Source organism: Caldisphaera sp. (genome assembly GCF_049974385.1).
GTDB lineage: Archaea > Thermoproteota > Thermoprotei_A > Sulfolobales > Acidilobaceae > Caldisphaera.
Window position 1 is genome coordinate 7,002 of sequence record NZ_JBMFIW010000004.1, and the last position, 57,671, is coordinate 64,672.

At 30.9% G+C, this 57,671-nt stretch carries 59 protein-coding genes, 2 tRNA genes and 1 other RNA gene (1 of these 62 only partly in view); 40 read left to right on the forward strand and 22 right to left on the reverse strand.

The genetic code is table 11. The annotated features are described in order from the left end of the window. On the reverse strand, positions 1 to 4,036 hold a 4,036-nt coding region (locus ACP5GV_RS01730; RefSeq protein WP_428101949.1), incomplete at its 3' end, for a protease pro-enzyme activation domain-containing protein. Positions 4,037 to 4,202: 166 nt separating this feature from the next. Here ACP5GV_RS01730 and ACP5GV_RS01735 point away from each other — a divergent pair. From ACP5GV_RS01735 to ACP5GV_RS01760, 6 genes are all read left to right on the forward strand, one after another. Beyond that, positions 4,203 to 4,889, forward strand: coding sequence for an orotidine 5'-phosphate decarboxylase / HUMPS family protein (locus ACP5GV_RS01735; protein ID WP_428101951.1), 687 nt, complete (start codon positions 4,203 to 4,205; stop codon positions 4,887 to 4,889). 42 nt (positions 4,890 to 4,931) lie between these two features. Then, entirely contained in the window at positions 4,932 to 5,885 is a 954-nt protein-coding gene (locus tag ACP5GV_RS01740; protein ID WP_428068203.1) for a hypothetical protein, read from the forward strand. Positions 5,886 to 6,019: 134 nt separating this feature from the next. Then, a complete protein-coding gene (locus ACP5GV_RS01745; protein WP_428101954.1) occupies positions 6,020 to 6,373 on the forward strand; it encodes a hypothetical protein in 354 nt (117 codons plus the stop codon). 151 nt (positions 6,374 to 6,524) lie between these two features. Next, positions 6,525 to 7,349 (forward strand): CoA transferase subunit A, encoded by an 825-nt coding sequence (locus ACP5GV_RS01750; RefSeq protein WP_428068205.1) that lies wholly within the window; start codon positions 6,525 to 6,527, stop codon positions 7,347 to 7,349. Then, positions 7,349 to 8,098, forward strand: coding sequence for a CoA-transferase subunit beta (locus ACP5GV_RS01755; RefSeq protein ID WP_292319879.1), 750 nt, complete (start codon positions 7,349 to 7,351; stop codon positions 8,096 to 8,098). Before ACP5GV_RS01750 ends, ACP5GV_RS01755 begins: the two co-directional genes overlap by 1 nt. Continuing rightward, a complete protein-coding gene (locus tag ACP5GV_RS01760; RefSeq protein ID WP_428068208.1) occupies positions 8,079 to 8,600 on the forward strand; it encodes an HIT family protein in 522 nt (173 codons plus the stop codon). The genes ACP5GV_RS01755 and ACP5GV_RS01760 overlap by 20 nt, the downstream gene beginning before the upstream one ends. Before the next feature lie 150 nt (positions 8,601 to 8,750). On the opposite strand, the gene ACP5GV_RS01765 is transcribed toward ACP5GV_RS01760, so the two are convergent. The 7 genes from ACP5GV_RS01765 to ACP5GV_RS01795 all read right to left on the reverse strand — a co-directional run bounded on the left by ACP5GV_RS01765 (position 8,751) and on the right by ACP5GV_RS01795 (position 13,677). Beyond that, positions 8,751 to 8,828 (reverse strand) — tRNA-Arg (locus ACP5GV_RS01765). 78 nt (positions 8,829 to 8,906) lie between these two features. Continuing rightward, the gene (locus ACP5GV_RS01770) at positions 8,907 to 9,575 is read right to left on the reverse strand and encodes a precorrin-2 dehydrogenase/sirohydrochlorin ferrochelatase family protein (RefSeq protein WP_428101956.1); all 669 of its coding nucleotides are present in this window, start codon (positions 9,573 to 9,575) and stop codon (positions 8,907 to 8,909) included. Next, entirely contained in the window at positions 9,550 to 10,743 is a 1,194-nt protein-coding gene (locus ACP5GV_RS01775) for a radical SAM protein (RefSeq protein ID WP_428101959.1), read from the reverse strand. Before ACP5GV_RS01775 ends, ACP5GV_RS01770 begins: the two co-directional genes overlap by 26 nt. Further along, complete coding sequence (locus tag ACP5GV_RS01780; protein ID WP_428068214.1) at positions 10,740 to 11,702, reverse strand: Lrp/AsnC family transcriptional regulator; 963 nt, start codon at positions 11,700 to 11,702, stop codon at positions 10,740 to 10,742. The genes ACP5GV_RS01775 and ACP5GV_RS01780 overlap by 4 nt, the downstream gene beginning before the upstream one ends. Positions 11,703 to 11,712: 10 nt before the next feature. Next, entirely contained in the window at positions 11,713 to 12,888 is a 1,176-nt protein-coding gene (locus ACP5GV_RS01785; RefSeq protein WP_428101962.1) for a TIGR04053 family radical SAM/SPASM domain-containing protein, read from the reverse strand. Positions 12,889 to 12,962: 74 nt separating this feature from the next. Beyond that, positions 12,963 to 13,253 (reverse strand): signal recognition particle protein Srp19, encoded by a 291-nt coding sequence (locus ACP5GV_RS01790; RefSeq protein WP_292320363.1) that lies wholly within the window; start codon positions 13,251 to 13,253, stop codon positions 12,963 to 12,965. Positions 13,254 to 13,263: 10 nt separating this feature from the next. Next, positions 13,264 to 13,677 carry a helix-turn-helix transcriptional regulator gene (locus ACP5GV_RS01795; RefSeq protein WP_428068219.1) on the reverse strand — a complete coding sequence of 138 codons (414 nt, stop codon included), beginning with the start codon at positions 13,675 to 13,677 and terminating at the stop codon, positions 13,264 to 13,266. 263 nt (positions 13,678 to 13,940) lie between these two features. Between ACP5GV_RS01795 and ACP5GV_RS01800 the strand changes: the two genes are divergently transcribed. The 5 genes from ACP5GV_RS01800 to ACP5GV_RS01820 all read left to right on the forward strand — a co-directional run bounded on the left by ACP5GV_RS01800 (position 13,941) and on the right by ACP5GV_RS01820 (position 20,237). Continuing rightward, positions 13,941 to 14,153, forward strand: coding sequence for a hypothetical protein (locus ACP5GV_RS01800; RefSeq protein ID WP_428101964.1), 213 nt, complete (start codon positions 13,941 to 13,943; stop codon positions 14,151 to 14,153). A 265-nt stretch (positions 14,154 to 14,418) separates the two neighbouring features. Beyond that, on the forward strand, positions 14,419 to 14,697 hold the full coding sequence (locus ACP5GV_RS01805) for an H/ACA ribonucleoprotein complex subunit GAR1 (protein ID WP_292320357.1): 279 nt from the start codon (positions 14,419 to 14,421) through the stop codon (positions 14,695 to 14,697). A 5-nt stretch (positions 14,698 to 14,702) separates the two neighbouring features. After that, entirely contained in the window at positions 14,703 to 15,641 is a 939-nt protein-coding gene (locus ACP5GV_RS01810) for a transcription initiation factor IIB (RefSeq protein ID WP_428101966.1), read from the forward strand. 60 nt (positions 15,642 to 15,701) lie between these two features. After that, positions 15,702 to 19,907: a DEAD/DEAH box helicase gene (locus ACP5GV_RS01815; protein ID WP_428101968.1), complete on the forward strand. Its 4,206-nt coding sequence runs from the start codon at positions 15,702 to 15,704 to the stop codon at positions 19,905 to 19,907. 78 nt (positions 19,908 to 19,985) lie between these two features. Continuing rightward, the gene (locus tag ACP5GV_RS01820) at positions 19,986 to 20,237 is read left to right on the forward strand and encodes a hypothetical protein (RefSeq protein ID WP_292320351.1); all 252 of its coding nucleotides are present in this window, start codon (positions 19,986 to 19,988) and stop codon (positions 20,235 to 20,237) included. Here ACP5GV_RS01820 and ACP5GV_RS01825 read toward each other — a convergent pair. Then, positions 20,215 to 20,883 (reverse strand): V-type ATP synthase subunit D, encoded by a 669-nt coding sequence (locus tag ACP5GV_RS01825; protein ID WP_428068226.1) that lies wholly within the window; start codon positions 20,881 to 20,883, stop codon positions 20,215 to 20,217. The two genes, ACP5GV_RS01820 and ACP5GV_RS01825, sit on opposite strands and share 23 nt — an antisense overlap. Positions 20,884 to 21,009: 126 nt before the next feature. Between ACP5GV_RS01825 and ACP5GV_RS01830 the strand changes: the two genes are divergently transcribed. Further along, positions 21,010 to 22,077, forward strand: coding sequence for a pelota family protein (locus ACP5GV_RS01830; RefSeq protein ID WP_292320348.1), 1,068 nt, complete (start codon positions 21,010 to 21,012; stop codon positions 22,075 to 22,077). 7 nt (positions 22,078 to 22,084) lie between these two features. On the opposite strand, the gene ACP5GV_RS01835 is transcribed toward ACP5GV_RS01830, so the two are convergent. From ACP5GV_RS01835 to ACP5GV_RS01855, 5 genes are read right to left on the reverse strand one after another with little or no spacing between them, the layout of a single operon-like run. Further along, a complete protein-coding gene (locus ACP5GV_RS01835; RefSeq protein WP_428068229.1) occupies positions 22,085 to 22,879 on the reverse strand; it encodes an inositol monophosphatase family protein in 795 nt (264 codons plus the stop codon). A 39-nt stretch (positions 22,880 to 22,918) separates the two neighbouring features. Beyond that, positions 22,919 to 24,109, reverse strand: a complete 1,191-nt coding sequence (locus ACP5GV_RS01840; protein WP_428101970.1) for an MFS transporter — start codon at positions 24,107 to 24,109, stop codon at positions 22,919 to 22,921. 41 nt (positions 24,110 to 24,150) lie between these two features. Further along, positions 24,151 to 24,900 (reverse strand): class II glutamine amidotransferase, encoded by a 750-nt coding sequence (locus ACP5GV_RS01845; protein WP_428101972.1) that lies wholly within the window; start codon positions 24,898 to 24,900, stop codon positions 24,151 to 24,153. Between the two features lies 1 nt (position 24,901). Beyond that, entirely contained in the window at positions 24,902 to 25,636 is a 735-nt protein-coding gene (locus tag ACP5GV_RS01850; protein ID WP_428101974.1) for an ABC transporter permease, read from the reverse strand. Beyond that, the gene (locus ACP5GV_RS01855; protein ID WP_428101998.1) at positions 25,623 to 26,474 is read right to left on the reverse strand and encodes an ABC transporter ATP-binding protein; all 852 of its coding nucleotides are present in this window, start codon (positions 26,472 to 26,474) and stop codon (positions 25,623 to 25,625) included. Before ACP5GV_RS01855 ends, ACP5GV_RS01850 begins: the two co-directional genes overlap by 14 nt. Positions 26,475 to 26,574: 100 nt before the next feature. Here ACP5GV_RS01855 and ffs point away from each other — a divergent pair. The 12 genes from ffs to ACP5GV_RS01915 all read left to right on the forward strand — a co-directional run bounded on the left by ffs (position 26,575) and on the right by ACP5GV_RS01915 (position 35,638). Continuing rightward, positions 26,575 to 26,880, forward strand: an RNA gene (gene ffs, locus ACP5GV_RS01860) — signal recognition particle sRNA. A 113-nt stretch (positions 26,881 to 26,993) separates the two neighbouring features. After that, positions 26,994 to 28,409, forward strand: a complete 1,416-nt coding sequence (locus tag ACP5GV_RS01865; RefSeq protein WP_428101976.1) for an MFS transporter — start codon at positions 26,994 to 26,996, stop codon at positions 28,407 to 28,409. 53 nt (positions 28,410 to 28,462) lie between these two features. Next, positions 28,463 to 28,536, forward strand: a tRNA-Ala gene (locus ACP5GV_RS01870). Between the two features lie 89 nt (positions 28,537 to 28,625). Next, positions 28,626 to 29,435 (forward strand): nicotinamide mononucleotide deamidase-related protein, encoded by an 810-nt coding sequence (locus tag ACP5GV_RS01875; protein WP_428068239.1) that lies wholly within the window; start codon positions 28,626 to 28,628, stop codon positions 29,433 to 29,435. A 227-nt stretch (positions 29,436 to 29,662) separates the two neighbouring features. Beyond that, entirely contained in the window at positions 29,663 to 30,097 is a 435-nt protein-coding gene (locus ACP5GV_RS01880) for a metal-sulfur cluster assembly factor (protein WP_428068241.1), read from the forward strand. Positions 30,098 to 30,175: 78 nt separating this feature from the next. Then, entirely contained in the window at positions 30,176 to 30,862 is a 687-nt protein-coding gene (gene rnhB / locus ACP5GV_RS01885) for a ribonuclease HII (protein ID WP_428068243.1), read from the forward strand. Positions 30,863 to 30,864: 2 nt separating this feature from the next. Continuing rightward, the gene (locus ACP5GV_RS01890; protein ID WP_428068245.1) at positions 30,865 to 31,920 is read left to right on the forward strand and encodes a tRNA (guanine-N1)-methyltransferase; all 1,056 of its coding nucleotides are present in this window, start codon (positions 30,865 to 30,867) and stop codon (positions 31,918 to 31,920) included. Between the two features lie 80 nt (positions 31,921 to 32,000). Continuing rightward, positions 32,001 to 32,891 (forward strand): hypothetical protein, encoded by an 891-nt coding sequence (locus tag ACP5GV_RS01895; RefSeq protein ID WP_428068247.1) that lies wholly within the window; start codon positions 32,001 to 32,003, stop codon positions 32,889 to 32,891. Further along, positions 32,879 to 33,529 (forward strand): 16S rRNA methyltransferase, encoded by a 651-nt coding sequence (locus ACP5GV_RS01900; protein WP_428068249.1) that lies wholly within the window; start codon positions 32,879 to 32,881, stop codon positions 33,527 to 33,529. Before ACP5GV_RS01895 ends, ACP5GV_RS01900 begins: the two co-directional genes overlap by 13 nt. Positions 33,530 to 33,576: 47 nt before the next feature. Beyond that, positions 33,577 to 34,947: a phosphoglucosamine mutase gene (gene glmM, locus ACP5GV_RS01905; RefSeq protein WP_428068251.1), complete on the forward strand. Its 1,371-nt coding sequence runs from the start codon at positions 33,577 to 33,579 to the stop codon at positions 34,945 to 34,947. A 5-nt stretch (positions 34,948 to 34,952) separates the two neighbouring features. Beyond that, complete coding sequence (locus tag ACP5GV_RS01910) at positions 34,953 to 35,339, forward strand: Trm112 family protein (protein ID WP_292320327.1); 387 nt, start codon at positions 34,953 to 34,955, stop codon at positions 35,337 to 35,339. Between the two features lie 35 nt (positions 35,340 to 35,374). Beyond that, positions 35,375 to 35,638, forward strand: a complete 264-nt coding sequence (locus ACP5GV_RS01915) for a DUF131 domain-containing protein (protein WP_428101978.1) — start codon at positions 35,375 to 35,377, stop codon at positions 35,636 to 35,638. A 316-nt stretch (positions 35,639 to 35,954) separates the two neighbouring features. Here ACP5GV_RS01915 and ACP5GV_RS01920 read toward each other — a convergent pair whose 3' ends face one another. Then, positions 35,955 to 36,128, reverse strand: a complete 174-nt coding sequence (locus tag ACP5GV_RS01920) for a hypothetical protein (RefSeq protein ID WP_428068256.1) — start codon at positions 36,126 to 36,128, stop codon at positions 35,955 to 35,957. A gap of 122 nt (positions 36,129 to 36,250) precedes the next feature. Here ACP5GV_RS01920 and ACP5GV_RS01925 point away from each other — a divergent pair, with 122 nt between their 5' ends. Beyond that, entirely contained in the window at positions 36,251 to 36,631 is a 381-nt protein-coding gene (locus ACP5GV_RS01925; RefSeq protein ID WP_428101981.1) for a YbjQ family protein, read from the forward strand. 2 nt (positions 36,632 to 36,633) lie between these two features. Here ACP5GV_RS01925 and ACP5GV_RS01930 read toward each other — a convergent pair whose 3' ends face one another. Continuing rightward, positions 36,634 to 39,021, reverse strand: a complete 2,388-nt coding sequence (locus tag ACP5GV_RS01930; RefSeq protein WP_428101983.1) for a hypothetical protein — start codon at positions 39,019 to 39,021, stop codon at positions 36,634 to 36,636. A 200-nt stretch (positions 39,022 to 39,221) separates the two neighbouring features. Here ACP5GV_RS01930 and ACP5GV_RS01935 point away from each other — a divergent pair, with 200 nt between their 5' ends. From ACP5GV_RS01935 to ACP5GV_RS01950, 4 genes are all read left to right on the forward strand, one after another. Then, complete coding sequence (locus ACP5GV_RS01935; protein ID WP_428068262.1) at positions 39,222 to 40,685, forward strand: 4-hydroxyphenylacetate 3-hydroxylase N-terminal domain-containing protein; 1,464 nt, start codon at positions 39,222 to 39,224, stop codon at positions 40,683 to 40,685. A gap of 68 nt (positions 40,686 to 40,753) precedes the next feature. Then, entirely contained in the window at positions 40,754 to 41,989 is a 1,236-nt protein-coding gene (locus ACP5GV_RS01940) for a Cdc6/Cdc18 family protein (protein WP_428068264.1), read from the forward strand. Further along, positions 41,961 to 42,530: a DUF99 family protein gene (locus ACP5GV_RS01945; RefSeq protein WP_428089676.1), complete on the forward strand. Its 570-nt coding sequence runs from the start codon at positions 41,961 to 41,963 to the stop codon at positions 42,528 to 42,530. The genes ACP5GV_RS01940 and ACP5GV_RS01945 overlap by 29 nt, the downstream gene beginning before the upstream one ends. A 65-nt stretch (positions 42,531 to 42,595) precedes the next feature. Next, entirely contained in the window at positions 42,596 to 43,501 is a 906-nt protein-coding gene (locus ACP5GV_RS01950; protein WP_428101985.1) for an MBL fold metallo-hydrolase, read from the forward strand. Positions 43,502 to 43,528: 27 nt separating this feature from the next. Here ACP5GV_RS01950 and ACP5GV_RS01955 read toward each other — a convergent pair whose 3' ends face one another. Continuing rightward, positions 43,529 to 43,699, reverse strand: coding sequence for a chromatin protein Cren7 (locus ACP5GV_RS01955; protein ID WP_015231698.1), 171 nt, complete (start codon positions 43,697 to 43,699; stop codon positions 43,529 to 43,531). Between the two features lie 219 nt (positions 43,700 to 43,918). Here ACP5GV_RS01955 and ACP5GV_RS01960 point away from each other — a divergent pair, with 219 nt between their 5' ends. Beyond that, positions 43,919 to 44,071 carry a hypothetical protein gene (locus tag ACP5GV_RS01960; protein WP_292320307.1) on the forward strand — a complete coding sequence of 51 codons (153 nt, stop codon included), beginning with the start codon at positions 43,919 to 43,921 and terminating at the stop codon, positions 44,069 to 44,071. Here the strand turns inward: ACP5GV_RS01960 and ACP5GV_RS01965 are convergent. Next, the gene (locus tag ACP5GV_RS01965) at positions 44,052 to 45,473 is read right to left on the reverse strand and encodes a threonyl-tRNA synthetase editing domain-containing protein (protein WP_428089673.1); all 1,422 of its coding nucleotides are present in this window, start codon (positions 45,471 to 45,473) and stop codon (positions 44,052 to 44,054) included. The two genes, ACP5GV_RS01960 and ACP5GV_RS01965, sit on opposite strands and share 20 nt — an antisense overlap. A gap of 167 nt (positions 45,474 to 45,640) precedes the next feature. On the opposite strand from ACP5GV_RS01965, the gene radA reads away from it, so the two are divergent. Genes radA through ACP5GV_RS01985 form a run of 4 tightly spaced genes read left to right on the forward strand, consistent with a single transcriptional unit; the run spans position 45,641 to position 48,910 of the window. Next, a complete protein-coding gene (gene radA / locus ACP5GV_RS01970) occupies positions 45,641 to 46,624 on the forward strand; it encodes a DNA repair and recombination protein RadA (RefSeq protein ID WP_428068271.1) in 984 nt (327 codons plus the stop codon). A gap of 50 nt (positions 46,625 to 46,674) precedes the next feature. Continuing rightward, complete coding sequence (locus ACP5GV_RS01975) at positions 46,675 to 47,334, forward strand: prepilin peptidase (protein ID WP_428101987.1); 660 nt, start codon at positions 46,675 to 46,677, stop codon at positions 47,332 to 47,334. 9 nt (positions 47,335 to 47,343) lie between these two features. After that, positions 47,344 to 47,889 (forward strand): HIT family protein, encoded by a 546-nt coding sequence (locus ACP5GV_RS01980; protein WP_428068275.1) that lies wholly within the window; start codon positions 47,344 to 47,346, stop codon positions 47,887 to 47,889. Then, entirely contained in the window at positions 47,879 to 48,910 is a 1,032-nt protein-coding gene (locus tag ACP5GV_RS01985; protein WP_428101989.1) for a DHH family phosphoesterase, read from the forward strand. The genes ACP5GV_RS01980 and ACP5GV_RS01985 overlap by 11 nt, the downstream gene beginning before the upstream one ends. Before the next feature lie 124 nt (positions 48,911 to 49,034). Here ACP5GV_RS01985 and ACP5GV_RS01990 read toward each other — a convergent pair whose 3' ends face one another. Both ACP5GV_RS01990 and ACP5GV_RS01995 read right to left on the reverse strand, forming a co-directional pair. Continuing rightward, positions 49,035 to 49,397 (reverse strand): hypothetical protein, encoded by a 363-nt coding sequence (locus tag ACP5GV_RS01990; protein WP_428089670.1) that lies wholly within the window; start codon positions 49,395 to 49,397, stop codon positions 49,035 to 49,037. Positions 49,398 to 49,439: 42 nt separating this feature from the next. Next, a complete protein-coding gene (locus tag ACP5GV_RS01995) occupies positions 49,440 to 51,035 on the reverse strand; it encodes an acyl CoA:acetate/3-ketoacid CoA transferase (protein ID WP_428102000.1) in 1,596 nt (531 codons plus the stop codon). A gap of 164 nt (positions 51,036 to 51,199) precedes the next feature. Between ACP5GV_RS01995 and ACP5GV_RS02000 the strand changes: the two genes are divergently transcribed. Continuing rightward, positions 51,200 to 51,907 (forward strand): phosphoglycolate phosphatase, encoded by a 708-nt coding sequence (locus tag ACP5GV_RS02000; RefSeq protein WP_428068281.1) that lies wholly within the window; start codon positions 51,200 to 51,202, stop codon positions 51,905 to 51,907. Between the two features lie 189 nt (positions 51,908 to 52,096). After that, on the forward strand, positions 52,097 to 53,320 hold the full coding sequence (locus ACP5GV_RS02005) for an FprA family A-type flavoprotein (protein WP_428068283.1): 1,224 nt from the start codon (positions 52,097 to 52,099) through the stop codon (positions 53,318 to 53,320). A gap of 28 nt (positions 53,321 to 53,348) precedes the next feature. Here ACP5GV_RS02005 and ACP5GV_RS02010 read toward each other — a convergent pair whose 3' ends face one another. Next, entirely contained in the window at positions 53,349 to 54,620 is a 1,272-nt protein-coding gene (locus ACP5GV_RS02010) for an MBL fold metallo-hydrolase (RefSeq protein ID WP_292320288.1), read from the reverse strand. A 306-nt stretch (positions 54,621 to 54,926) separates the two neighbouring features. Between ACP5GV_RS02010 and ACP5GV_RS02015 the strand changes: the two genes are divergently transcribed. After that, positions 54,927 to 55,283: a nascent polypeptide-associated complex protein gene (locus ACP5GV_RS02015; protein ID WP_428101991.1), complete on the forward strand. Its 357-nt coding sequence runs from the start codon at positions 54,927 to 54,929 to the stop codon at positions 55,281 to 55,283. Here ACP5GV_RS02015 and ACP5GV_RS02020 read toward each other — a convergent pair. Then, positions 55,258 to 56,010 (reverse strand): helix-turn-helix domain-containing protein, encoded by a 753-nt coding sequence (locus ACP5GV_RS02020; protein WP_428068287.1) that lies wholly within the window; start codon positions 56,008 to 56,010, stop codon positions 55,258 to 55,260. The two genes, ACP5GV_RS02015 and ACP5GV_RS02020, sit on opposite strands and share 26 nt — an antisense overlap. 178 nt (positions 56,011 to 56,188) lie before the next feature. Here ACP5GV_RS02020 and ACP5GV_RS02025 point away from each other — a divergent pair, with 178 nt between their 5' ends. From ACP5GV_RS02025 to ACP5GV_RS02035, 3 genes are all read left to right on the forward strand, one after another. Beyond that, on the forward strand, positions 56,189 to 57,046 hold the full coding sequence (locus ACP5GV_RS02025) for a sulfite exporter TauE/SafE family protein (RefSeq protein WP_428089663.1): 858 nt from the start codon (positions 56,189 to 56,191) through the stop codon (positions 57,044 to 57,046). 5 nt (positions 57,047 to 57,051) lie between these two features. Then, positions 57,052 to 57,435: a DUF1634 domain-containing protein gene (locus tag ACP5GV_RS02030; RefSeq protein ID WP_428068291.1), complete on the forward strand. Its 384-nt coding sequence runs from the start codon at positions 57,052 to 57,054 to the stop codon at positions 57,433 to 57,435. Positions 57,436 to 57,516: 81 nt separating this feature from the next. Next, a protein-coding gene (locus tag ACP5GV_RS02035) for a CDGSH iron-sulfur domain-containing protein (protein ID WP_292320280.1) crosses the window boundary here: on the forward strand, positions 57,517 to 57,671 show its 5' portion. 55 nt of this gene lie beyond the right edge of the window; 155 of the gene's 210 nt are visible here — the first part of the coding sequence; it begins with the start codon at positions 57,517 to 57,519; its stop codon lies off the right edge, out of view.

A 57,671-nucleotide genomic window follows, 5' to 3' on the forward strand; every position in this document is an offset into this window, starting at 1 on the left:
GTTGAGATGACACAGAGTTAATGGTACCTAGTACTCTATCAACTTCTGTAGTAAACGTTGAATTAAGGTTAGATGACAGGTTAGATGACACAGAGTTAATTTTGTTATTTAGTAATGTAACATTTGATAATATATAGGACTGTAGTTGAGATGACACAGAGTTAATATATTTTGTTAAACTGCTTTCAACGCTATTTATTAACAGACTTTGTGATAACAAATGATAATTGTTATAAACCTTTGTACTAATATTGTAGGACAACCCGTTATTTATAACAATAGTGATTACATATGTCCCATCAGGCATAGAAGTAGAATTGAAAGGAACAACTAACTCTATTAAACCGTTTATTACTTTATAAGAGTAATTAACTGATATGCCATCAATTAAAACTTGTATAGGAACAAAGTTGTTATTAGTTAAATTAACAACAACATAACTTATAGGTTGCGTTATATTAATTGGATATATAGAAACGATTTTTGGTAATGTAACATTAGACAGATGAGTCACATTATACTCGTTTATTCCACTTAAAATGATTTTGCTGTTTTCTTGTGAAAACGCATACAATAGATCTTCAAATACAGAATTAACAATATTTGCCTTACTATTTATTAATAATAGACCCACTATTCCTGGGCCTATGTTATCATTTAGCAAGCTTATGTTTGAACTGTTAGCAATTAATGCGTTGATATGGGAATTAATTATCTTTACAGTAGAGTTAACTATTGTTAAATTATTTATTATACTGTTCTCTATTATTAAAGATGCATTTTTCACTATTAAATTATAAGAGTAAATCCCTTGTATACTATTACCAATAGATGTTCCCATAGGTAATGAAGTATAATTACTTTGATTAATAACTAAAGAACCTATGAAAGTATATGGTTCTAGATATAAGTTATAAGGAGTTGATATTTCATCATTACCGTTAGCGGCTTCCCCTGAAACTGTAATTGACCATGGACCAGACATTTCCATAGAGCTTAATCCTGCAAATATACCAGGACTACTTAATGAAGGTAATTGTAGTTCTCCATACCATTCGTTTAATGATGAATTATATTGCAAGGGTATTCCAATAGTAAAGCTAAAAGGTAACAATTGAGAATAGTATTGATCAGGTATTAAAGTTGCAGTAAATGTACCGTATTTAACAGCTGTTCCATTTTGATATGTTATGTTAGCAAATACTTTTATATACTGTCCTTCGTATGCAGTAGAAACTGATTTTATATTTGTGCTTAAAGTCGATGGAGAAACGTAGAATGATTGATTCGCATATCCAAATAACGGGCTAATTGCTGTTGACTCATTTGAGACAAAAACGACGTTATAAAACCCTGGGGTCAAATTAGATGGTATTGTATACGAACCAACTTGGAAACCTGAAGATGTAGGCTGTAGGGGAACTTCAGCTACCAAATAATTAGATAAATTATAAATATTAGCGTAAACGTTACTCGTATACATACCTAAGCCAAGAGGATCCATTACTAAAGCGGCTAGTGTTATTGTTTCTCCTGGTGAAGCACTTGGCAATCCATCAATTACTGGAGTTATAACATAACTATAAAGAATAGCTTCTCCAAAATATTCATATGTATAGACGTTACCTTCTGATGAATTTACCATTAATATATAAGATCCTTGTGGATCTGGATATGGTAAAAACATTTCGCCGTAATATAGACCGTTACCTTCTGAAATTAACGGGGAACTGTAATAAACAACACCATTTTTAATTAAATAAGCATTTAGAGACAAGTTTACATCTGGGTTACCATTAGGTAAAGTAGCATATACTTCTACATAAAATGGGTAATTAGCAAATAATGGAGGTCCAAATGGATATGGTATTGGGGTTGGCGGAGAAATTATTGCTAAACCAACGCCTACATCAACATCTGTTGCTCCAAACCCAGTTAAGTTATTACTAGATGTTCCATTAACTACGATTGTCCAAAGATTCGAAGGCATTCCTTGCATTATAGAGACATTTCCAACCCAGTATTCCCCATTAAATGTTAGCGGTACTTTCTCTATTAATCCACCTAATGTATAAATATACGCATTGAAGTCTCCTGTTTTAACAATGGAACCATTTTGATATGTTATATCTGATATTATTTCAAAAGATGTGTTATACATATACCATGGATATTGCGCACCATTTTGATATGTTGTTACTGAGACCTCTAAGTGGTTCTTATTAATAATTGTTTTTATTGCATTGGCTAATAAACCAGCATTTGGACTACCTAATCCTGTCACTAAATTATATCCTCCATTAGAAGAATAATAGCCGTTATATCCAAAGTTTATTTGATGGAATGACATATTATATAATGTTTTATTTTCATATATATCATATAATAATGGGTTTAGTAATCCCAAACTTGTGTTTAGATATCCATCAATATCCGCAGCTATTCCTGCCCACAATGGTGAGGCTAGACTTGTTCCCCCGCTTACTACTAACTCTCCGTCTACGACTTCAACAAAGCCTGTGTATGGATTTGCATCGGCAGCGACGTCAGGAACAGCCCTATAGGTTCCTTTTACAACTCCTATTTGATACCATGGCTTTGGTATCAATGTTGAATATCCTCCTGTAGAAGCTACTTCGCTGGTTCCATAAAGTGGAGAAACTGACCAAGCATTTTCATACCCATAAGTACCTGTTGAGTTCATATCTGATAGAAAGCCTGAAGTTACATTAACAAATAACGATGTTCCTCCAACAGCAGTTACAAAAGGAGATGTTGAAGGGAATATAACCCCTCCATAAAGTTCAGGTGTACCTCCATAAGCTCCTTCATCTCCGCTAGACGCAAAGAATGATATTCCCTCAGCACTACCTAGTGCAAAATAGTAATCTGCATATGAATAACCCAAATTCATTTGTGCTTGTGCATAATAAGGATCTGATGTATAGAAACCAGTTAAGGCTATTGTATTTTCTGATGCACCCCAACTCATTGATACTACGTTTGCTAAATCCAAACTTACTACATAATCTATTGCCTCAAATAACGCATTAGCAGGATTTGATGCTACAATCAAATAAATATGGGCATATGGGGCCATTGTTTGCGCTGCTTCTACATCTAATGCTGTTTCAATATCCCAACCAGTTCCAATTCCTAAACTCGGATGATAGGGACCTATAGGCACTATAGTTAAGTTTACGCTGGGAAGACCAAACATTATATCGTATTGAGACAAATCTTGGTAAATTAGTGGATCCCCGTATGCATCTATTATAGCAATCGATGTTCTATTGCTGTATTTCATTATATTTGTAACATTATATGCGCCTTCAAAATCTCCAGGAGTATAATAAGTGATTGCCCCTGCCATTTGATATTTCCTAAAATTAAAATTACTTAACAGCTTATAACTAGAACTATTTAATGGGACAAAATATTTGTTTATTATCTTTCCAGAAACTATGTAAGGAGGCTTAAATTGAGTAAAGTTATTTAATCCAAATATTAAAGTGTTAGATAATATAGATGGTATTTTAGGGTTGCTATTAGGTGCATAATATATTATACCGTTATAGCTTCTATAAAGACCAAAATCTGTGCCAAATAATTTCTCGACCAAATATGCGGGACCTTCAACCATAATTGAAAGTCTATCAGGGCTTTGATAAGTTATCATGAATCCTTGTGATTTTAGAAAGTCTATTACTTCATTAAATTCTTGAGAAGAAGGAGCAAACATTTTCATTATTTCACTCCTATTTAATGGCTTCATTTGTTTATTTGCTACTTCTTGTGACAGAAATAGAAGATAAGAATAGTTTTTTGGTGGGAAAAATATCGAAAAGCTAATCATAGTGTTTTTCGATAATTCATTTATATAAGTGCCATTTAATGAAGGTCCATAATAGTATGCGCCATTATTGTTTTCTTTATTTGATAGCGCAAATGATAATGGGCTGAAGACAGCAAGAATAAATACAAATATAAACACAAATGAAAAATATTTAATAAGTTTCTTAAAATTTCTACCCACAATAGTTCACCTGACAATTTTGTTAATAATTATGAGATTTAATAAATCTTTCTAATTAACAAGAAATATTAAATAACATTGAAATCCTTGAGTTTCAATAAGTCAAGTTCACTTAAACATAATCATTTTTAAAGTTAAAAACAAAAATTATAAAGTGGTGAACTGTTTGACAATAAAATTCATAGAGAGGCTAGAGAAGTGTGGAAAACTATTGCAAGTAGCCCTTGATTTCACTGATATAAATTCAGCTATTTCTATAGCATCCAGTGTTGATAGAAGAGAAAACCTAATTCTAGAGGCAGGAACACCTCTTATAAAATCTTATGGAATCAATTCTGTTAAATTATTGCGCTCCTTAAAAGGAAATCATTTAGTTTTTGCTGACCTAAAAATCATGGATGTTGGAGCTTTAGAGGCAAATCTAGCATTTAATAATGGGGCTGATGCTGTTTCTGTATCAGCAGCAACTAATATAGAAACAATAAAAGAAACTGTTGATGAAGCAAACAAATGGGGAGGTATTGTTTATGGAGACCTTATTGGAGTTGATGATATTCTGAAAGGTGTGGAAAAGTTAAAGAATTCTAAGGTTCATGTTGCATTACTTCACATAGGAATTGATGTTCAGGTAAAAATGGGTGTAACTGCAGGAAATTACGCCCAATTAATAAAGAAAATAAAAGATAATTTTGGAGGAATAGTTGCTGTAGCTGGAGGTATTAAGCCTGAAGAAGTGCCATTGGTATCATCGGCTGGGGCAGATATTATAATAATTGGAGGAGGAATAACCAAGGCTAAAGATCCTTACGAAGCAACTAATATAGCAATTAAAAACTTAAATTCTAAATGCTAAATAATTTTAAACTTTGCTATAAAGTTTTTAGTGGAGATTAAAGTGAAAAAGGGGATATTAATAGGTTTTGGAAACGTGGGAAAAGCTTTAGCTAGAGAAATAATTTCTATTGACAAGATAAAAATTGTAGCTGTATTAACATCTAAGGGAGTTTATAAATTAAAAACTAACTGGAAATCAGATTTAAAAAATTTAATTAATGAGTATCCAAAAGGAGAAAAAGAGAATAAAGATTTATTAAGTATAATCAATGAGTTAATGCCTGATATAGCTTTTATAACAATACCCCCCTCATATTATAATGGAGAACCTAATTTATCACTATATAATACATTACTCGATAATAATGTTAACATAATTACTGCTGATAAAACCGGTCTTGCATTACAATTTAATTATTTGATGGCAAAAGCTAAAACCAAAAACCTATTTTTCGGATATAGAGCAACAGTCATGGCCGGTACCCCTGCTATTGATGTTGCGAAAGGACTCAAAGGAAGAAACGTAAAGGAAATTAAGGCAGTATTAAATGCTACAACAAACTATATCTTAAGTTTAATTGAGAATGGATATTCAATACAAAGTGCCATAGAAAAAGTCAAAGAGCTAGGCTTAGTTGAACCTGATCCGAAAATCGATATAGATGGTTATGATGCAGCAGCAAAATTGACTATAATATTAAACACTTTAGGCATTTCATCTACAATAAAAGAAGTCAATAGAGAATCTTTATTAAACGTAGATGAAGAAAGAGTTAGAAGGGCATTAAACGAAGGGAAAAGAGTAAAATATATAGCATATTTTGACGGAAACAACAAGAGGATAAGTTTAGAAGAAATAGAAATGGATTCTCAACTTGCTAAAGTATCCAGAAATTATAACTGCGTCGTATTTAATGTTGATAACGATACAATTACTTTAACTGGTCCTGCAGGACCAGCGATTTCAACAGCTAAAGTCATGATAACAGACTTGTTGGAATATTTAGAAAAATAATCGATCTTTAACTGAACACGATTTAAACTATTTTATTCAATTTTAAATTTTTTAAATCTCTTTAATTTATAACTGGAACTTATTATGATGAAAAATTAATAAGGTAAAAAATCAACATAATTTTAGGTGGAAAATTGGAAACATATAAAATATTGGGTTTAATAGGACTTTTGTTAGTATTATTGGTAACCGTTATGCTTTCTATTTTTATACTAACTGGATTTTACTATTCATATGGCTTTATGGGAGGTATGATGGGATACTACAGACATTATTATGTTTATGGATATTCTTTTATGCTATTTCCATTAGCTATTGGTGGTATATCTGTAATACTTGCCGCTATTGGTATTTCTATAAACGACAAAGTTGCTTCAGGAATTCTACTAATATTATCTGCATTCATATCTATACCTATTGCTTTTGGAGGTTTTGGAATAGGTTTTATTCTATTACTTTTAGCTGGAATACTTGCATTAATAAAATAAACCATCCCCTTGCTTACAAAAATATATCAATTTGATAGGTAGAATTCATAAAAATGATATCAAGGACTAGCATCCTATCTTTATCTTTATAATTCCTAATAGTAAAAAAATATATACTCTGATGAATACATTAATTAAAAGGTAGGTGTTTATGCCCACTAGTAAAATTATGAGCTTAAATGAAGCGGTTGATCTTATAAATAACGGTGATTTAATTACAATCAGTGGAATGACATTCTTTAGAAATCCAATGAGTTTCATTGCGGCTCTAATTAATTCAAATAAAAAGGATTTGTCTTTTGTTGATAGAGAGCCAGGGTTTGGATTAGATGTTTTAACTGCAGCTAATAAGCTTAAAATGATTAGAGCAGCTATGGCAACATTTGAACACTTTGGCCTTTCTCCAAGCGTAAGAAAGGCAGCCGAAAGAAAGCAAGTCGATTATTTAGAAGATACTTGTGGGGCAGTTATTGCTGGATTAAGGGCAGGAGCTCAAGGAGTTCCATTTATGCCTGTTAGAGGAATAATAGGTTCAGATTTAGTTAAAATACATGAAAAAAGAAATACGTGGAAAATCATAAAGGATCCATTTACTAATGAAGATATTGTTATAATTAAATCTATTGAACCAGATGTAGCTATAATTCATGTACACATGAGCGATGAATATGGAAATTCAGTTATATTAGGTCCAAAATATGAAGATGAATTAAAAATAAGGGCTGCTAAAAAAGTGATAATAACAGCGGAAAAAATTGTAGATAAAGAAGAGCTTAAGAAAAGAAACACAGAACAGCTATCTTCGACCTTACTTCATGTAACTGCAGTTGTTAATTCTAAGAATGGTGCATGGCCAACAGCAATGTATCCTATATATGAAGCTGATTATAAAGCTATAGGCGATTATTATAACTATGCTAAGGAAGGTAAAGCTATGGAATGGATTAACAACAATTTAATGAAAAGGTGGTATTGATGTCAGCAAGGCCTACAGATATTATGATAAAATGTTTGGGGAGCTTTATAGAAGATAAGGATTATGTATATCATGGTTTAGATAGCTTATTGCCTCAATTAGCTATGGTATACGCTTCTTTATATCTTAAAAAAGATTTTATTTATCATAGTGTTGCGGAACCATTTTTAACAGACCCAAACCAAGTAATGGTAAGACCTTCGACAGGAGATCCTTATTCTGAGCAAGGAAATATAGCAACAGTTACAACAATAGATGCATTTGATATCGCAGCAAAAGGTAAAATGGATCTTATGTATTTTGGAACAGCCCAAATAGATGAAGAAGCAAACATAAATTTAACAGCAATTGGTAACTATGATAATCCTAAGGTTAAACTTCCAGGAGGTGCTGCAACTGCTTATTTATATCCTATAGTTAAGAAAATAATAATATGGGCCAGGCATGATCCTAGGGTATTAGTTAAGAAAGTTGACTTTGCTACAGGAAATGGAACAACAAGGATAAACAATAATTTAAAAACAATTTTGTGTACAAACAAAGCTTTAATCGAATTTACAAAAAAGGGACCTATATTAAAAGCTGTGTTACAGGGCTTCAATATTGATCAAGTTGTATCAAATACAGGCGGTATGAAAATAATTGTTCCAGAAAAAGTAGATACAATTAATGCGTTAAATGAAGAAGAACTCAAAATTATTAACAAAGCTGACCCCAACGGATTACGGTATGAAGAAAACTATGGGTAGGGAACTATTAATGGAAGATGTTTTTTGTAAAATAGCAAGGGGTGAAGAGAAATCTTATACAGTTTATTCCGATGATAAAGTAATGGTAATTATGGATATTTTTCCTATGTCAAGGGGGCAGACTCTAGTTATACCGAAAAAACATTTTGTTTATTTCTATGAAATGCCAGATGACTTGATTTATAGTTTCTATAAAACTGTTAATATGATTGGAAAAGCAATGATGAAAGCATTTAATCCTAAAGCAATAGCCCTAATAGCAAGAGGTTTAAGAGTTCCTCATTATCATCTTATATTAATCCCTGTCAGAGAAGGAGATATAAATGACAAATATTTTTCAGTTATGGACGCCTATCAAGGATTTCCAAAAGTAAGTCTAGATGTCCTTCAAAATAGAATTGAAGATTTTAAATCATTTGCTTTAAAAGGTAGGTTGCAAGTAAACGAAGAAGATTTAATTAATGATATGAACAAAATCAAAGAATCTTTAAGCAATTTATAACATTTTCAACTAGTAAAAATTTTTTAATTTCATACAAGATTCTATTGATGACAAAAATAAAATTAGGCTGTTTATGTTTTATTTTCTTATAAAGCATCTTATATAAAAATTAAATATTAATTAATAGAAAAATTCATAAATAAATAGATGTGGCGGACCCGGGGGGATTTGAACCCCCGACATTCGGCTTAGGGGGCCGACGCTCTATCCTGGCTGAGCCACGGGTCCAAATAGGACCTCTAGGCCCTGGCATCCTTTCGGTATTATGCCAAAAATCTAGTTTGCTAATAAAATTTTAAAGCTTTACTAACCTTTAATGTATTGATTTACAATTTCCTTAGCCCTTTCCAATGCTTTTTTTGTATTACCCTCTTTAACATATTTTTCATAAATTTCATCTTTTTCTACTTCAAAATATAAATTATATCTTATTTTGGAATCACTAATATTTTCTTTTAAATACTTTTTCAATTCTTTCATAGAATCATATAGCGTTTTTATCTCTATGTCATTCGTTAAACATTTCTCTATTTTTTCTAGGCTTCTTCTAGCTGCTATACCAGTATAACCTAAGCTGGTAACAGCGACTTCCAAATAATCGTAGATTTTTTTCCTAAAGGGGACAATAACATTACCTTTTGAAGCTTCTGTAGCATTATTAATTAGCTTCCTCTTTTGCTTAGCTAACTCGTAGATTTCATTATTTATTTCATAGTTGTTTGTAGCTATTACTATCAAATCATTCTCATCAATCAATTTCTCTATATCTTTTGAATTTTTTATCTCAAGATTTATTAATTTGACTTTGCTATTATTTTTTATGTCATTTATTTCTTCACTAAAATAAGAAGCCACAATGGTAACATTTGCTCCATCATCTAAAAAAGTCTTGGCTCTTCTATATCCTACTTTTCCTCCTCCTATTACTAATACATTTAAACCTGAAAAATCAACGTATAAAGGTATGTGTGCCATATAAATTCCACCTTTTTTCTATTTCATTATAATCCAAAAAGCATAAAGGATCGTCTCCCCAGAAATCTTTATTAACAATTTTCGCTCTACCTCTACTGCCCCCTCCACATATCTTTTTAAATAAACAAGAAGAACATCTTTCTCCTCTTAAGTTTTCCGATAAATTAACAAATTTTTCAAGAGTTTTATTGTTTAGGCTAAGGATTTCTTTTAAGCTTTGTTTTTTCAGATCACCTATTATATAATCCTCAATAAATTGACATGGTCTAACAGTTCCATCAGGGTATATACTGATTGTTTTCCTTCCACAATCACCTTGAGCTTCTATCATTCTTAGATATTTGAGAAAATCCTCTTTATTATTTGCAATCATGTCTGCAATATATATTCCAATAAAGTTTCCTCTAACTAGTTGGATTTCTAATTTTGTTTTATATTCCTTTGCTTTTTCAATAAGTTCCTTTGCCAATCGAATTAATTGATCATTTGTAGGTAAATCTGAAACTATATTAACTGCACGACCTATCGTATCTAACAAATATAATGATACTCTTTTAGCATTGATTTTTGCTGCGAAATCTATCATCCTTGGTATTTCTGAAATATTATATTTTGTTATGGTAGTTCTTATTCCCACATCTATACCATATTTAATTGAGTTTTCAATACCTTTCATTGTTAACGAAAATGCACCTTCATAACCTCTAAATTTATCATGATATTCTGGATATATGCTGTCAAGTGATATGCCAATATAATCATAGCCGAGTTCTTTTAATTTCTTTGCATTTTCTTCAGTTATCAATGTTCCGTTACTGCTTAAACCAAGCTTAGGTCTTTTCCTATGAGACAATATTTCTGATAATTCCCAGAACTCTTTCCTATATAATGGTTCTCCTCCTGTAAAAATTACTAATGGAATTTCAATTTTTAATATTTCATTCGCTATCTCAATTAATTTTTCTCTACCTAATTCTTCTCTTGTACTTTTTGACGATGCATCTATATAACAATGCACACAATTTAAGTTACACTTATAAGTTATATTCCAGAAAACAACTGGTCTTAGCTCATTAGAAAAACTAGAAGGCTTTTCTTTATTATAATGCCCTTTAATTTTTGAAGATACTGTACCTTCGCCAGTTACCATAACACTTATAGGAATCATCTAACTACACCTGGTTTTAAGTCAGCTAAACTGTATATAATCATGAGGTCTCTCGGATTACATTTTTCCTTTAAAGTGTTAGCCATATCTTCTATTTTCTTTTTTTCTGTAGCATGAACCATAGCATAGCTTACATGTTTCCATTTTCCTTCTGGTATTGATTGTCTTAAGACAACATGTGTTGAAAAACTCATTGATGCTGCACATTCACATATTAATTCTTCATTACCATTAGGTTCCATAACTACCATACCATTTTCCTTAAATCCGAGTTTTTCTCCATCCAAAGCAGCCCCAGGGTCAGCTAAAACACCCTTTTCTAATAACTTCTTTATTATATATTCAAGCTCTTCTTCCTTTAAATCATATTTCTTTAAAACAAAATCATAAGGCTTTTCATTTATAGGAATACTTCTTATAGATAATGGAAAATCCTTATCAATGCCTAAATCTTTCAATAGTGGAGGATGTTCAGGTAATAATGCGTATTTCCCAGCCTTAGAGACTCCGTTTATAATATCATACTTAACACTTAATTTATAGGTTCTTTTAGAAAGTAAAACAACATAAGATTTTGAATTAGACTCTTTGGTCATTCTTTCCGCTAAATTAATCAATTCTTCGTTGCTAGCTCTCTTAGCAACTATCCAAACATTATAAATCGGGTGACTTCTTAAATAACTATGAGTAACGAGTGGATCCTTCATAGCTATTTCAGCTAATTTTTTGTAATTTTCGCCCGATTCAAAAGCTATTAAAGCTGCCTCATTACCTTGAGCCCTAAAATTATAGTAGAAGCCAATTCTCTTTATTATACCATCTTTTTTTAAATTGTTTATTCTTTCTAATAAATCTTGTAACCCTATTCCTACTTTATTGGCTATATCATCATATGGTCTAGCATGCAATGGGAAATCATATTGCAATTCCATTAAGATCTCTTTATCAATTTGATCCATAACATTACCCTCAAGTATCATAACTTAAACCATAATTTTTTAATATTTGTTCATAATCTCCTGGGTTGTATAAACATGATGGGTCTTCATCTAATGGATCTCCAGTATAAGCAAATGATCTTGCTCTGCTACCCCCACACATATTTTTGAATTCACATAACCCGCATTTTCCTTTTATTTGAGAAGATCTCAATTTCTTGAAAAGCTCTGAATTTCTATAGATATCTATTATGCTTCTGGTTTTTATATTTCCAGCCGGATATGGTAGAAAGCCGCTTGGATATACATAACCATCATGAGACACAAATACTATGCCCCTACCATCTCTAGTGCCATGAGTTTCTGCCTTACTTTCATTCTTTGGTTTTCCTAACTTCTCTCTTAATCTGCTAACAAGATCGTAATAGAGTTTTCCATGTTTTATTATTTTTTCATGATCTATACCTTTTCTTTCTAGAGATTTATAAAGCCAGGTAACCCTTCTAAATATTGGTCCTTCTGAAGTCCTTATTGTTATATTATACTTACTGGCTTCATATAAAAAAGATGAGACATCTTCCCATTCATTCTTAGTCAAATCTTCATCAAATTTACCTCTTCCAACAGGTATTAGATAAAAAACTTCCCATACTCTTACATTCAACCTATTTATTAACAAATCAACCATATCTGGAAGTCCTTCTACTGTTGATTTCATAACGGATGTATTTATTTGCACTTTTATTCCTTTTTCGTTCATTTTTCTAACAACTTCAATAGATCTGTCCCATGTTCCAGGAATACCCCTTATTTTATCATGTATTTCTTTATAAGGGGAATCAATGCTTATAGAAACAGAAGATACTCCATATTTTGAAATCTTCTCTATTGTATTATCATTTAATAGAGGGGTAACGCTTGGAGATAAAGCAGTAACAATTCCTTTCTCTTTCGCATATTCTATTAGTTCCCATATATCATTTCTCATTAAAGGATCTCCACCCGATAAAACCAATATAGGAGAAGGTCTTCCAAATTCAGATATTTGATCAATTAGTTTTATACTTTCTTCGTGGCTTAATTCATTTGGTAGGGGTTTTGTTATGGCTTCAGCTCTACAGTGTTTACATGCAAGTCCACATGCTTTGGTGGTCTCCCAAAATATTAGTATAGGTTTTTCATCCATAGGCCACTCTCTATGACTCATAGCTTATCCCATAGCTGTAAATACTTTCTAAATAAATATTAAGTAGTATATGTTTATATAGACTTGTATAATTATTACTTAGATTTTTGTCTCATCTTTATTATTTCATCCGATATTAAACTTAATATTTTTCTTTTACTGCCTTTTTTTAATATAATTACCCTTCTAGTTTGCTCATACCATAATTTAGGATATTTCTTTTCTTCAATTATTGGATTTAATCCCAACTTTTTAGTTACTGTTATAATTTCTTCGATGCTCGGTTTTGTTACAGCTTTATTTTTTGGAATTTTTCTACCATTATTTCTAGATAAGCTTGAATCTAAATAAGCAGGCCAAATTACAAATTTATCTTCCTTTGGCATAAAACATAACCTACTCTGCCTGCTGCATTAATTGTTTTTTCCTTATAATTGACAACTTTACTTCCTTTCTAAGCCAAAGTTCCATTAATGGACATGTTGACGGTTCATAATATCCACCCAATCCGCATTCATCAATATGAGGACATGTTGTACATGGTATGTCCAAAATTGAGGATAGGCTGATGTTTAATAGCTTTGATTCAATTGGTTTTTCTGTTATAAATAACCTGTAAGTTCTCCTTCCATTAACAATTACTTGTTCCCTTTTAATTAAACCTTTCTTAGCTAATCTTAAAACAAGTCTAGACCCTTCCCTGCTATCTAATCCCATCATTTTCCAAAGTTCGCTTTGCAACACACCATCTTTATGGTTCTTTATTGTTTCCAATGCTGCTTTTTCTACTTCATCTGAATTACGCGGCAATCTATCATGCACCTCAGTCATATTAGCCTGGTTTTAGATACACTACTCACTAAATATAGGATGACTAAAAGATTTATATCTTTAGTATTTCGTGTATTAATAATATATTAATTAATCTTTTAAAGCTCTTTTTTATTAATATAACATAAAAATATAATTAAAAACATTTTATTAACAAATTAAGTATTTTGCTTATAATTAAAAACATTTTATTATCCCCTAGCTTAATTTTTAGTATATGATTAACTATAGGGTGAGTATTGATGGAAAATCCAATAAAAGAGGCAAAAAAGATTTTAGATGAAACGATCGAATTAGCAAAGAGAATATATGGAAAAAGATGGATGAGAGAATTAAACTCCATAGAGGATAGATTTGGAGGAGATCCATATGATGTTTTAGATTTTCTTAAAAAAGAGGCTGAAGCTAAAGGAATTAAAATTGAAGAAAAACAAAATGAGAATAATGCAAAATGATTTTTCTTTTATAATGAAAATTAACTTATATTTTAAAGATTTCAGTATATTAGTATAGGTTTGTCATTAAATTATATATTCAATTAAAATGGGCTTTATTAAAAGGGCTTAAAAAATATAATTCTAGTATACCTTTCTTTGTATACATTTGAACTCATAAAAATTTCATTATAGATTTTTCGTTTGTTTCAATTGTGTTAAAGCATAAAATACACCAGTATTACTCTTACTAAAAGGGATTTATAATAAGAAAGGGGAGGTATTATTGCCGGTTCCATCAAATAAAAAACTCGAATTACTTGGAAAGCCGAGAAATATAATATTTAACTATATCTTAGTAAATATAGAAAATAAAGGTTTAAAACTGAAGATAAATAGTAACGTTTATGATAGCAAGTTTAATCTTATAGGTAAAATAAGCGATATAATAGGAAATGTAAACAAACCATACGCTGTTGTAAAGCTTAGCAAAGATAAAATTAATATGAATGATGTGTTTTTTGTTGAAGTAAAAAGGTATTGGAACCGGTATCATAAGAGGTGAAACTTATGGAAAGATGTCCTAAATGTGGATCAAGAGATTTGGTAACAACACCAGAAGGTAAAGTTGTTTGCCAAAGATGTGGTATAGTGATAGATGAAAACTTATTGGTAGACAAACCAGAATGGAGGTCATATAATGAGAAAGGTATACAAAATACAAAAGGTGTTGAGAGGGCTTCTCAAGGAACAACTTATTTAAGACATGATAAAGGAGATGGCGTTATAACCTTTGTTCCGCCGAAAGTTAGAAATCATTTGAAATCATTAAATAATAGAAGGCTGAGCATGAAACATGCAACATCGAGACAAGAAATGCCTAGGATAGCATTATTTGTTTTAGCAAACAAAGTAAGTGATTATTTTAACTTATCCCTACATCCTAGAGAAACTTTAGGATATATACTACATAAATATGTTGAAAAAAATGGAAATTCAGTTGGTAAAGACAAAGAGGCTATAGTTGCTGCAGCTCTTGCTAAAGTTGTGGAGGTTTATAATTTAAATATATCTCAATCAGAAATAGAAGAATTTATGGGTATAGATAACAACAAAATATGGGAAGGGAAAAAGAGACTGAATGACCTTGGTATATTACAAGAATTTAGATATATAGAGGCACAAAAAGTTAATTATGCTGATAATAAGGACAGAATGTTAACAAGGGTAGTAACTTACATAAATAGAATTGTTTCAACATTAAATTTAGATCAACAAGTAATAGAAGAATCGATAAGATTTGTCAATAATTCTATAATGTCAGGAAAAACGCTTTATGGTAAAAAGCCTGAAGCTATAGCTGCTGCTGCAGTATATTTAATATCAAGGCTAAACGGTTATGATATTAGTCAAAAGGAGATAGCAAATTCCGTATCTATTAAGGAATCTACTGTTAGAAAGCTTTACAAGTTCCTTATAGGAAACATGGCAGTTGTGGTTTACCTTTAATTATTTTTACATTTTCTCCTTTTAAACTTAAAATGCCAGTATTACCTTTTGGTGTAAAAGTTGCTAGATATAATAATCATGGTCTCATCAATATTTATAATATTAACAATAATTTCAATAATATTATATCATAATTCTAAAAAGATATTGCTACAAAAAAGAAAAATTTCTAACAACTTATTAAAAAATTTATACCTAAATTTAATAGAATGGTATGTAAAATCAACAAAAAATAACTATTCTGATTATGCACAGCTCTTATTAGATAACAAAGACAACATAAATATACTAAGGCTCAGCAGAATTTTAAGAAGCATCAAATATTGTCCAAAGGATTCAGAAACTTTATCTATATATCTCAGCAAATTAGGCCTTTATGAAGATGTAATAATGTTGTCAGCAAAAGGTTGTAGTGTATCTTCATCAGCCTTAATTGAGTCTAGAAACGCATTGTTAGCTTTAGGAATAACGAAATGGGAAAACGAAGCTTCAAAAAAACTGGGCAAGGAATCTATATTATCTAACAAAGCTGATTTAATTTCACTGTATTGTTCTGAAAATAAAATTTATGTATATATAAACGATAATGAAATAGAAATACCTCCTAAAGGATCTGAATGGAGGATTGGAAATCCAAAGGAAGGTCTTGAACTATTATTATCGTCTGCAAAACCTTCAAAAGTTATATATTGGGGTGATTGCGGAAGAAGTTTAGACAGTTATAACAAAATTAATGCCAAGAATCTTTATTCAATAGCATTTCCAGATTCTGAACTGTCATTAGTTTCAGCATATTATCATTTGTTAATACCTTCATCAACTACTCCAGCTAAAGCAGTTTATTATATATCTCTTATTTCTAAAAAGATTATGAATCAGTTAGGTATAGAATGGAAAAACATGCCAGAAGATGTTAAAAATGCAGAATATCTTCCCGATACTCAAATTCCAAAATTGGAAGATAATTATTTTATAGTAACTGATAAGCCAAGACTTATTTACCCTATTTGGAAACCTTACATTTTAAAGCAGTTGCCATTAACTGGTAATTCATGGGATTACGCAGCAAGAGTTTCAATTGCATCGTTAAGAGCAAGACATGGCGAAATAACAAAGGCCGCAACAATAAAAAGAGGTAATGAACTTGATAAATCATTACCATACTTAATAATAGGTAACATAATAAAAAACAAAGAACTAAATAATAATGAATCATATCAAATAGAACCTTGGGATCTGGACTGTGTGGAAAAAATTGATAAGGTAAAATTGGATTGCATAGAAAATAATGAAGATTGTCTATTTATGCATGGATTAACAATTTGGGAAAAAGAGATGATAAATATAGGTGCTAATATACCTTGTAAAAAAGAATATAAATACAATGATCCTAGGGGTATTCAAATAAATAATGAATCAAATATTAAAGCTAAGGAAATAGTTACAGAAACATTTATGCACCCTGAAATTTCAAAAAAATTAAATATATTAGCCTCTTCAAAAACTAAAATAAAGGTGTTATCTACATCTAATGAAATTAAAGATCCAATCAAAGCTGCGGAATCTGCATTAAAATTACTTGGTAACGAAGGCAAAAAACTTATTATTACACCAAATGATGCTCTAGCAAAAATTATTAGCAATGCTATAGACGGAATATATATAAGCAACATCAATGACTCCAATATGTGGTTTATTGATAATAAAATTGGAGTGATTTCGTGGGAGAAAAATTTAATGTTTCCAGAAATTTCATCGTTTGCAAATGATATTGTATTAATGTTTCCAGAAAGAATAGTAAACAATGTTAGTTATGATGGAAAAGGGTATTACGATTTTTATACATATAGAACTTTAGAGATTGCCTCAAAATATGGAGCCAAAACAGTATCAAGGGCTTTATCATTATATGAAAATAAGGATTTTGTAGATCTCATTGAACCTAAGCAAGGCATAAATGTAAAAAAAGATGTAAACTATAATTATATTCTAGAGGAAGTCAACTCTTACTTTAATAAACTTTGGAAATCAAAGCCGAGACCTTATCAGGAAACTAGTATATCAACTTTCCTTAAAATGCTTGAAAAAGGCAATCCAACAATAGAAATAGTAATTTTACCAACTGGTGCAGGAAAAAGTGCTATATTTCAAATAATTTCAAAAATACTTCAAGACTCTAGTTTTGGAGGATCAGCCCTAATTGTTTCTCCATTAAAAGCCCTAATACATGATCAGGTAGAAAATGCTAAATCAAGGGGGTTTAAGACTCTGTATATAGATTCGAGTATACCTTTATCAAAAAGAATAGACGCTATAAAGTCTACAAAAGCTGGTTACTTAGACTTTTTATATATAACTCCAGAAAGGTTTGGAACTGATATTATTGATGATATATTTGAAAAAGGCAATCCATCTTTAATAGTTTTAGATGAAGCCCATACCCTTTCTAAATGGGGATTCAGCTTTAGACCAAGCTATTTATACATGGCATCTAAGTTGCAGAAAATTAGAAACAATGGATATCCACCAATTATAGCATTAACAGCAACTGCACCAAGAGATGTAATAAACGATATATTAGAAAGTTTAGGATATGATCATAATGAAGCAGAAATACATAACATCTCATTAAAAACTGAAGAAACGTTAAATATTGACTATAATGGTAAGCCAAAGGTTTTAATTGCACCCACTATAAGAGATGAATTAAAGTTTGATGTAATACCAGTTCCGGAAAAGGGTGAAGATAGAGTTAAAATTTTAGCAAGCAACGCAAAAAGTTTAATTGAATTTGCAAACAATTTTAATGAACCTTGGCTTGGTTTAATTTTTGCCCCTTATGTAGAAAGTAAAAATGCATGGTGGTTTAATGCTGAAAATTTATCAAAATGGCTATCTGATGAACTAAATTTAGATATTTTATTTTATCATGGGAAATTAAATGAAAAAAAGAGAAGAGAAATTGAAAAAGTTCTATCAGAATCTTCAAAAACAGGGAAAGGACCAAGAATTTCCGTTGTTACAAAAGCCTTCGGTATGGGGATTGATATACCGAATGTAAGATGGATTATACATAGTATGCCTAGTGAAAGCATAGAAGATTTTTATCAAGAATCAGGAAGGGCAGGCAGGGATGGAAAAGAAGCTAGAATTATTACACTTTATAATCCAAACGATATTATAAGAAGAAAATCATTAGCTGAAAAATCAGCAATTAGAGCAAGTGGAGTTCTTAAAGTATATAATAAAATACTAGCGTACAGATCCTTATTAGCTGAAAAGGCAAGTAAGGTTGAAATTATACCTATACCATTAGATGTTCTAACAAATGATGAGTGGGCTGCAGTAAGGTATTTGGATGTATTAAGAAATGCTGGAGTATTAGATTATTCTTTAGTAAGAGGACCATTAAAAGCCTATGAAGCAAATAAAAGAGAAATAGAATTAATCTATGGATGGTGTGTACCATTAGAAAAAGGCTATTGTTTAGCCAGAGGAGGATTAGAAAAAATAAACAATGAATTCAAACCTATAGATGTTATGACGGCTTTATGCGAATTAAACAGTAGCAAATACGAAGCATTAATTACTTTGGGAAAGGAAAAGGGCCTATCTAGAGATTACTGCGAAAAATCAATTGTGTCTGATTATAATAAAAACTTAATTGCATTAATAACTTTATCACCAGGGGAAAAGAGGCAGGCTAAATTTTTAGATCATGAAGTTTTTAATGAAGTATTAAGATTCTCTAATAGAGAGATAGAAAAAATTGAAGAAATACAAAAAATAATGGAAGAGGCTATTGCAATAAGATCTAGAAACGGTTCAAATAGCGTAGATCCTTTAATCAAAAAAAGAGTTGAAGAATATTTAACAAGAGACTCACAAAAACCTGATTACAAAAAAATTAAAGATTTAGGCAATGTTATTGAATGTACACCATTAAAAGGATGTGCTGAAAGAATAGCTCAAACAATATCTGATATGGAGAGAACTTTTGGAGATAAAAATGTAACAATTGCTATTAATTCTTATGATTCCCTAGACGTAGTTGAAAAAGAATATAGAAAAATAACTGGCATGACTCCAAAGTTTTCTAACCAAGCTTATAAAAAGATTTTGGCTTATATTAACAAAGGAAAAGAGGAAAAACTTATGGACTATGGATATTTAGTCTTTATAGTTAAAAAGAATAATAGAAATGAAATATTGATGGATTTTCTAAATAAATATAAATATGCAGCATCATATTTTTACAAGTATTAAAATGGTAAGGAAGGTATTACTACGTATTAACCTCTAAGTTTTTATTTTGTATAGTTAATTAGTGAAGGTGGTATAGATATGTCTCTTCAAGCTTTACAACAGGTGTTTAGTTCAATCGTATCTCATATACCAGGATTACCAGTAAATGGTGTCAGCTATTACATAGCTTTTGCTGGATTAGCAATATTGTTAACTTTTGTGATTGCAGGAGTTATAATAATGCTAGCTAAAGCTTTCAAAGCTACATGGAATTTAACACCATCAGGGTTTTTAAAGTTGCTACTAGCACTAGGAGTAGTGTTAATAATTATCGGTATTGTTGTTCCATAACTACCTTAGATTTTTCTTCTAGCAAAATGCGTTTTCTTTTAAGTATCTTTAATCTAACAAAGTCCTCTCTCATACGTTCATCCAATACTGCTGTTATATACTTTATAGTCTTAATGTAACTAGGTAATATAACATAATCTAAAGCATTTATTAGCCTTTGAGTTTCCTTGAGTTCATCTATTAGTCTTAATATGGTTTCTTCATACATCGCTAAATTAAGGATCGATGGAAGCAAATTCTTTAACATTATATAAGATATAGTTAAATCAGGTGAACTTCCTGGAGGGAGAGAAGGAATGGCGAGGGTTTCCATTTTAGGTGTAAAAGTAGGTGTTCTAACTGAATATAAAACCCTCATACCCGTTTTTACAACAAAACTTTCAGGAACTGATGATGCATACAAATTCACTTTTGATATTCCTTCATTGGCCATACCTCTATAATAAGTTGTGAATAAATCAACTGTATTTTTAAAAACTTCATTTTGATATTTATTGTAATCTTCAGCAGTACTTCTAATGTAGTGTAATAATACCTCCCTTTTTTCTTCCATAACTTTCCTAACTCTTTTTATCATAGCATAATCTCTTTTCAGTCGTATTAAGTTTATTTTTGTTGGTAAAGTTCTACGTGGATCTACACTCAACTCTAAACTCCCAGCTATTTAATGCAACAAATATATTTAAGTTTTTAAATATTGTTATTTATTATAAAGTAATATTATTTTAAAAAAACTATTAATCTTTTATTATAACATAAAAAATGATGAATTATGAAACTAGAATTAGGCCAAGGGAAAAACCAAATCGTAATTACACCAGAGAGTGAGGAAGATCTATGGAACTTAATGCTTATACTAAGAAAAGGAGATTATATTTATACAAGAGTTTTAAGAGACGTTTCAACAAAAAATTCGAAAAGCAAAGAAAGAAAACCAATAGATATAAAGTTAAGGATAGAGAATGCCGAATTTCAACCCTTAACTGGCAAATTAAGAATTTTTGGAGTCATAGAGGAAGGTCCAGAAAGGTTTGGAGTAAAGGGAAGGCATCAATCTGCATACATTTCTTTAGGTCAGCAAATTGTATTAGAAAGGCAAGAAGAATGGGATGAAAAAACTATAAACAAATTAAAATCGAGTGGCCCAAAGGGTAAAGGTTTGATAGTTGCTATTGATTATGAAGAATATGCTATTTCTCTCATAACATCTCTAGGGGTTTATAATATTGAAAGCAACAGTATATATCTCAGCGGGAAAGATGATCCTAATAGGGAAAATGAAGTCGATTCATTAATAAATGATCTAGCCAATAGAATTATAAATTATCTATCAAAAGAAAAAGCAAATGTTTTAATTATTGCTGGTCCAGGAAATTTGAAAGATAAATTATCAGAAAAAATAAAAAGTATGGTAAATGTCAAGATAATAATAGATAACGTTTCTAATGGTGGAATTGCTGGTATTAATGAAGTCTTAAGAAGGAAATCTATTATAGACGCATTAAAAGAATTTTCATCGATAAAATCTCAAGAAATTCTTGATGAATTTATGATGCTCGCATCAAAAGACAGGGATTTGATAGCATATACATTAAATGAAGTATATAATGTTGCGCAATTAGGTGCTATTGATAAGATTGTAATATTAGACAAACTTATTTATAGCATAGACGATAATGAGAGGACTCTTGCTGAAAAAATACTTGAATATGCAGAGAAAACTAGAGCTGAGGTCGTTATAGTAACAGAAGACTCTATTGTTTATCCCATATTATCTAACTTTGGTGGAGTTATAGCAATACTAAGATATAAAATTCCTAGAGAAAGTTTTAAAAATTGATATTAAATTAGCCATTAATCGAATTTATAATAAAATCAAGAGTTTTTCTACTTAATGTTGCTATTACATCACCTATCACGTTAACATTATTTGCATCGACATCGGAATCTTCTCCTTTTGAATTAACAACAAATCCATTACACTCTCTAATAAACCCTATAGCAGCTGCAACATCAACATTCCTTAATTTACCTCTCAAATCAATAAAAGCATATGATCTCCCAAGACCAGTATAAATTAATTCTAGAGCAGAACTTCCTAAACTCCTTATTTTTAAGCCCGGCCTTTTTGTTATAAACTTAGCAAGTTTAAATGCCTCTTCTTCTTTTTCTAAATAAGCAAACAAGATTTTTGATTCTTCTTTATTAATTTCAATCTTATTGTTACCTTCGAAACAACCATTTCCCTTAGAAAAAGAAAATGGTTCGCCATTAAAATAAACTGGATATACAACGCCTGCAATAGAATTGCTTACTTTTTTCTTATTTGGGGGTATTACTGCCAATGAGACAGAACTCCAAGGTATGCAATTCTCATAATTGATACTTCCATCCAAAGGATCTAAAATAAATGTATATTTACCATTTCCTATGACATTAGATTCTTCAGTCACAATTTTATAATCTATGCCGTAACTACTCAATGCTTCCGCAATAATTTTTTCTGATTCTAAATCTGCCTTTATTGTTTCTCCCTTAATTAATTTTATTTCATCTTTATTACAAAAATTTTTCCTCAAATACTTAATAGATTGATATGTAACATCTATCATAATTTTTCTTAATTCTTCGCCATCGTACATCTTTTACTCCCATTTTTAAAAGAATTTTGACTTTAAATTTTATTCTGCAGCATATATGTTTGCATTCTTTCCTCCAAAGAACCTCTTATACATGTAGATGTTCAAAGCCATAATTACGCTATAAGAAATAAAAGGAATTATAATTAATGATTCATCCATGAAAGGAGATGCTACAAATGTTCCTATTGATGAAAATCCTAATCTTGAACCTTGATTGATACCAGAAATTCTTCCTCTTTCTTCTGGTGGAACCATGGATAACATAGCTGATTGCTGTATAGGTATTGCTATTACTCTTAATGCCGGGAAAACGATGTATATACCTAAAGATACAGGTAATATCCTAATAAAGGGAAATAATATCATTAAAGGTATAGTCAAACCCCTTGTTATGTATATGCTTTTTAAGAATCCTATGCTTTTATCTATTTTAGGAGCTAAAAGCATTGAAAAAGTGGCTAGTAAAGAAGCTATTGTTGTATATATACCCATATTTGTTCTAGAGACATCATATAATACTATAAAAATAGGTATAAGAAATGGAGTTATGATTCCGTTTGATAGGCCGTTTAATATACCTGTTATAGAAAATTTTAATGTTATACCACTAGATTTCATTTTTATAGATTTTGCTCTGATATTTTGACTTTTTATTAAATACACAAAGATTAGAGGAATTATACTAAAAGATAGAGCTAATTCTAGCTCAAATCTGTAAGAAAATATTCCTCCTAATAAAGTACCTCCAGCAGCAGCTATATTTGCAAAAAACGAAAACAAAGAAATTAATGTTGTTCTATTTTTCCTTGATGTGAAATCTGCAATTAATGTATTTTGTATTGGTGCTGTTGAACCTCCTATGCCACCTCCAGCCATGGCCCCAGTATTGCTTATACCTCCAAGAATTGCTGAAATTACTGCAGTTGCAAAATTTATTTTAATTAATAATGCAAATATTGATATTACTAATAAAATTGAAGATAAAAAAAGGCTGTGCCTCCTACCTATTAAATCAGCTAAATAGCCAAATATGATTGAAAATAAAGCTGTAGCTAAAGCAGCAAAAGCATATATTATGCCTAAAGTTGATAAACTTAGATGAAGGTATTTTAAAGCTACATACGGATAAACTATCGATATGATACCAGCAGAGACACTTCTCATAATCCTAATGAAACCCAAATAGCTAAGCGAATTTTTGAAGTCATTTTTGGCTTCTATATTTGGCATTTTTTCACCGGTTATATTTATAAGAAATACGTATAAATATTTTATATTAAATATGGCACACCTTTTTTACAAATAATAGAATCTTTACTTATTATTTTTCCAGAATCATCTAAAAGACCATAATAATATGCAACAGTAGAAGACATAGCGGCTGAACCGTTTTCGTTTTTAATTAGCACCATTTTTTTATAATTGTTTTCATTTTCCTCAGGATAGTCAGAAATGCATGCAGAAGAAATTCTAATGCTTTCATCAAACCTATCAATTTTGATAGCTATTACGTTAAATGTACCAATAAATGCTCCAATATCTTTAATATATTTATTAATTTGATATAAAATCATATCTATATCTTTATCAAACTTAGAAAACAAAAGACCTAATACTTCACTATCTGTATAAAGTTTTGGATTTACATTAACCTCTTTAGATATTTTATATTTATCTACAACACCGTTATGAGCCAAAACAATTAGGCTGTTTTGGGTATGAACCAAGTAGGGATGGGAATCTATAAAACCCCTTATAGGCTGATCTTTAGCTGCTAGTCTTGAATGAAAAATTGCATAATATTTTGATTCATCAATTAAATTAATTGATGCCTTATCATCAAATATTGGTTTACTGCTTTTATAATATAATGAGGTTTCAGGATTTGTAATATAATATCCCCATCCAGTATTATGCTTTATCCCATTATAAAAAATATCTTTTTTTGACGCATTAATCAATGATTTATACAAACCTTCTATCATGTTTTTATTTGAGTTCGAAATAAATAGCCTACACATATTACTCCTCCCATTTTCCTACTTTCAATGCCAAGAACAAATATATTAATGTTTCAAACAATAATATCAGCAATAACTCATAATTTAAACTACTTTTAACCATAAAAATTTGCAACAAAATTGATGCTGGAGTAGCTGGAGATATCATAAGTGGTATAATTGCGTATTTTGGTAAAAACGTATAAGGATAATATAGAGGTGGCAGCATAGTTAATATGACTGATAAAAAAGATCCAACACCCCACGAGTTTCTCATATGCGATACTCTGCTGCCTGTCATATAAGCTAAGCTCGTAGAAGCAATCATAACAACTATAGAAATTAATATTATTAATCCTAAAAATATCAAATTAAATACATTATAAACAAACCCAAAAATAATATATAAAAGCAAACCAGGTAATGAATACAATAAATTTCCTAATCCTATACCGAGTAAGTACTCTATTGGTGTTACATCAGCTGCTATTAAAAGCTCCTGTAATTTCAATTCCAATTTAAAAAATGACGTATCTCCTATTGCTGTTAAAGCATTTCCAGTAATTATAGATATTATTCCACCTAATATTGCATATTGAATTAAGTGACCTCTACTAACAATATAAATAAAGAACATAAGAGAAAGAGGCAAGGCCAAATATGAAAGAACATAATAAAATCCTCTTTTTATAGATGAATAACCATAAAACCAAATAAAAGCTAGAACAAACCTCCAATTGAATTTAACTTTCTTCAATCTCAACACCACTTAAAATCAATACATCCTCTAAGCTTACAGGTTTAACAGAAACCTTGACTCCATTGTTAAGATTTGTCTTACTTATTATTTCTTTTGCTTCATCTGGGGTTAAATAAGAGATCTTTAAATCTCCAATGCTTATTTCTCCTATACCTTCAACCCTTACTTTTCCCTTTAAAGGTTCTATCAATTCATTTAAGTTACCAACTTTCAATGCCTTCCCTTTATCTATTATAGCTATTTGGTCACATAGAGTTTGCGCCTCTTCCATGTAATGTGTTGTTAAAATTACATTCCCTTTAAGTTTCCTTATAGCACCCCAAACTTCGAGCCTCGATATCGGATCTAACCCTACAGTTGGTTCGTCTAAAAATATTACATCAGCTTGAGAAGCTAATGCCATTGCAACAAAGATCTTTCTTTTCATACCTCCTGATAATTCATCTGTAGGAGTTTCCATAAACTCTCCTAGACCAATTTCTTTTAAAGCCATACGTGCTAAATTAAATGATTCTCTTATTGAAAAACCTCTTGATGTTAAATACATAACCAAATGTTCCAAGGGGGATGAAATTCCAGCTGGTTTGACTTCTTGAGGAATGCTACATATAATTTTCCTTAATTTATGCCTATCATTAATAACATCATAACCTAAGACTCTGGCATTTCCTGAGGTTTGCTTCAATTGAGTTGAAAGAATTTTAACTAGCGTTGTCTTACCTGCTCCATTTCTACCTATTATACATGATATCCTTGAATTCAAAGTCAAATCAAGCTCATCTAATGCTTTAACTCCATTATTATAGATTTTAGTCAGTTTTTCTGTTTCTATTATGTTACCCATTTTTCCCCCATTGAATATTTATTTTTACAATATATATATTTTGAGCTATATTCAATAAGCTTTTTATCATTAAATTGTTAACATATATAAGCGTGCGGGTAGGGTTGGAGGGCTCGCCACCCTTTAACTCCGAAGGCGTAACGCGGGACCAGTAATCTTGTTAAGTTACCAAACGTGATAGAAGGTCCCCATAGTAAGATGAACTCCGCTCCGTGGAGTTTGCATAGGTTGGGGATCTGTCGGAGGACAGATACCTACAACCCTAATCGGGAGAACCTGGCCAGGCCCGGAAGGGAGCAACCTGTGCCCGAATGCAAACGTTCACGGCATGCGGAGAAGATTTACCATGGGGGTTAAAACCTCTATCACGTTTGGTAACTTAACAAGAAGCCGCACATCAAAAATATAATAACATTAATTTATTTTTCATATAAAATTTCTTATGAAAAATGGTTTAATATTCCTATATTTGATAGTTATATATGTGATAAACATAATTAAGGCGAAAAAATGAATCCAAGTAAAAGATATCTATGGATAGTTTCATTCATAACTTCTTTTGCTGCAATATTAACTCCCTTAGATAGCACTATCGTTAGCGTATCGTTACCTGTTATATCAAAGAGCTTAAACATGAGCTATGTTGAGACAATTTGGGTTCCTTTAGGGTACCTATTGGCTTTAACAGCTTTATTGCTCCCTTTAGGTAAGCTTTCAGATATTAAAGGAAGAAAGCCCTTGTTCACAAATGGATATCTAATTTTTACTATAGGAACTATAATGAGTGGTTTATCATTAAATGGTATAGAGCTCGATTTTTGGAGAGTAATACAAGGAATTGGAGCATCATTTATTTTAGCTGTAGGAGGGGCAATAATAACAGAAACTTATCCAGCTAATATGAGAGGAAGAGCATTTGGTATATGGTCCTTTGCCGTTTATTTAGGAACAACCATAGGTCCTGTTATTGGCGGATTAATAGTAAGCGTAACAACATGGAGATATATATTTTTTGTTACTGTCCCGTTATCATTAATCGGTTATATTTTATCAATAATTTATTTAAAAGAACCTAAAATCAGATCAAATATTAAAATGGATTATGTAGGATCTATATTATTAATATCCGGTCTACTTAGTATTATCTATGGTATAACTTTTGGATCTTTTATAGGATGGAACTCTTTTTCAATATTTATTTCATTAGTAGGTTTAATTATTTTTGGCCTATTTATTTTATATGAAAACTATTATAAAGAATTGTCTATATTGGACGTAAGCCTATTAAAAAACAACATTATGTTCACTGCAGGTAATTTGGCAGCACTGTTAAATTATACTGGTTATTTCTACCTATCTTTCTTTATATCTTTTTATATGCAAAGAATCCTCAACTTTTCACCATTACTAACTAGCTTGGCCCTAATATCATTATCCATATCTATGGTAATAATTTCTCCCATAAGTGGATGGTTGTCTGATATAATTGGATCTAGAATATTAGCGACTCTTGGTATGATTTTAATTATGATTGGCCTTTTATTGTTTATACCATTAGGTACAAAAGCAAGTGTTATAGATATATCATTAAGAATGATTCTTATAGGGATTGGTATGGGATTGTTTTCATCGCCAAATACAAGTGCCGTAATGGGATCTGTAAGCAGGGATAAATTAGGAGTTGCTTCTGGAACATTAAATATGATGAGATTTTTAGGACAATCCTTAAGCTTAGCTGTTGCAAGCTTAATAGTTTCTTCTTTTGTGCCGCACAACATTTTATCTTCAATATTTACAGGATTACAAATATCAAGCTTTGAAATCTCATCGGAATTATTCTTACTGGGCCTTAGAAGACTTTATTTAATATCTTCAATAATAATAGGCATTGGCGCAATTCTTTCTGCTTTAAGAAACAAGAAATAATTTTAAATAGAATGCTTATATTTATAAAACCCTCTTTGTAAAATGTAATTTGAGGGCCGGTAGCTCAGACTGGAAGAGCGCTCGGTTGGCATCCGAGAGGCCCCGGGTTCAAATCCCGGCCGGTCCATTTGACCGGTCTGGCATTTAAATTTTCACTGTCAATAATTCTAAAAAGATATAAACAATTGACATTATTATTAAATAAAAGGGGTGTAAATGTCAGTAAACAGCAACATGAAAGCTTGGATTTTATCGATTGGAAATGAATTGTTAATTGGAAGAATTGTTAATACAAATGCTTCTTGGATCGCTAAACAATTAACTTTCTTGGGAATAAACGTAACCAGAATTATAACTGTTCCTGATATAATAGATGAGATTGTTGAAGAACTAGAAAGAGGATTAAAATATGCAAATATTATTATAACAACTGGAGGGTTAGGTCCAACTTATGATGATAAAACATTAGAAGCAGTTGCTAAAGCTACTAAAAGAAATCTTGTTTTAAACAGCGAAGCGCTAAACATGATATCAATGAAGTTTTCAAAAGGTAACTTACCCATGACTAAAGAAAGAGAAAAAATGGCATACATGCCTGAAGGAGCTATCCCTTTGAAAAATTCAGCAGGAACAGCGCCTGGATCTTATCTAGAAATAAATGGAAAAATAATTATTTCATTACCTGGAGTTCCTAAGGAAATGGAAGCAATATTTGAAGAAGAGGTTATTGATAGAATCAAAAAGATTATACCTCCTATTTTTGTTATTGAATGCGGATTCAAAGTTGAGGGAGTTCCTGAGTCTTCATTAGCCCCAATACTTGAGCAAGTCGATAAAAAATTCTCTAATTTATATATAAAAAGCCATCCTAAAGGAATAGAAGTTGGAGGTCCAATACTAGAAATCAAAGTACTTGCATCCGATAAAGATAAAAATAAAGCAAAAGAAATTGCGGAGAGTGCTTTAAAAATTGTCAAAGAACAAGCAGAAAAACTTAAAGGAAAAATATCTGAGGAGTATTGTTAACCAACAAATAATATTAACATTAGTTATAGCACTTTTTGGAGCTTTTTTAATCATATTAAATAAATATTATAATAACAACGCATTGTTTTGGACAGGAGTTTCAACAATGTTAGCCTCACCATATATATCGTTTTACATAATTTATAAAATTTATAAAAATAAAATCTGAGCAAAATATTAACTTTAATTTTTAACTCTCCTTAACAATAATAACAAGGGTAATAAATATGTCAGAGCAAGTAAAGTCAAGCAAGAGGCCGCCAAATTTAGAAGTATCTGGAGATGAGAAACTGATAAGGAAGGTCGAGGAAGCATTAAAAGAAGTATATGATCCAGAAATTCCAGTTAATGTTTATGATTTAGGTTTAATTTATCAAATTGAAGCTAAATATGTTGATAACAAACCGAAAATAACTATTATTATGACTCTAACAGCAATTGGTTGCCCAGTTACAGGTTCAATATTAGCATTTGTTGAAGAAGCTATAAAAGATAAAATACCTGATGTTGATGATAATATAGATATAGAAGTAACGTTTGAACCGCCTTGGAATCCTGATATGGTAAGCGAGGAAGGAAGAGAATTATTAAAAGAAGTCTATGGATATGATGTTGTTGAAGAATGGAAGAAAAACTCTCAATATGCTCAATCTGGCCAATAATTATTTCAATTATTAACATTAATAGAAAAGACCAATATATATAAAATTTTTGCCAATTTTAAATTATTGGGGCAAAGAATGACAATTAAAAATAATTGGATTATAGGAATCGATGAAGCAGGAAGAGGCAGTCTTATTGGAGAATTAATGGTTGGATCATATGCCATATTAGAGAATAATCTAATTTTTCTGAAAGAGATTGGAGTTAAGGATAGCAAAGCACTTACGCCAAATCAAAGAGAAATGCTCTATGAAATTTTAATAAGAAATGGAAAGTTTTCTGTAACACCTATAAAACCGTCAGATCTAGACAAAAACAATATAAATATATTGGAGGAAAAAGCCGCTTTGCAAAATATATTGAACTTAAAGAAACAAATTGGAAACTTAAGCAATGTTAGTTCTATAATAATAGATAAATTTGGTAACTTAAGGATCTTGCATATAAAATTAAAACAAATGGGATTTAAGGGAAATTTAATTGTTGAACCTAAGGCCGATGTTAATTACTTAGTTGTTTCTGCAGCAAGTATAATAGCTAAGGTAATTAGGGACAGAAGATTAGATATACTGAGAAAAATGTATGGCATTAAGGGAAGTGGCTATCCTTCTGATCAAGAAACAGTTAATTATGTGCTTTCAGAATTGAAAAAAGGGAAGAAGCCAGAATATATAAGGTACTCATGGGAAACGCTAAAAGGCACAGAATTCTATATTAAGAAAAGTAAAAGAACTTCAAAATCTCTGCAAGAATTTATGAAATAGAGGTGGAAGAAACGAGCAAATTAGCTGTAAACAATAGGCCATTTGAAGCACTACTTAAATTTATGGATAATTATGGTTATTCTAAAATAGGGTCTAGGGAATGGTTGGAACTTGATAGATTAACAAGGCTCGGTTTCCAATACTTAGCTACTGAAACTTTAGTTAGAGAATATTCCTTTATAGAAGATGAAAGTTATCATGGCAAGGAAATTTATTCTCAGGAATGGAGAGGAAGCAAAAAAATAGTTCTATATTCAAATGGCCAAGAAAAAGCTGATGTAGTTATAAGTAGAAAGGTTAATCCCAGTATAAAATCATTATCTTGGAGATCTCTTCTTGATTTCCTTCCTCAACCTCCATTGCCATTATTTGTAATAGACATGAGTATGAAATTCATACATACACCAGAAGAATTAGCAAAACTTAGATTACAAATAGGTATAAGCTTATCAGTTCTAAGAGAATACTTATGGGATTCTCACCTAGCAATTACAGGTACAGATGAGGAAACGAGCAAATGGATTTTAGAGGTCTTAGGTTATAATAAAGTATCTATATCAAACGCAAGGCCTAGTGAAATACTATGGGGATTTGATGCAGACAAGGTAATAATATTAAGGCCTGACGCACCTAACGCATTAAAACCTGAAGATGTTTTAACTGCAGATGCTTTCCTTATTGGAGGGATAGTTGATAAAATACCTAGGCCTGGAATGAGTCGTATGCTTGATAGTTTAGTTCCTTGGGGAATTCCAAGAAGATTAGAGCTAAAAGGCTCAGTAATAGGTGTTCCAGAAAGAATTAATAGAATTATAGAAATTCTGTTAAAAACTAGATACATATACAATGGTGATATCACAAAAGCAATTATTTCAACAATGACTAAAAAAGATAGAATATCAAGAGCTTATAGAGAAATAATTAAAGATGCTAAAGAAGAGGGAGGAGTCAGATTTGTAACAAAGGAAGATTTTAATAAATTAAAATCTTGGCTTCCATTAAATTATGATGAATATTTGGAAGCCGCTAAAAGAGCTCATATAGAAGTAAGAGGATAATATTATTATAGGATATTAATGTTGATAAAAATTCATATAAAATTTTTAATTATCGATTCAATATAAGATAGGGAATTGAGTTGAAAAGTATTAATTTAAATGAATTTAAGGTTTCTATAATTGGTTCTGATAGCCTTGGTGTTAGATCATTAGCAACATTTGTTAATGTGTGCGGAAAAAATATAGGGATAGATCTAGGTGCATCTTTAGCACCTAGAAGATATGGTCTTCCACCTCATGAAATAGAAATAAATAAGTTAAATGAGACGTTAAACCAAATTGAAGAAAATTTAAAAATATCTGATATAATAATTATAACACATTATCACTACGACCATTATATTAAAGAAAAACCAGGTCTTTATTTTGGAAAAAAGTTATTCATAAAAGATCCGAACAAAAACATCAATAGAAGTCAATATTTTAGAGCTAAAGTATTTTTAAAAGAAAATAAAGTAGAAGAAAATGCCGAAATAAACATAGCTGATGGAAATTCATATAAAATTGATAATATTACCCTTGAATTTTCCAAAGCATTGTGGCATGGTGAAGAGAAAACCAAAGTTGGAAAACTAGTCATGGTAAGAATTCTTTGCAATGATAAATCAATAATATTTGGTAGCGATATACAAGGACCTGGAAATGAAGAAGCGCTAGAAAAGCTAATTGAATGGAAGGGGGCAGAACTTCTAATATTAAGTGGCCCACCTACGTATTTTGCAGGATATAAAGTTTCTCAGGAATCTGTTGAAAAAGGTTTAGAAAATTTGAAAAAAGTTATAGAAAATAAAGTTGCAAATATAATTGTAGCAGACCATCATTTACTAAGAGATACTAGGTACAAAGAAATATTAAAAGACCATTACAAAGTTGCAAAGGAAAATAACGTTTCATTATTAACAGCTGCTGAATTTATGGGATATGAGGTTCAGCAATTAGAAGCAAGGAGGAAAGAACTTTGGAAAAAATAGATATAATATTTCTAGAAAGTTCATTAGAAACTATTCCAAAAGAAATTAAGGGATCTAGTAAAAAAACAAAAACATATAACGAAATCCTAGATATTAACATACATTATAAAAATATGCTCAAGCTTAGAGATTTTTCCAAAAGAGGAAGACCTGATATAATACATTATTCTTTATTAAATATTTTGGAAAAGCCTTTTGTAACGAATGGGTATGTAAATGTTTACATGCATGTCTATGATGATAGAGTATACAAATTTAACAACAATATAAGAATACCAAAAAATTACGATAGATTTAAGGGGCTAATGGCACAACTCCTAAAATATAACAAAGTGCCTCCAGAATCAGAAGATCCTTTAATTTTTTTGGTATCAAAAAATTTAAATGAATTTGTTAAAAATCGAAAAATTTTATTGTTAAGTGAAAATGGAGAGGATTTCAATGTAGAAGGGGTAATTAATATTGCTATAAAAGAAGGATTAACAATAGGAATAGGGGCTTTTGCTCATGGAGATTTTAAACAGGAAATCGATAAAATTGCATATAAAAAGGCTAGATTATATAAAGGACTAAAATTAAAAGCATGGGATATTACATGCGCTATATCATCAAAATTAATGGAGATGGGAATTTTTTAAAGAAAATAAATTAACCTAAAACAGGAATTAAAATTGGGGATGCAAAAATGGCAAAGCTTTTTGGAACTGATGGAGTTAGAGGTATTGTAGGCGATCTAATGACACCAGAATTTTCGCTAAGAATGGGTCATGCTATTGGCGCCTATTTTGGAAAAGGTTCAAGATTATTAATAGGAAGAGATGTTAGACTTGGGGGAGATATGATATTAAGATCATTAACTTCTGGCCTATTAGCCGAAGGCGTAAAGGTATATGATTCAGGCCTATTACCTACTCCAGCGTTACAATTTGGTATTAAATCTTTAGGCTTTGATGGTGGAGTTATGATAACTGCAAGCCATAATCCGCCTGAATACAACGGTATAAAGGTTATATCAAATGATGGCATAGAAATACCTCATGAAAATGAAGATATAATAGAAAACTACTACTTTAATAATTATTCATCTAAAATGGAATGGAGGTCATTCGATAATGAGGTTAAAATTAAAGAAGATATAATCGATTTATATATAGATGGAGTATTAAGTCAAGTTGATGTAGAAAAAATTGCCAAAAAGAACTTTAGGGTTGTTATCGATTGTGCAAATAGTGTTGGCTCTTTGACTGCTCCCTTATTATTAAGAAAATTAGGAGTTAAAGCTTATACATTAAATTGTAATTTAGATCCTTATTTTCCTGGAAGAAATCCAGAGCCTAATGCCGATACCTTACAAAATACTATGAGTTATATTACTTTAGTTAAAGCAGATGCTGGTTTTGCGCATGATGGTGACGCAGACAGAGCAATGGTGTTAGATAATAATGGAAGAATTCAATGGGGAGATAGAACTGGTGCTTTATTAACAGAATTCTCTACCAAGATATGGAAAAACTATAACAAAAAAACCTATACATCTATTTCAAGCAGCAATTTGGTTGAAGAATATTTAAAGCCAAAAGGGATTGAAGTTGGATGGACACCTGTTGGGAGCGTTACAATTGCTAGAGAAATAAGTAAGAGAAAAGACGCAATAAGCGGATTTGAGGATAATGGAGGATATATGCATGTTCCTCATCATATTGTTAGAGATGGTGCAATGACAATTGCTTTAACTCTCTATATGTTATCTGAATATAATGAGAGTCTAGCAAATCTTTATGATAAACTACCACAATATTATCCGATTAAGACCAAAATAACTGCAAATAAAGAACAAGCTTCATGTGGAGTAGAAGCAGTTAAAGAAAAATATTCATCATATAGGATTTTAACTATAGATGGAGTTAAAGTTTTTGGCGATGATTTTTGGCTATTAGTTAGACCAAGTGGTACTGAGCCTCTACTTAGAATATTTGGTGAAGCAAAAAGCCCAAAGAAAGTTGAAGAAATAGTTAATGATACAGTGAAACTTATAAAAGAAAAATGCATAAGGTGAAATAAATGAGATATTATTTTTTCGAACTACTTGCATGCCCTGAATGTAAAAGTGATGATCTAATACTTCACGAACTTGATGTGAAAGAAGATAAAGTTGATTTAGATGTGGAAAAAATAAAATGCAAAGAAAAGTGCTCATATCAAAGAAAACCTGCTAATGAAGTCTCTCTAGATGTTTGTAGAAAATGCGTAAACCTTGATGTAATAGACGGTGTAATTATTTGTAAAAATTGTGGAAGATGGTATCCAATAATAGATGGAATACCAAGGATGTTGAATGATAAATACAGAAAATATCATGAAGATGTTGAATTTTTGAAAAAATATTTAAATAAAATCCCATCTAATATAAAGAGTTTAATGAAGATACCAGAATTAAATGAAAAATAAAAGCTTTGGTTAAAGAGAATTATTTGGTGAGCCAAATGCCAAACTTTGCTACATGGTTAACAATAGGGTTTATATTAATAATAATTGGATTTGTAATTATATTTGTAGGCGCTATTTATTCATCTACACAACAAAGCAATCAAAAAACTGAAGTAGGAGGAGTAATAATGATAGGCCCGATCCCAATTATTTTTGGAAGTTCATGGAAAGCTGTAACAATCTCAATAATCCTGGCTATTGTACTTATGGCATTAGCAATTGTATTCATGATAATAGGAAAAGGAATGGTCATTAAATAATATCTCAGCTTTCCCTATTTTGAGGATTAACATTCTATAATACTTTGGGGTAAATTCTTTTATTATTAATGTTTTAATCCCTTTACCTGCTCATATATTATTTATAGCTTTTTGTATATTATTGAAGAGATCATGTTTCCTTTCATTAATTGGCTTAGGTTCTTTTTGTTTAGCCAAATAATGTTTGAGAAATTCGGATCTATGGGACAGATATAAAAGTTTTGCTTGATAGAAACCTTATATCAACTGCAAAAATATACAACCCACTTAATTTATAAATTATTATATTACGTTCCTTAACCGTGAAAATTTCTTATTAAGATAACCTCTTTTCGAATTCTTCAACCAATAAATCATACTTATTTTTTAATTCATCTATTTTCTTTTTATATTCATTTTCTAATTTTTCTTTGCTTTCATTAAATTTATCCTGAAGTTGCTTAGTATATTCATTTTCTAATTTTTCTTTGCTTTCATTAATAGATGACATCGCATACCACCTAAGACATCTGTTTAAATTTAATAAATGAATGAAAATTTATGCTTTTATTGTAAATACATATAAGAAATGAATTTATTCTAAAGTTTTTAAAACAAAATAGGGTGAAGTTAATGAGCGTATCTGACGTGAATAAAGACGTAATGGTTTCTACAATGCCCTATGTCCCTGGATATAAAATTACAAAAATATTAGGCATTAGCTTAGGTATTACTGTTAGATCTAGAGGTTTGGGGGGTAGATTTCTAGCAAGCCTAAGAAGCTTAGCAGGAGGAGAAATTAAAGAATTTACAGAAATGTCAGAACAATCGAGGATCCAAGCAATTGAAAGAATGATAAATCATGCCAAAAGTCTAGGAGCTAATGCTGTGATAAGTTTTAGGTTGGATTCTAACGAAATAGCTGAAACTATGGATGAAATTATCGCATATGGTACTGCAGTCATCATAGAACCTGATCAAAAAGATATTGATAATAAAGACAGAATGGAATAAATTTAAATAATGTTAGCTTTATACAAAAATACTACAACTGAATAGAAATAAATTTGACCACTATTATTAATAGACCACGAATATGGGATTGAGACAAACATTTTTACTGGTTTATAGTATTGTGTTGGATTAGGAGCAAATATTGGCTGAAATGCTAAATTTCCAGTTGTAGGGTCTACATACCTAATAGCTGCAGGAGTAAATGAACTTGCGTTTTCAATAAATTTAGCGCCAGAACCAAAATAACCATATTTATTTAATGAACCTATGCCATAAATCATCAAATCATATATGGTTGTTCCTAATGTATTTGTAACATTGTTTGTCGGAGTCCCATAAAATGCTGGAAATTGATAATAAACATAATTATTATAAGTAGAAAAAGATGAGTATGAAGAAGTTAACGGATTGCCATATATTGGATTAACTTTTCCTGATATTCTTAGCATTTGATAAGACTTTGCTATATCTCCCATTCCATATGTAATACCATAAATTCCAGTATTTGGATTAATGGGATATATTGTTGGATAGGGTATCATAATAACGGAGTTTGTAGAATTGCTATAAACGCCTAGAAAAATATCATAAACCACTAAGTAAGTAGCATTGCTAGGCACTCTAAGTAAGGTTAAGTACCCTAAACTTTGGTTTATAGGTGAAGTCAAAACGTTTGCAACTATGGCTATTTGTGTTCCATTAATTGTTGATCCATCAACAACAGTAGTTCTGTTTCCTAAAACACCAATCCAATAACCATAATCCCACCATGATACTATAACGGCACTTTTATTTGTTTCATTTTTAATATAATTCAAAGCATTTAACCATGCATCATTTATAGGTGCAATAATCTTATATCCTCCATTAGAATTTGGGACAGAAATAGGACCTAAGTAACCAGTTTCTATATCAGGGGCCATTAAACTTAAAGTATTGTAATCTGATTTAACATAACTAATTGCAAGACCAAATATGACAATTGATAAAATTATACCAGCTACTATACCACCATAATTTGGTTTTTCAATAGTCTTCTTAGTTTTCTTGTTATATTCCTGTGTTTTAAAACTCATAAGAGTTCCAATAGCGACTCCTGATGATAAAGATAAGAAAAATGCAGCTGAAGACAAAAAGTACGCTTCATTGATACTTGCATACATAAATATAAAACCATATATAAATAATGATAACTTAAGTATTTCAATTTTAGAAATATTTTTCTTTTTTAAATATATATTGTATAAATCTGCAATCAATCCTATTATAGATATTATAAAGAGAGCACCATAATCAACCATTGCCTGGCTAAATGGAATTGATTGATATTCAGCAACAGTTAAAGAGATAACACTTTGTATCGGAGTGATTCCAAGGGCCAATAATACTCTACTAGGTAAGGAAATAAATCCGGTTAAAATTAACGATAATAATATTCCAAATATAACAATTAGAAACCATATATGCATTTTTACATCAAAATTGTTTTTTATGCCTATCTTATTTAAAATTCTTAATCTGCTAATCTCCTCTTCTACGAAATATAAGAAGACAACCCCTAATAAACCCAACCCGATACTATGCGTATAGAAACTGATTCCTGCAGTTGGAGATGAAAAAACAGATAAAGAGTAGCCTAAAATCAAAAACAAATAGCTATAAATACTATTTTTATTTGGCTTAATAAAGAATGGTTCTAATAAAATATATATAGCTAACATTAAGGCTATGTATTCATATCCGCCCCAAAACCATGAAACAAGTCCTCCTATAAATCCAGATAAAAATGAATATATTAATGTCTTACTTCTCCGATTATCATTAAGAGAAATAGCAAAAAAGTATAAAAACCATAATATTAACGCAAATCCAAATATGCGTTTACCAGGAAAATTAGCAAAGGTTTGATCAAATAATATTACCGGATAAAAGGCTATAACAGCTGAAACGGCTAAACCAGCTAGCTTTGAATTTGTTATTTTAAATACAGAGAAAAATGCTCCAATCATTGCTATAAGCGAAAAGACCACAGGAAGTAATCCTAAAACACTAATTAAATGACTTTCACCCAATCCAGTGATTTTGGCAATAAATGCAGTTAACCAAGACATACCTAAATACTCTGTTTTTAAAAAGTTTCTACCCCAAGGATACCACCATGTATTTATGCGAGCTAAACCTGAAAAGCCCATCAGATTATGTTTAAAGAAATACTCTGAGAGCCAATATCTCTCCCATGGATCTGCTTCGTTCAAATATTTTAAACCAAAATTTATTGCTGGCAATAATCTTATATATGTTGCATATCCAACCAATATAATTAATATTGCAGATATTATTGCATATTGCAATTTTTTATATCTCATAATTTTTTCAATTTTACTCGCCATTTCAATCCCCGCTATAAAGATAAAACATAAAATAATAAATTTTTTAAAATAATTAAACAATCAGTAAATAATTAAACAAATCATAAAACAATCTTGTGTTAATTTATATTAATTCTCTGATACTACACAAAAGTGTATTCAATATTTTTCATTTGTTGAACTTAAAAACTTTGTTTTTTATTATTAATAAGGTGATTTTTATGCCTTTAGGATCATCACAAGATTATTTAAACAGACTAAAAGAAAGAGAAAAGGATCTAAATATCTATACAGGAGGAGAAAGAGTTATAGATATATTAAATGACCCGGTAATTAAACCATCTATTAATGTTATATTAAAGACCTATGAATTAGCAAAAAATAAAGATTATAAAGGTATATTAACAGCTTACCAAGATAATGATGAAATAAATAGATTTGTTTATGTAGAGCAAAGCATAAATGATCTTTTAATGAGAGCAGAATCTCAGAGAATTTTAAATTCAAAAATTGGTAATTGTAACTTCAGGTGCACTGGACATGATGGTATAAATGCTGTATTTGCTGCTACATATGATATAGATTCAAAACTTAACACAGACTACCATAAAAGATTTTCATCATGGCTCAAAGAAGTTCAATCAAAAGACTTGGTTGTAGAGACAGCTATGACCGATGTGAAAGGTAATAGATCAAAAGGACCTCTCGAACAAAAAAATGATATGGCATATGTTCATGTTGTAGAAAGAAGAAAAGACGGGATTGTAGTAAGAGGTGCAAAAATGCATATTACAGGTGCAGCAATATCGGATGAAATATTAGTTATACCTACAAAAAATATGAAACAAAATGAAAAAGACTATGCAGTATCATTTGCCATAAGACCTGACAGTAAGAATGTTTATTTTATATCTAGTTGGCATCCTATGGATATTATGAAAAAAATTTCAAAAGATATTGGGACAGACGTAGATTATCCGCTTCCTTTTGGACATAGAAGTACTTACTTAGTCATATTTGATGATGTCTTTGTTCCATATGATAGAGTATTTATGGACGGAGAATATGAGTTCACAGGAAAATTAATTGAATATTTCATTTCTCACCATAGAGCAGGCGGGGGTAGTTGCAAGGCTGGGTTTGCTGACGCTATATTAGGCTCATCAGCATTAATGGCAGATGCTAACGGAGTACTTAATGCCAGTTATATACAGGATAGACTATTAGATATAATGAGACATGGTGAAGCTGCTTATGCTGCAGGATTAGCTGCTATGGTAAAGGGTTATAGACATCCTAGCGGAGAATATATACCAGATTTGAGATTGGCTAATGTTGCCAAGCTTGATTCCATAGAGCATTTAAAAGAAGCTATGGTAGCTGCAGCAGATATAGGTGGAGGAATTACTGTAAATGCGCCTTCATCAAAAGATCTAAATATAGAAGGCTTGTCCAACAAAGTATCTATAGCATTACAAGGTAATGAACTTTATACAGCAGAAGATAGGTTAAGAATAGCTAGATTAATGCAATTGTGGGTTGCAGGTCCCCACTTAGTGGGGCTAATACAAGGAGGTGGACCTCCTGCTGCAGAACTATTAGCTTTAAAAAGCGATATGAAGAATAGACTTAACGATTATATAGAAAATGCAAAAATAATGTCAGGAATCAAAAAAGAAAGCTAATAATGCTTAAGCTTTACAGCTCTTAAATTCTTTTTTATTATTATTTCCTATGGAGCAGGTGGAAAATAATGTCTAACATAGATGAAATTTTTAACGCTGCATATAAGCCAAAGGTTTTCAAAAGAAGGGAAGTTCTCCTACCAGATTACGTTCCAGATTTCTTACCTCATAGGGATCAGGAAATAAAGAGAATAGCCTTAACCCTTTCCCCAGCTTTAAGGATGGAAAGACCAAGTAACGTATTTATTTATGGTTTAACCGGAACTGGAAAAACTGCTGTGACAAAATTTGTATTAAGAAAGCTTGAAGAAAATGCAAAACAAAAGAATGTAAAGATCGGTTACATATATGCAAATGTTAGACATAGGGAAACTCCATATAGAATTTTAGCTGATATAGCAGATTATTTTAATATGAGAATACCTTTTACTGGTCTTTCAACAGGTGAAGTTTTTAATAGGATTGTAAAAAAATTAAGTAACATAGAAGGGGTTTTTATAATAGTTTTAGATGAAATAGATTTTCTTGTTAAAAAGTATGGAGATGACTTGCTTTATAACTTAACAAGAATTAATGAACAACTAACCAAGTCTAGAGTTTCTATTATTGGAATAACCAATAGCGTTAAAATGGTAGAATCCTTAGATCCAAGAGTAAAAAGTAGCCTAAGTGAAGAAGAAGTTGTATTTTCTCCTTACGATGCCAAACAATTACAAGATATACTAAATCAAAGAGCTGATGATGCATTTAATAAAAATGCGTTAGATGAAGAGGTTATTCCATTATGTGCTGCTTTGGCGGCTAGAGAACATGGAGACGCAAGAAGAGCATTAGATTTGTTAAGAGTTGCAGGAGAAATAGCAGAAAGAGATAATAGAAGTGTTGTAACTAAAGAAGATGTTACTAGAGCCAGAATAGAAATAGAGAGAGATAGAGTAGGAGATGTTGTTAAAACTCTACCATTGCATGGAAAGCTAATTATGACATCAATATTGCTTGCAACTGGTATGGGAAAAGATTATGCAACTACTGGAGAAATTTATGATAACTACAAAAGACTTGTAACTTCATTGGGTTTGGAAGAAATTACTTTGAGAAGGGCAAGCGGGATAATAAGCGAATTAGATATGCTGGGAATAATATCTGGAAGGATAATAAGTAGAGGCAGATATGGTAAAACTAGAGTTATTTCTTTAGCTTCAGATGTAAATGCAATAATTCAAGCATTAAAGGAAGATCCTACAATAGCGGACTTATTAAGCGAGGTTAAATATGATGGAAATAGAAAAGATAATAGCATGTGACGATGGAGAAGTTAAAAAGCTTGGCTATGGGAAAACTGTAATTTCTTGTATATCTTATAGAGAGGTTTGGCCTGAAAATATAAAAATAGGAATTATACACACAGATGGCTTAGACGCGACTTCCATAATATCGTATTTAATTAAAATCTTAAGTAATGGCAAAAAATCTATAGTTTTGTTCGATTCAATAACTATAGCCGGATTTAATGTCATTTCTTTACCGGGTATAGAAAAACTAACAGGTTTTCCTTCTATAGTAATATATAGCTATAAACCTTCTGTAAAAAACTTATTAGATGCTTTAAGGCCTCATTTTAAGGATAGTGAAATAAGAGAGCTCGCAATAAATCAAATAAAGTCTTACAAAAAAATTGAAAGCAAGAAAGGAATTCTTTACATTGTTAACTGGGGGGTTAACACTGAAGATGCGATTGAAATCATAAACTCTTATCAATTTTATTCAAGAATTCCTGAGCCTTTAAGAATATCTCATATAATATCATCACAAGTCTCTAAAATAATTAACCCATATATTAATTGATATAATAAACTTATTAATAAAAAGTTTTATTAATTTTATATCTATTGCTATTTGGGGGAATAAAAATGGCATATGAAAAACTTGGAGATGTATATATAATTGATGTTTCTCCTGGAGATTTAAAAGGGATTATATCTTCCTTTATTATTTTAGATGATAAAGTTACTATTATTGAGCCTGGACCAGCTAAGGAATATTCTAAACTTAGAAAGGCTCTATCTGACCTTAATTTGAAACCAGATATTGTTGTTGCGACTCATGTACACTTAGATCATGCAGGTTCAACAGGTCATTTGCTTAGAGATTTTCCGAATGCAATATCATATATACATCCTAAAGGAGTAAAACATATTGTGGATCCATCTCAGTTGTGGGAAGCAGCAAATAAATTTTCAAAATTATTAGCTGATAATTATGGAAAACCTATTCCAACTGATGAAAAGAAAGTTTTTCCTGCAGAAGATTATTCAGAAATTAAAATAGGAAATCACACTTTAAAGTTTGTTCATACACCAGGCCATGCAAGTCATCATATGAGCGTATTACTTTATCCAGAAAATATCATATTTACAGGAGATTCAGCAGGAGGAATATTTAATTTTAAAAATGGAAAAGTTTATGCCATAACATCTCCTACTCCCTTTAAACCAATACAATATTTAGAAAGCCTTGAGAAAATGAAAGCCCTTAATCCAAAATATATTGCGCCAACTCATTATGGTATACATGATAATGGAACAGAGTATCTAAAGCTAGGCATAGAGAGAGCAAAAGTTTGGCTAGATATAATTAGCAGTGATATACAATCAGGAATTAATGATATAGATAAAATAACAGAGCACTTAATGAATGCAGACGAAGACTTCAAAAAGGCTATTGGTGAAAATATACAGTTTTTCACTAAGGGGTTTTTACTAGAATCTGTGATAGGCATGATAAATGCAATAAAAAATGGAGATTATAAAAAATAAAAAAATTTAATTATATTATTTTTAAGTTTACTCTACCTTTGCCCTAAAGTATTTTCCTGTCTCGGGGCTCTTGAATAACCCTATTTTGACTCCTTTTCCTTTCTTTGGAGCCAATGTCCAAACTTTTATCGGAGTTAGAGTAACTTCCTTCCCTGTTGTGGGATCCTTTACCTTTACAGGCGGTAACTTAGACGACATGATTCCTCACTATGTTATAGAATATTCCATGGATATTTATAAATTTTTACTTTTAAAAACTAGGTTGTTCTAAAATAAAAGATACAGTAAAGTATTATCAATTAACAATTTAATCAATTATTTTAAAAAATATTAAGATTTTTAGTGTATATATTTAATTTTGTTAAGAAGATATTAAAAGCTGGAGAAAATAGTTAGAGACATAAAAAGGTGAATGAAGTGACAAAATGGTTGCTAAGATGTAAGGAATGCAAAAATGAATGGGTTTTGCCTGTTAGCTTTGAACTTAATAAAATGAAAGAATTATATCATTATTGTCCTTATTGCAAGAAAAACACTTTTCATGAGCCAATTAAGAGACTGGAGGACTAATAGGTCTATTAAATGGGCTTTGTGATCTAAGCATTTTAAGTTCGTTATAAAATTCGTCTAATTGAAGAACTTCTTGGGATCCCTGTAACCATCTCTTCCTTAAGTTAACAGTACTTGATTCCTTCTCTTTATCACCAACAACAGCAATTATAGGAACCCATGATTTACCAGCGGCTCTAATTCTTGTTCCTAAGCTTTTTCCCGGCGGGTCATAATATACTCTTATGCCAATTGAAAATACTTCATTGAATATTTCTTTTGCATAATCTTCATGAGTTTCTTTAACAGGTATAATCGCAACCTGATATGGAGAAAGCCAAAATGGAAGGCTAGGTGTCTTTCCTTTATCTGCCATTTTTAGACCATAATCAATTAACGATGATGCTATGTTTCTGATAGGGCCTATGAAAGTTATAGAATTTTCTCTAACATTTCCAAAACCTCCCAATAAAACAAGTCCATTATTTCTTGATTTATATAAGATTAAATCTAAATCATAATCAATGTCATACGGTATATTAAAGCCACTTTGAGAAGAAGATGCTATTTCGATTGTATCATTAATAATTCCATTCATAAGCTCGTTTATCATATCATTGAACTTAGACTTGTCTGTTTTAAATGGTAATATCATTATTTCGCTTCCTGGAATTAAGCCTTGAATTACAATACTTTGATCCTTTACATATCTACCCATATCTAAGCAAGATTTAATTGTAGAGGATAAACCATCTATTCCATATATTTCTCTATGCGATCCTGAATAAATAGATACATTTTCTATATTGTTTTTATAATTAAACCATTCTATTAAAGAATTTATAACGTACCTGCCGATAGAATTTATACCATCGGATAAAATGCCAAACTTTTCTTGAGCTCCTATAGAATCGTTGTCCCATGGATTATTTAACACAGAATTATCAAAAATTTTATTTTCTATAGCTTCTTTAATCAATATTTTATTTGAATCTTTTATATAGAATGGGCCCTTTGGAGATGTTATAGTCCTAGATAGCTCACACATTGGATGCCCGGGACAAGTAATGCTAAATCCTTTATACCAGCCAAATGGCGCCCTATTAACAGTAAATCCCATTTTTTTCAGTTCATCTTCAATTGATTTAAGTATATTAACTGCCCTATTTGGCTCTGCTAAACTTGAGGAGAGATGAGCAAATGGATAAACAACAATGCAGTTCAGCTTAAATCTATTCGCATGCTGTGCTAACTCTGATGCAGCTTCATGAGATAAATCTGGAGTATCACCTTCCTCAACACTTATAAAGCCTGCTACACATTCATTTCCTTCAAATTTTGATGGAGGGTCTGGAGGATTTTCAATAGCTTCTTCAACAGCCCAATATTTTATATCCTTTAAATGTATCATCAAAATTCTCATTAATATGCACCTATATATTAGTTTCTGGGGAAATATTAATACATTCGCTGACCCGAGAATTTTAGACTTGCAAATCCATCAAATCATATCATAGCCTCATATGATACTAAAATATATAAAATTATAGCCTCTTAAAACAATTATTTATTAATTGAGGAGGATTAATTATGTCAGATGAAAACATAAAAAATGCTCAAGATAAAGCGAAACCTAAAGATATTACTGATCTACCAGGTGTAGGTCCAAATACGGCACAAAAATTGATAGAATCAGGTTATACAAGTATAGAAGCGTTAGCCGTTGCTACACCCCAAGAGATAGCCCAAGTAACAGGAATTCCTTTGCCATCTGCGCAGAAAATAGTTAGCGCAGCTAGAGAAACATTAGATATAAAGTTTAGGACTGCATTAGAATTAAAAAAAGAAAGATTAAACGTACATAAAATAACAACAGGTAGTAAGAGCCTAGATGATTTGTTAGGAGGTGGAATTGAAACAAGAGATATGACAGAGTTCTTTGGAGAATACGGTACTGGTAAAACACAAATATGTCATTCGATAGCTGTAAATGTACAATTACCTGAAGAAAAAGGAGGCCTAAGTGCTAAGGCTGTATATATAGATACTGAAGGAACTTTTAGATGGGAAAGAATTGAGCAAATAGCAAGGGGTTTAAATTTAGACCCTGATAAAGTTATGGAAAACATATATTGGATAAGAGCTGTTAATTCACACCATCAGATGGCTATAGTTGATCAATTATATGATATGCTTTCAAAAGATAATATAAAATTGGTTATAGTTGATTCTTTAACAAGTCACTTTAGAGCCGAATTTCCAGGTAGAGAGAACTTAGCTATGAGACAACAACTTTTAAATAAACATTTACATCAATTGATAAGATTAGCAGAAATTTATGATATAGCTGTTGTAGTAACTAACCAAGTAATGGCAAGACCAGATGTTTTCTACGGAGATCCTACTTCAGCTGTTGGAGGAAATATAGTAGGTCATGCGCCTGGAGTCAGAGTTCAATTGAAAAGAAGCAGAGGAAATAAGAGAATTGCTAGAATAGTAGATGCCCCCCATTTGCCTGAAGGAGAAACAGTTTTTGCTATAACAGAATATGGAGTTAGAGATACAGAAGAATAAACTAACAAAATATTAAAAATCCTTTTCAATAATTTATATCAGGGGAGAAATTGGAAATAATAAAAATGTTACCATATTTCTTAGTTGTATTAAACTTCGCAATATTTATCCCAGCTTCTGTTTTAGATATAAAGTATAGAGAAGTTCCTTTGTGGTATTGGTATGTTGGGTCTAAGATAGGATTAGTTGTATCTATTTTAGCATTTTCATTTTATTACCCAATTAAAGTACTATTAATTTATTATTCGATTAGCATTTTCAGCGTTTTAGGATTACTTATAGCATATTTGATGGGTCACATGGGTGCTGGAGATCTATGGGCATCCATTTTTTTAGCTCTTTCTTTGCCTATTAATCCTTTCGGGGGTTTTCTGCCTCCAATACTGCTAACTCTGCTCATAGCTTCTATCCTTGAGCTCCTAACAAGAACCATATTAACAGTTAAGGATTGCAGAAATATGAAATTAAACAAAAGATGCCTGAGTGCAGCTCCAATAAAGGCAAGAGAACTCTTAAACAATAAAAAATATAGATGGTACTTTGCTCAAAAGTCAACAAAAAATATATCTATTGATGAGCCTCATGAAACAATAATAGAAGAAAGCAATGGGAATCTAAATGAAATTGTTTGGGCTCAACCAGGACTTCCGTATATATTATTTATATTAATTAGTCTTCCTATATCACTAATTGTTAGTACGATAATTTAGGTGAAAAACATGGAGTGGCCGGAGCAATGGTACAAAAATTTATGGGCGCCATGGAGAATGAGTTATATAAAAGATTTCAGCAATAAAAAGGAAGAAAAGAAAGAGGAAAATCAAAAATGTATTTTTTGTGAAGCCCTAAAAATTGATATGAAAGAAGCCTTAATTCTATTAAAAGCTAAATATTCTTTTATAATGTTGAATAAATACCCTTATAATTCTGGTCACTTAATGATAGCACCATATAGGCATGTATCAAATTTGATAGAGCTCAACGATAACGAATTGTTGGAGATAAGTAAGCTGATAAAAGTTTCAATAAATGCATTAACTAAAGCTTATAAACCTGAAGGATTTAACATTGGAGTAAATATAGGAGAAGCAGCAGGAGCAGGCGTCCCTGGGCATGTACACATACACATTGTTCCAAGATGGAAAGGAGATTCAAATTTTATAACAATTGTTGGAGGAACTAAAGTTGTTCCTCAGTCTTTAGATGATACCTACAATTTATTAAAACCTATAATCGAGGAGGTTATAAAGGAAATTGAGCTATAAAAATAACAAAATTTACATAATAACTCATAATGATTTAGATGGAATAGGGGGAGCAGCATCTGTTTTAAGAATTTTAGGTAGGAAACTTAATGATTCTACAGTAATATTTGCAGAGCCATATAATGTAGAAGTTGCTATAGAAGGTATAATTAGTTCTTTACAAACAGGTGATTACCTTTTTTTAATAGATATTGGATCTAATAAAAGTAACATTAATTATGTATATAACTACTTTAAAAAAATAAAAGAAAAAGGTGTAAATATATATTGGTTCGACCATCATGTATGGGATGAAAAAGATATAGAGCTTATAAAGTCAACAGGAACAAATATTATTGTAGATACAAGCACTTGCGGAGCAGGAGTTGCTGCCAGATATTCACAAAAATTGTTTAACAAAATCAATGATGAATTTCTTGAAAAACTGGAAAAAGCTATATGTGCTTCCGATATATGGAAATGGGATGATGAATTAGGACCTAAACTATTTAGAGCCAGTTACGCAAACCATGGAGTAAACGGTCTTGAATGGAAGTTTAAAGTTATCGAAAAATTTATTAATGGAATCATATGGGATGATGAAATGCAGGCTCATTTAAACGATTATATAATAAAGGAGCTAAAAGGATTTGATGGAATATTATCAACAATTAAAACCTATGGGAATTCATGCAAAATATCTGGAGTATTTAAGGACGTTGACATACCATCAGATAGCATAGTAGGAGCTATGATGCTCTCTAGATCTAAGAGCGATATAGCTGTAATTATAAAGAAAAAGGGGTTTAATTTAGTTAGCCTCTCCTTAAGGAGTAGAGAAAAAGCAAATGTGCAAGTAATAGCCAAAAATTTAGGCGGTGGAGGACATCCCAAGGCGTCAGGGGCATCGATGAAATTACCCCTTTATGTATCTTTCATTTCTATGATAGACAAATCATTTCTAATAAAATACGTTATAAAAAAAATTTATTCAATAGCTTTAAGCTCTAATTCATGCAATACATCTCGAACACAATTGTAGATATCTTTAAAAACATTTATTGTTTAAGCAATACAAATATAAGATTCTTATTAACCTCGGTTAACCCATTATATGCAAAGAATTTGTTAAATGTAATTAGAAAGTAATTTCTTATTACGTAAAATTATGATTCCTTATTTCCACTTTCTTGGTTACTTTCTAACTTCTCTTTTTGCACTTCTGCTTGTTTCTGATTTGGTTCTTCAGAAGTCTTTTCGGATGTTTCTTCTTTCTTTTCTTCTTTCTTTTGTTTCTTTGGTTTTTCAGCTTTTGGTTTTTGCTTATCTAAATCAATAACGTTTTTGCAATTTAGCTTAGTTAATATTTCATCAACCTTATCTTTATCAACTATGTAAGTATAGAGATATTTATTAGTTCTAACCTTTATTTTTGCCTTACCATCCTTTTTATTCCTTTTTACTCTACATTCTATGCCCTTTTGAGCTATTTTTTCTAATTCTTCTAAGCTTTGCAATTGAATTGGCACATCTAACACCCAAACAGATAATAGAGATACAAATTTTAAAAATTATCTTTTTATTGCTTCTAAGGCTTCCTCTTTTAAACCCATTCTCTTGCTATTAAATATTCTAGGATCCATAATATCTGGTTCTTTTCTTATTATTGGCTTGAATTCCATTTTTCCTAATATATCTTTCTCCAAATCTATACCAGGAGCAATTTCTTTTAGTTCAATTCCATCTTCAACTTTTTGAAAAACTGCTCTTTCTGTAACAAACAACGCATTTTTATTTGATTTTGTTAATATTTTACCAGAACAACCTATTTTATATACCTGGTTTACAAATTTTATTATTTCTCCGTCTTTTAATATTGATATCTTGCCATTGTTAACTTCTATCTTTTTGTCTCCTGCTGTAAATTCGCCCGCAAAAAATATTTGAGGCGATCCTACTGCTATAGCTGGAAATCCTCCCGGCCCTGGTATTCTTGAAGGCATTATAAAAGAATTCACATTTCCGTATCTATCTACTTGCATAAATCCGAGGCTAGCTGCATCAATTATTCCTCCCTCATACATAGTAAATTGATCTGGAACCGAAACTATTGCAAATGGGCCAATTGATGCCCCAAAATCTGCCCCATAAAGGGGTTTGCCTCCCCAGGTACCGGATTCAACTGTTAAAACTATCAGATCTTGTACTTCTTCTTCTACTGCTACATCTGCTACTGTAGCAGGTATACCAACACCTAAGTTAACTATTATTTGCCTTCCACTTTTCTTTAACAATTCTAAAAGCTCAAGCAAAACCCTTCTAGCTATTATCTTCCTGTGATTCAATTCGCTCTGTATTATGTGTTCTCTAGATAATGGTGGAATTATTTTTCCTGAAACCATTGGATCATAGTCAAAGCTAGAGCTTTGCCAATGATATTCTCTAGGCGAAACAACAACATAATCTATCAAAGGTCCTGGCACCTCAACATCTTTAGGATTTAAAGATCCATAACGGGCTATTCTTAAAACTTGGACAATATTGATTCCTTTATTAGGCATAGCTTTTATTGTCTGAGCTATATTTAGCACTGTTCCATATGCAGCTTCATCCTCTAAAGATAAATTACCCATTTCATCAGCTGTTGTAGCTCTTATTAATCCAAACTGAGGCTTAGGAGCAGTATATAATAAATATTCTTGACTATCTATGTTAATTAAATGAACTTTAACTCTCCTCATTTTCATTGCTTTTTCATTAAGTGCCGTACCATCTAATCTTGGATCAGCTGTTGTGTATAGACCTACCTTTGTTAAAACTCCAGGCCTACCACTTCCAACTTCTCTAAACCAATAAGCCATAATTCCTATGCTCCACGCATAAGCATCAAACCATTCCTCTCTTACCATTTTTTGTAAGCTTTCACTCCATCCATAAAATGGAAATAAAGTTCCATCAATGAAATCTTCGTCTTTTCTTTCATAAATAAGCTTTGCTATTCTATCTAAACCTCTTCCAGGCGCGCCTGGGAAAGTGTCACTGATAATGAATAACTTTCTTGGATGTCCTGTCTTTAAATATAATTTATAAAGTCTTTCTATAAGGTATTCTGGTGCAGTTATCATATTAAAACCTGAGATTGCAACAACTGAATAGTCAGAAATCATAGAAAGTATTGATTCTGGGTCCTTTACTATCTTTCTATTAGCTATTTCCTCTATAACATCGGGCAAATTTATTCACCTCAAGTTTAATAGGTTCAGTAATCTTATTAAACTTTAAGAGTAGAAAATTTAAATTAGAAAGAATCATAATAAAAAAGGGTTTAAAAATGATAAAATACGTTGCTACAGATGTTGATGGAACATTAACCATAAGAAGAGGAGATGTGAGAATTAGCATTGAAGCAATAAATGGAATAAGATTGTTAGAAGCTAACGGAATTAAAGTTTCTTTAATTTCAGGAAATTCCTTGCCCGTAACTTTAGGTTTAAGAGGATATATTGGTGCATCAGGACCCGCTATCGCTGAAAATGGATGTATAATTTATTTCCATGGCTATAAACATGTTTGCAATAGCAAGCCTCCAGATGAGCTAAAGGATATAGCTATTAAAATGGGTCTTGTTGAAAGTTGGCAAAATAAATTTAGATTCCATGATTTGGCTTTCTTTATACCAAAAAATTTGGATAAAAGTAAAATAAAAGACTACATAAATGAAATAGAAAAAATTTCAAATAAATATGGCTTTAAAGTCTTATGGAGTGGTTATGCTTTACATATATTGCCAGAAAACGGTGGGAAAGGCCAAGGAGTTAAAATTGCAAGCGAATTGCTAGGATATAAACCAGAAGAAGTTGCAACAATAGGGGATGGTGAAAACGATGTTGACATGCTAAAATTTGGAAACTTTTCTGCTTGCCCTCAAGATGCATCAGAAGAGGTTAAAGGAACAGTAAAATATATTGCCTCAAAACCAGGTGGTGAAGGCTTTTTAGAGATTGCAAAATTTATTATAAATAAACAAAAATCAGTTTAATTTGTCTTCACAGCCTTATGGCTCTGTACTCGGCAAATTCCTCATCTAAATTTTATATCTAAAATAGGGCTATTAAGATTTTATGATGTTTTATAATAAAAATTATCTGTTAACTTGATGAATAATGTATACGACATGTTAAATACTTATAAAGTTAATTCTAAATAGAAATAAATTTAGTGAGAAAAAATGGAGAATTACAATAATATAATAAAATTAGATGAAGGAATTTATTGGATAGGAGTTAATGATTATAAGAAAAAAATGTTCGAGAATATGTGGCCCATTCCTGAAGGAATTTCATATAATGCGTATCTAATTGATACGGGAAATGGTTATGTAGTCATTGATGGTGTGGAAGAGTATTTTACTGATGTTTATTTAGACAAGATAAAAAGAGTTGTAAAAAACTTCGATAAAATAAAATATATAATAGTAAACCATTTAGAACCTGATCATCAAGGTAGCTTAGAAACTCTTTCAAAACTTGCCAATAGTGCTAAGATTATAATTTCATTTGTAGGATCAAAAATGATTAAAGATTTTTATGATATTCCTGAAGAGAAAATTATTGCTGTTAAGGATAATGATATATTTGATTTTGGAAACAGATCTTTTATGTTTATACATACTCCATGGCTTCATTGGCCAGAAACTATGCTAACCCTAGAAAAAAATAGTGGTATATTATTTACATGCGATGTCTTTGGTTCTTATGCTGGATTTAAAGATGGTATATTTGATGATCAGGTAGATATTAAATATTACGTTGATGAAGCAAAAAGATATTATATTAATATAGTTGGAAGATATACCAAAAACACATTGGATGCATTAAGCAAGATAGATAAGATAAGAAAATTAATTAAAATAATCGCTCCAGCGCATGGAATTATCTATAGACATAATATAGATCTTCCAATATCTTTGTATTACGACTGGGCAAAACCTAAATTAGAAAAGGAAGTTTCTATTTTATATATAAGCATGTACGGCCATACTATTAAATTAGTAGATATAATAAAGAAAAAATTAGAATCTAAAGGAATTAAGGTAAAGCTGATCGACACGTCTGAAACCCATGTATCCTATATATTATCAGAAACGAATAACAGCGGAGCAATTATTTTTGCATTCCCTACATACGACTCATCGATACCTATGCCTTTAAACAATGTGATATATTCGTATCAAGTTAAAATGTTTGGCAGAGATAGACCAGCAGGTATTGTAACGGGCTATGGATGGGGACCTATAGCCAAGCAAACGGCGGAGCTATTAGCAAAATCTGGTTTCAAAATAATAGAACCGTTAGTAACAGTAAAGAGCAAAATAAAACAAGAAGATATAGATAAATTGAACGAATTATCAGATAAGATAGAAGAATCTTTATCAAAAGTAATATCTAAATAAATAATTATTAATAATTAAAATTAAATAGCTATTCTAAATTTATTTCATCTCCATTATCTGGTATTATAACTTCTAAGTTATCATTTAGACCTTTTATTTCTTCAGATAATAGTTTTTGCCCTTCGGGTTCTCCATGGACCAATACTACTCTTTTTAATCCTTGTATACCTTTTATTGTTTCCAATATACCTCTTTTGTCCGTATGGCTAGAAAAATCAAACCATTCTATCCTTGCCTTAACATCAAAGTTCTTATTTCCATCACTATAATAACCCTTTTCTAATATATTCCTTCCAGGAGTACCTTCTGCCTGGTAACTAACCATAAAAATTGCATTTCTCGAATTATTAGACATTTTCTTAAGATAGTAAAGGCTAGGCCCCCCTTTCATCATACCGGCGCTAGCTATTATTACACCTGGTTCCTTAAGTGCTCTTCTTCTATCGTTCCATCCTTTTACTAATCTTTGTTCCTGCATTGCCTTTAGAAGTAAACGTGGTGACCTCAAATAACCGCTATGAGCTATATAAAGTTCTGCTATATCTCTAATCATTCCATCTACCCATACATTGTACTCAAAACCCTTTTCCTCGAGTAATGCCATTATTTCTTGACCTCTTGAGACTCCAAATGCCGGTACTAATACTATACCACCTTTTTCAACTACATCGTTAACATCATCGATAAACCTTTTTTCACTTTCCTCTCTGGGAGGATGGTTAGATGTCGAATAAGTAGATTCAATTATTAGCGTATCAGCTTTAACTCCATTCAATTTATGTGGACCTTTTAATTTTGTTTCTATAGTGTTCATATCAGCTGTGTATAATATTCTATTATTATTTGTTTCAACAAGAACACTAGCACTTCCAGGTATATGCCCACTGTCCATTAACGTTACTAAAAAGTTTCCGTATTCATAAGTTTTTTCATAGTTCATAGTTTCCGCAGAAACAAGCATATCATTAATACTTTGTTCATCAAAGGGTAAATAGGGCCCATTTAATTTTATCATATCTAATAACAAAATTTTACTTACGTCTAAAGTCAAAGGAGTTGCTCCAAGTTTTGGCATTACTGATATATATAAAGATGGAGCTGCCCCTATATGATCAAGATGACTATGCGTTAAAATTATTATTTCTATATCTTTTGGTCTTACATGAAGGGGAAAAATAGGTCTATCATTTTCATCGAAGTTAACTCCATAGTCTAATAGGGCGAATCTTTCGTCTTGCTCTATTAAAATTCCTGCTCTACCTACTTCCTTTCCACTACCTAATATTTTTATTTTTGACATTGTTTTTGCTGACCTCTACATCTCAATTTAAATTTATGTTTCGAACTTAATATTTAATAATATAGTACTTAGTTAACATATTTTATTGTAAATTTTTAATATTTAATATTAAAAAGTCTTTTATAATTAAAGAAAATAGAAAAAATATAATAATTATCACAATTAATTTTTCAAAATGATAAATAGTAGCTATTTAATTTCATAATAATACAATAAGTTAGAGAGTAGCACCTATAAAGGGGTATGCATACTAATAAATAAGGATGTCCGTCCTAAAGGACGGCAGTAGTTAGATGGCGATATAAATTGATGGGAATGAATCCGAAGGATTTAAAAAAAGCAATGAAAAGGCTTGGAATGGAAATTGAAGAGGTTAAGGCTGAAAGTGTAACAATAAATGGAACTGATGGATCAAAACTGATAGTAGAGGATCCGCAAGTTATGATAATTAAGGCTAAAAATCAACCTACAATGCTTTATATAATTGGTGAACCAAAAAAAGTAGAGCAGCCTAAAGAAAGTAAACAAGAAGACCAAATTAATGAAGAAGACATTAATCTCGTTATGGAGCAGGCTAACGTCGATAGAGAAACAGCTAAAAAAGCCTTAATTGAATCTAAAGGCGATATAGCAGAGGCTATTCTAAAACTGAAAGGTAGTTAGTTTCTTCAGCTCCTACTTTTGATCTTAATTTTTTAATTAATAAATTAATATCTTTTGCTAGGCTTAATATTAAAGGGATGCCTTCTAATCTTGCTAATTCTATAGCCAAAGGGTCTACATATCTTCTAGGTCCATGTATTATAATTATACCTGGTTTAACTAGCGAGACTCTTACAGCAACCATAGGACTTCTGCCAGCGGCAACATTAGAAAAAATTATTGCTCTTTCAGGTGTCGAACCAAGAAGAAAATAAAATTGAGGTCCACTTAACTCTGCTATCGCTCTTATACTATCTATTAAAGTATAACCATATGCTCTTATCGAATCTGAATAATCAGGTGATAGCAATACTCCATCAACTAATTCTATTAATCCTCCTATAGAAATAGGTTCGTTGAACTCCATCATATCTATTATAGCTCCTCTAGGTATACCTAACGCTTTTGATAGTGAATCAAGTTTTTTCCAACCTCTTTGATGATCAATAGCTAACAGCGCCCTAACATACCTTCTTATAAATTTAGCGCCTGGAGCCCTTCTTCCTTTTTCATAATCACTTATAACACTAGCAGAAACTCCCATAATTCTTGCTACTTCAAGTTGCGAAACTTCAAAATATTCCCTCCACTTTTTTAATCCCATATTAGGATTGTTACTATAAACTATGTCCCCTGCAATCCTTCTTGCTATTAAATCTGCAATAAAATTTTGAAATGATTCCTCCATTCCGGCCCTCTTTTATAATATATGTTTAATGCTTATAAAATATATTAGTTAACTAAATATAAAAATAATTAAAAATATATCTCTTAAAAGATATATAATTAACTCTATTAATAAACTGATCATTTAATTTTTTAAATTCTTCTAATAAAAGCTAAATAGGTAGAGGTGCAAACAATTAATGATGGAATTAATATATTTTGCTTTGCTTGCCATAGCAAGCATAATATCAGGATTCCTTGGTTCATTAGTTGGATTAGGAGGTGGTACTTTTCTAGTTCCAATATATACGTTATATTTAGGAGTTCCAATAATTTATGCAACAGGTGCCAGCCTCATTTCTACTATAGCAACATCAAGTGGTGCTGGAAGCGCTTATGTTAAGGATAGGATAACTAATGTAAAAATAGGCATGGGATTAGAAGTAGCCACATCTGGAGGCGCAATAGTTGGATCTTTGATAGCAGCTTGGGTTTATAGCCATCATTTAGCATCAGCCATATACATAGTTTTTGGTATAGTATTACTAATTCAAATATATTTCCAGCTTGAAAGATCAAAATTTGAAATCCCAAAAGAATCAAAACCTGATATAACAACGAAGATATTTAAACTTCATGGAGAATACTATGACCAAGCGCTAAATCAGCATGTTAAGTATTACGGAGTTAGATGGTGGCTCGGGGAAATAATTATGTTTATAGCTGGATTAATATCTGGGTTATTAGGTATTGGTTCAGGTGCTTTAAAGGTTTTGGGTATGGATTGGGCCATGAACTTGCCTATGAAAGTTAGTACAACAACAAGTAATTTTATGATAGGAGTTACAGCAGCTACTGGTAGCTCAATATATTGGATGTATGGCTACATTCAACCAATAATAGCAGGTATAACAGCTCTAGGAGTGCTTTTAGGAGCTTTTGCAGGAACAAAAGTATTACCTGGAATGAAAAACAAAACCATTAGATATGTATTTACATTTATTTTGTTATTCCTTGGAGTTGAAATGATATTAAGGGGATTAGGAATAATAAGGTGATAAAAATGGTAGAATTCGAAGATGTTATTGGATGGACTTTAAGGATAGGTGTTATAATTTCTGCAATATTAATAATATTTGGATTTGCCTTAATTTTAATTCATAACGGGGCAGGACCTTATACTTTAAATCAATTAGTAAATCCTCAATCTAATGTAAACACAAAAACAATTAAATTCAGTACTATTTATTCAGGGATTGAAAGCCTTAACGGCGTAGACTTAATATTATTAGGGTTAATAATACTAATTGCTACACCAGTATTGAGAGTATTTATAGGTATACTGCAGTTTGCTAGAGAAAAAGACTACCTATATACAATTATAACAATAATAGTCTTTTTCAACTTAATGTTCGCAATATTTATAATTCCACAGATTATAAAATGATAACTTATAAGCTGATCTAAAGTAACTATATATATTCTTTCTTAAAAATTTAAGGTAATTTCTAATATTTGGTGATATAATATGGCTAGAATAGTAATGCATGAGAGAGATCATCCTTATGCTATAAAGTTAGATAATGGTAAGGAAATACATATATGTGGATGTGGTCTTTCAAAGAATAAACCATATTGTGATGGAACTCATAAAAAAACACAGGATGAAGAACCAGGAAAAAT

What these genes read in the sequence shown, in the direction of transcription:
- ACP5GV_RS01835 (WP_428068229.1), bottom strand. Translation starts at nt 22,879, where the DNA reads ATGTACGATGGCGAAGAATTAAGAAAAATTATGATAGATGTTACATAT.
- ACP5GV_RS01770 (WP_428101956.1), bottom strand. Translation starts at nt 9,575, where the DNA reads ATGGCACACATACCTTTATACGTTGATTTTTCAGGTTTAAATGTATTA.
- ACP5GV_RS01955 (WP_015231698.1), bottom strand. Translation starts at nt 43,699, where the DNA reads ATGTCGTCTAAGTTACCGCCTGTAAAGGTAAAGGATCCCACAACAGGG.
- ACP5GV_RS02005 (WP_428068283.1), top strand. Translation starts at nt 52,097, where the DNA reads ATGGAGAATTACAATAATATAATAAAATTAGATGAAGGAATTTATTGG.
- ACP5GV_RS01785 (WP_428101962.1), bottom strand. Translation starts at nt 12,888, where the DNA reads ATGAGTCATAGAGAGTGGCCTATGGATGAAAAACCTATACTAATATTT.
- ACP5GV_RS01950 (WP_428101985.1), top strand. Translation starts at nt 42,596, where the DNA reads ATGGCATATGAAAAACTTGGAGATGTATATATAATTGATGTTTCTCCT.
- ACP5GV_RS01875 (WP_428068239.1), top strand. Translation starts at nt 28,626, where the DNA reads ATGTCAGTAAACAGCAACATGAAAGCTTGGATTTTATCGATTGGAAAT.
- glmM (WP_428068251.1), top strand. Translation starts at nt 33,577, where the DNA reads ATGGCAAAGCTTTTTGGAACTGATGGAGTTAGAGGTATTGTAGGCGAT.
- ACP5GV_RS01830 (WP_292320348.1), top strand. Translation starts at nt 21,010, where the DNA reads ATGAAACTAGAATTAGGCCAAGGGAAAAACCAAATCGTAATTACACCA.
- ACP5GV_RS02000 (WP_428068281.1), top strand. Translation starts at nt 51,200, where the DNA reads ATGATAAAATACGTTGCTACAGATGTTGATGGAACATTAACCATAAGA.
- ACP5GV_RS01800 (WP_428101964.1), top strand. Translation starts at nt 13,941, where the DNA reads ATGGAAAATCCAATAAAAGAGGCAAAAAAGATTTTAGATGAAACGATC.
- ACP5GV_RS01980 (WP_428068275.1), top strand. Translation starts at nt 47,344, where the DNA reads ATGGAGTGGCCGGAGCAATGGTACAAAAATTTATGGGCGCCATGGAGA.
- ACP5GV_RS01945 (WP_428089676.1), top strand. Translation starts at nt 41,961, where the DNA reads ATGGAAATAGAAAAGATAATAGCATGTGACGATGGAGAAGTTAAAAAG.
- ACP5GV_RS01780 (WP_428068214.1), bottom strand. Translation starts at nt 11,702, where the DNA reads ATGGATCAAATTGATAAAGAGATCTTAATGGAATTGCAATATGATTTC.
- ACP5GV_RS02020 (WP_428068287.1), bottom strand. Translation starts at nt 56,010, where the DNA reads ATGGAGGAATCATTTCAAAATTTTATTGCAGATTTAATAGCAAGAAGG.
- ACP5GV_RS01775 (WP_428101959.1), bottom strand. Translation starts at nt 10,743, where the DNA reads ATGATTCCTATAAGTGTTATGGTAACTGGCGAAGGTACAGTATCTTCA.
- ACP5GV_RS01845 (WP_428101972.1), bottom strand. Translation starts at nt 24,900, where the DNA reads ATGTGTAGGCTATTTATTTCGAACTCAAATAAAAACATGATAGAAGGT.
- ACP5GV_RS01810 (WP_428101966.1), top strand. Translation starts at nt 14,703, where the DNA reads ATGGAAAGATGTCCTAAATGTGGATCAAGAGATTTGGTAACAACACCA.
- ACP5GV_RS01930 (WP_428101983.1), bottom strand. Translation starts at nt 39,021, where the DNA reads ATGGCGAGTAAAATTGAAAAAATTATGAGATATAAAAAATTGCAATAT.
- ACP5GV_RS01965 (WP_428089673.1), bottom strand. Translation starts at nt 45,473, where the DNA reads ATGAGAATTTTGATGATACATTTAAAGGATATAAAATATTGGGCTGTT.
- ACP5GV_RS01920 (WP_428068256.1), bottom strand. Translation starts at nt 36,128, where the DNA reads ATGTCATCTATTAATGAAAGCAAAGAAAAATTAGAAAATGAATATACT.
- ACP5GV_RS01915 (WP_428101978.1), top strand. Translation starts at nt 35,375, where the DNA reads ATGCCAAACTTTGCTACATGGTTAACAATAGGGTTTATATTAATAATA.
- ACP5GV_RS02010 (WP_292320288.1), bottom strand. Translation starts at nt 54,620, where the DNA reads ATGTCAAAAATAAAAATATTAGGTAGTGGAAAGGAAGTAGGTAGAGCA.
- ACP5GV_RS01790 (WP_292320363.1), bottom strand. Translation starts at nt 13,253, where the DNA reads ATGCCAAAGGAAGATAAATTTGTAATTTGGCCTGCTTATTTAGATTCA.
- ACP5GV_RS01935 (WP_428068262.1), top strand. Translation starts at nt 39,222, where the DNA reads ATGCCTTTAGGATCATCACAAGATTATTTAAACAGACTAAAAGAAAGA.
- ACP5GV_RS01925 (WP_428101981.1), top strand. Translation starts at nt 36,251, where the DNA reads ATGAGCGTATCTGACGTGAATAAAGACGTAATGGTTTCTACAATGCCC.
- ACP5GV_RS01940 (WP_428068264.1), top strand. Translation starts at nt 40,754, where the DNA reads ATGTCTAACATAGATGAAATTTTTAACGCTGCATATAAGCCAAAGGTT.
- ACP5GV_RS01750 (WP_428068205.1), top strand. Translation starts at nt 6,525, where the DNA reads ATGCCCACTAGTAAAATTATGAGCTTAAATGAAGCGGTTGATCTTATA.
- ACP5GV_RS01840 (WP_428101970.1), bottom strand. Translation starts at nt 24,109, where the DNA reads ATGCCAAATATAGAAGCCAAAAATGACTTCAAAAATTCGCTTAGCTAT.
- ACP5GV_RS01865 (WP_428101976.1), top strand. Translation starts at nt 26,994, where the DNA reads ATGAATCCAAGTAAAAGATATCTATGGATAGTTTCATTCATAACTTCT.
- rnhB (WP_428068243.1), top strand. Translation starts at nt 30,176, where the DNA reads ATGACAATTAAAAATAATTGGATTATAGGAATCGATGAAGCAGGAAGA.
- ACP5GV_RS01880 (WP_428068241.1), top strand. Translation starts at nt 29,663, where the DNA reads ATGTCAGAGCAAGTAAAGTCAAGCAAGAGGCCGCCAAATTTAGAAGTA.
- ACP5GV_RS01995 (WP_428102000.1), bottom strand. Translation starts at nt 51,035, where the DNA reads ATGATTTCTGACTATTCAGTTGTTGCAATCTCAGGTTTTAATATGATA.
- ACP5GV_RS02025 (WP_428089663.1), top strand. Translation starts at nt 56,189, where the DNA reads ATGATGGAATTAATATATTTTGCTTTGCTTGCCATAGCAAGCATAATA.
- radA (WP_428068271.1), top strand. Translation starts at nt 45,641, where the DNA reads ATGTCAGATGAAAACATAAAAAATGCTCAAGATAAAGCGAAACCTAAA.
- ACP5GV_RS01760 (WP_428068208.1), top strand. Translation starts at nt 8,079, where the DNA reads ATGAAGAAAACTATGGGTAGGGAACTATTAATGGAAGATGTTTTTTGT.
- ACP5GV_RS01910 (WP_292320327.1), top strand. Translation starts at nt 34,953, where the DNA reads ATGAGATATTATTTTTTCGAACTACTTGCATGCCCTGAATGTAAAAGT.
- ACP5GV_RS01755 (WP_292319879.1), top strand. Translation starts at nt 7,349, where the DNA reads ATGTCAGCAAGGCCTACAGATATTATGATAAAATGTTTGGGGAGCTTT.
- ACP5GV_RS01820 (WP_292320351.1), top strand. Translation starts at nt 19,986, where the DNA reads ATGTCTCTTCAAGCTTTACAACAGGTGTTTAGTTCAATCGTATCTCAT.
- ACP5GV_RS02030 (WP_428068291.1), top strand. Translation starts at nt 57,052, where the DNA reads ATGGTAGAATTCGAAGATGTTATTGGATGGACTTTAAGGATAGGTGTT.